This is a genomic window from Chromatocurvus halotolerans (assembly GCF_004340525.1).
Lineage (GTDB): Bacteria > Pseudomonadota > Gammaproteobacteria > Pseudomonadales > Halieaceae > Chromatocurvus > Chromatocurvus halotolerans.
This window is the reverse complement of the sequence record NZ_SLWX01000003.1, coordinates 345,389-390,205: the sequence shown is the minus strand read 5'-3', so window position 1 is coordinate 390,205 and position 44,817 is coordinate 345,389. Positions and strand designations below refer to the sequence as shown.

The 44,817-nt window shown below is 61.5% G+C and carries 47 protein-coding genes, 1 tRNA gene and 1 pseudogene (1 of these 49 running past the window's edge); 14 read left to right on the top strand and 35 right to left on the bottom strand.

The window, feature by feature from the left end:
* Positions 1–290: 290 nt before the first annotated feature.
* From EV688_RS05660 to EV688_RS05645, 4 genes and pseudogenes are all read right to left on the bottom strand, one after another.
* Complete coding sequence (locus tag EV688_RS05660; RefSeq protein WP_117319732.1) at positions 291–1,262, bottom strand: alpha/beta fold hydrolase; 972 nt, start codon at positions 1,260–1,262, stop codon at positions 291–293.
* Between the two features lie 353 nt (positions 1,263–1,615).
* Positions 1,616–3,093 (bottom strand): annotated as a pseudogene (locus tag EV688_RS05655) (transposase).
* Between the two features lie 318 nt (positions 3,094–3,411).
* Complete coding sequence (locus tag EV688_RS05650; protein ID WP_117316952.1) at positions 3,412–3,723, bottom strand: type II toxin-antitoxin system RelE/ParE family toxin; 312 nt, start codon at positions 3,721–3,723, stop codon at positions 3,412–3,414.
* 4 nt (positions 3,724–3,727) lie between these two features.
* The gene (locus EV688_RS05645) at positions 3,728–3,940 is read right to left on the bottom strand and encodes a CopG family transcriptional regulator (RefSeq protein WP_205686597.1); all 213 of its coding nucleotides are present in this window, start codon (positions 3,938–3,940) and stop codon (positions 3,728–3,730) included.
* Between the two features lie 1,105 nt (positions 3,941–5,045).
* On the opposite strand from EV688_RS05645, the gene EV688_RS05640 reads away from it, so the two are divergent.
* Positions 5,046–5,912, top strand: coding sequence for a phage integrase N-terminal domain-containing protein (locus tag EV688_RS05640; RefSeq protein WP_117316954.1), 867 nt, complete (start codon positions 5,046–5,048; stop codon positions 5,910–5,912).
* 208 nt (positions 5,913–6,120) lie between these two features.
* The gene (locus EV688_RS05630) at positions 6,121–7,215 is read left to right on the top strand and encodes a tyrosine-type recombinase/integrase (protein WP_117316956.1); all 1,095 of its coding nucleotides are present in this window, start codon (positions 6,121–6,123) and stop codon (positions 7,213–7,215) included.
* A 24-nt stretch (positions 7,216–7,239) separates the two neighbouring features.
* Here the strand turns inward: EV688_RS05630 and EV688_RS05625 are convergent.
* The 17 genes from EV688_RS05625 to EV688_RS05545 all read right to left on the bottom strand — a co-directional run bounded on the left by EV688_RS05625 (position 7,240) and on the right by EV688_RS05545 (position 20,273).
* Positions 7,240–7,315: transfer RNA gene (locus tag EV688_RS05625), tRNA-Lys, on the bottom strand.
* Between the two features lie 94 nt (positions 7,316–7,409).
* Complete coding sequence (gene queC, locus EV688_RS05620; RefSeq protein ID WP_240624319.1) at positions 7,410–8,099, bottom strand: 7-cyano-7-deazaguanine synthase QueC; 690 nt, start codon at positions 8,097–8,099, stop codon at positions 7,410–7,412.
* Positions 8,099–8,767: a 7-carboxy-7-deazaguanine synthase QueE gene (queE, locus tag EV688_RS05615; protein WP_240624320.1), complete on the bottom strand. Its 669-nt coding sequence runs from the start codon at positions 8,765–8,767 to the stop codon at positions 8,099–8,101. The genes queC and queE overlap by 1 nt, the downstream gene beginning before the upstream one ends.
* Before the next feature lie 15 nt (positions 8,768–8,782).
* Positions 8,783–9,673, bottom strand: coding sequence for a tol-pal system protein YbgF (gene ybgF / locus EV688_RS05610; RefSeq protein WP_117316963.1), 891 nt, complete (start codon positions 9,671–9,673; stop codon positions 8,783–8,785).
* A gap of 10 nt (positions 9,674–9,683) precedes the next feature.
* Positions 9,684–10,244 carry a peptidoglycan-associated lipoprotein Pal gene (gene pal / locus EV688_RS05605; protein WP_117316965.1) on the bottom strand — a complete coding sequence of 187 codons (561 nt, stop codon included), beginning with the start codon at positions 10,242–10,244 and terminating at the stop codon, positions 9,684–9,686.
* Positions 10,245–10,300: 56 nt separating this feature from the next.
* On the bottom strand, positions 10,301–11,596 hold the full coding sequence (gene tolB, locus EV688_RS05600; RefSeq protein ID WP_117316967.1) for a Tol-Pal system beta propeller repeat protein TolB: 1,296 nt from the start codon (positions 11,594–11,596) through the stop codon (positions 10,301–10,303).
* Complete coding sequence (tolA, locus tag EV688_RS05595) at positions 11,596–12,369, bottom strand: cell envelope integrity protein TolA (protein WP_117316969.1); 774 nt, start codon at positions 12,367–12,369, stop codon at positions 11,596–11,598. The genes tolB and tolA overlap by 1 nt, the downstream gene beginning before the upstream one ends.
* Positions 12,366–12,788 carry a protein TolR gene (gene tolR, locus EV688_RS05590; RefSeq protein WP_240624321.1) on the bottom strand — a complete coding sequence of 141 codons (423 nt, stop codon included), beginning with the start codon at positions 12,786–12,788 and terminating at the stop codon, positions 12,366–12,368. Before tolR ends, tolA begins: the two co-directional genes overlap by 4 nt.
* Before the next feature lie 6 nt (positions 12,789–12,794).
* On the bottom strand, positions 12,795–13,502 hold the full coding sequence (tolQ, locus tag EV688_RS05585) for a protein TolQ (RefSeq protein ID WP_117316971.1): 708 nt from the start codon (positions 13,500–13,502) through the stop codon (positions 12,795–12,797).
* Positions 13,503–13,527: 25 nt separating this feature from the next.
* Positions 13,528–13,953 carry a tol-pal system-associated acyl-CoA thioesterase gene (gene ybgC, locus EV688_RS05580; RefSeq protein ID WP_117316974.1) on the bottom strand — a complete coding sequence of 142 codons (426 nt, stop codon included), beginning with the start codon at positions 13,951–13,953 and terminating at the stop codon, positions 13,528–13,530.
* Entirely contained in the window at positions 13,953–15,011 is a 1,059-nt protein-coding gene (ruvB, locus tag EV688_RS05575) for a Holliday junction branch migration DNA helicase RuvB (protein ID WP_117316976.1), read from the bottom strand. Before ruvB ends, ybgC begins: the two co-directional genes overlap by 1 nt.
* Positions 15,004–15,636, bottom strand: a complete 633-nt coding sequence (gene ruvA / locus EV688_RS05570; protein WP_117316978.1) for a Holliday junction branch migration protein RuvA — start codon at positions 15,634–15,636, stop codon at positions 15,004–15,006. The genes ruvB and ruvA overlap by 8 nt, the downstream gene beginning before the upstream one ends.
* A 28-nt stretch (positions 15,637–15,664) precedes the next feature.
* On the bottom strand, positions 15,665–16,183 hold the full coding sequence (gene ruvC, locus EV688_RS05565) for a crossover junction endodeoxyribonuclease RuvC (protein WP_117316980.1): 519 nt from the start codon (positions 16,181–16,183) through the stop codon (positions 15,665–15,667).
* 472 nt (positions 16,184–16,655) lie between these two features.
* Positions 16,656–17,405 (bottom strand): YebC/PmpR family DNA-binding transcriptional regulator, encoded by a 750-nt coding sequence (locus EV688_RS05560; protein ID WP_117316982.1) that lies wholly within the window; start codon positions 17,403–17,405, stop codon positions 16,656–16,658.
* Positions 17,406–17,459: 54 nt separating this feature from the next.
* Positions 17,460–19,232, bottom strand: coding sequence for an aspartate--tRNA ligase (gene aspS, locus EV688_RS05555; protein WP_117316984.1), 1,773 nt, complete (start codon positions 19,230–19,232; stop codon positions 17,460–17,462).
* A 45-nt stretch (positions 19,233–19,277) separates the two neighbouring features.
* The gene (locus EV688_RS05550; RefSeq protein ID WP_117316986.1) at positions 19,278–19,637 is read right to left on the bottom strand and encodes an FmdB family zinc ribbon protein; all 360 of its coding nucleotides are present in this window, start codon (positions 19,635–19,637) and stop codon (positions 19,278–19,280) included.
* A gap of 189 nt (positions 19,638–19,826) precedes the next feature.
* Positions 19,827–20,273, bottom strand: coding sequence for an HU family DNA-binding protein (locus tag EV688_RS05545; RefSeq protein ID WP_117316988.1), 447 nt, complete (start codon positions 20,271–20,273; stop codon positions 19,827–19,829).
* A 268-nt stretch (positions 20,274–20,541) separates the two neighbouring features.
* Between EV688_RS05545 and EV688_RS05540 the strand changes: the two genes are divergently transcribed.
* The 7 genes from EV688_RS05540 (at position 20,542) to EV688_RS05510 (ending at position 27,890) form a co-directional block, all read left to right on the top strand.
* Positions 20,542–22,260: a proline--tRNA ligase gene (locus tag EV688_RS05540; RefSeq protein WP_117316990.1), complete on the top strand. Its 1,719-nt coding sequence runs from the start codon at positions 20,542–20,544 to the stop codon at positions 22,258–22,260.
* A gap of 15 nt (positions 22,261–22,275) precedes the next feature.
* On the top strand, positions 22,276–22,857 hold the full coding sequence (locus EV688_RS05535; protein ID WP_117316992.1) for a lytic transglycosylase domain-containing protein: 582 nt from the start codon (positions 22,276–22,278) through the stop codon (positions 22,855–22,857).
* 82 nt (positions 22,858–22,939) lie between these two features.
* Positions 22,940–23,785, top strand: coding sequence for a helix-turn-helix transcriptional regulator (locus EV688_RS05530; RefSeq protein WP_117316994.1), 846 nt, complete (start codon positions 22,940–22,942; stop codon positions 23,783–23,785).
* Positions 23,786–23,911: 126 nt separating this feature from the next.
* Entirely contained in the window at positions 23,912–25,258 is a 1,347-nt protein-coding gene (locus EV688_RS05525; protein ID WP_117316996.1) for a glutamine synthetase family protein, read from the top strand.
* Positions 25,259–25,268: 10 nt separating this feature from the next.
* Entirely contained in the window at positions 25,269–26,093 is an 825-nt protein-coding gene (locus EV688_RS05520) for an endonuclease/exonuclease/phosphatase family protein (RefSeq protein WP_117316998.1), read from the top strand.
* A 94-nt stretch (positions 26,094–26,187) separates the two neighbouring features.
* Positions 26,188–27,363, top strand: a complete 1,176-nt coding sequence (locus EV688_RS05515; RefSeq protein WP_117317000.1) for an acyl-CoA desaturase — start codon at positions 26,188–26,190, stop codon at positions 27,361–27,363.
* A gap of 44 nt (positions 27,364–27,407) precedes the next feature.
* Positions 27,408–27,890, top strand: a complete 483-nt coding sequence (locus tag EV688_RS05510; RefSeq protein ID WP_117317002.1) for a glutathione peroxidase — start codon at positions 27,408–27,410, stop codon at positions 27,888–27,890.
* Positions 27,891–28,092: 202 nt separating this feature from the next.
* Here EV688_RS05510 and EV688_RS05505 read toward each other — a convergent pair whose 3' ends face one another.
* The 13 genes from EV688_RS05505 to EV688_RS17375 all read right to left on the bottom strand — a co-directional run bounded on the left by EV688_RS05505 (position 28,093) and on the right by EV688_RS17375 (position 39,730).
* Positions 28,093–29,676, bottom strand: a complete 1,584-nt coding sequence (locus EV688_RS05505; RefSeq protein ID WP_117317004.1) for a peptide chain release factor 3 — start codon at positions 29,674–29,676, stop codon at positions 28,093–28,095.
* 96 nt (positions 29,677–29,772) lie between these two features.
* Positions 29,773–30,396, bottom strand: coding sequence for a lipoyl(octanoyl) transferase LipB (gene lipB, locus EV688_RS05500; protein WP_117317007.1), 624 nt, complete (start codon positions 30,394–30,396; stop codon positions 29,773–29,775).
* Positions 30,393–30,662 carry a YbeD family protein gene (locus tag EV688_RS05495; RefSeq protein ID WP_117317009.1) on the bottom strand — a complete coding sequence of 90 codons (270 nt, stop codon included), beginning with the start codon at positions 30,660–30,662 and terminating at the stop codon, positions 30,393–30,395. Before EV688_RS05495 ends, lipB begins: the two co-directional genes overlap by 4 nt.
* 7 nt (positions 30,663–30,669) lie before the next feature.
* Entirely contained in the window at positions 30,670–31,827 is a 1,158-nt protein-coding gene (locus tag EV688_RS05490) for a D-alanyl-D-alanine carboxypeptidase family protein (protein ID WP_117317011.1), read from the bottom strand.
* A gap of 79 nt (positions 31,828–31,906) precedes the next feature.
* Complete coding sequence (locus EV688_RS05485; protein WP_117317012.1) at positions 31,907–32,689, bottom strand: septal ring lytic transglycosylase RlpA family protein; 783 nt, start codon at positions 32,687–32,689, stop codon at positions 31,907–31,909.
* Positions 32,686–33,693: a lytic murein transglycosylase B gene (mltB, locus tag EV688_RS05480; RefSeq protein ID WP_240624322.1), complete on the bottom strand. Its 1,008-nt coding sequence runs from the start codon at positions 33,691–33,693 to the stop codon at positions 32,686–32,688. The genes EV688_RS05485 and mltB overlap by 4 nt, the downstream gene beginning before the upstream one ends.
* 32 nt (positions 33,694–33,725) lie before the next feature.
* Complete coding sequence (gene rodA, locus EV688_RS05475) at positions 33,726–34,865, bottom strand: rod shape-determining protein RodA (protein WP_117317014.1); 1,140 nt, start codon at positions 34,863–34,865, stop codon at positions 33,726–33,728.
* Positions 34,866–34,877: 12 nt separating this feature from the next.
* On the bottom strand, positions 34,878–36,719 hold the full coding sequence (gene mrdA / locus EV688_RS05470; protein WP_117317016.1) for a penicillin-binding protein 2: 1,842 nt from the start codon (positions 36,717–36,719) through the stop codon (positions 34,878–34,880).
* A 24-nt stretch (positions 36,720–36,743) separates the two neighbouring features.
* A complete protein-coding gene (rlmH, locus tag EV688_RS05465) occupies positions 36,744–37,214 on the bottom strand; it encodes a 23S rRNA (pseudouridine(1915)-N(3))-methyltransferase RlmH (RefSeq protein WP_117317018.1) in 471 nt (156 codons plus the stop codon).
* The gene (rsfS, locus tag EV688_RS05460; RefSeq protein ID WP_117317020.1) at positions 37,214–37,567 is read right to left on the bottom strand and encodes a ribosome silencing factor; all 354 of its coding nucleotides are present in this window, start codon (positions 37,565–37,567) and stop codon (positions 37,214–37,216) included. Before rsfS ends, rlmH begins: the two co-directional genes overlap by 1 nt.
* A 46-nt stretch (positions 37,568–37,613) precedes the next feature.
* Positions 37,614–38,267 carry a nicotinate-nucleotide adenylyltransferase gene (nadD, locus tag EV688_RS05455; RefSeq protein WP_117317022.1) on the bottom strand — a complete coding sequence of 218 codons (654 nt, stop codon included), beginning with the start codon at positions 38,265–38,267 and terminating at the stop codon, positions 37,614–37,616.
* Entirely contained in the window at positions 38,264–39,520 is a 1,257-nt protein-coding gene (locus tag EV688_RS05450) for a glutamate-5-semialdehyde dehydrogenase (RefSeq protein ID WP_117317024.1), read from the bottom strand. The genes nadD and EV688_RS05450 overlap by 4 nt, the downstream gene beginning before the upstream one ends.
* A 63-nt stretch (positions 39,521–39,583) precedes the next feature.
* On the bottom strand, positions 39,584–39,730 hold the full coding sequence (locus EV688_RS17375; RefSeq protein WP_162883870.1) for a hypothetical protein: 147 nt from the start codon (positions 39,728–39,730) through the stop codon (positions 39,584–39,586).
* Between EV688_RS17375 and EV688_RS05445 the strand changes: the two genes are divergently transcribed.
* A complete protein-coding gene (locus EV688_RS05445) occupies positions 39,683–39,907 on the top strand; it encodes a bacterioferritin-associated ferredoxin (RefSeq protein ID WP_117317026.1) in 225 nt (74 codons plus the stop codon). The genes EV688_RS17375 and EV688_RS05445 overlap by 48 nt on opposite strands.
* Positions 39,908–40,071: 164 nt before the next feature.
* Positions 40,072–40,554, top strand: a complete 483-nt coding sequence (bfr, locus tag EV688_RS05440) for a bacterioferritin (protein WP_117317028.1) — start codon at positions 40,072–40,074, stop codon at positions 40,552–40,554.
* 62 nt (positions 40,555–40,616) lie between these two features.
* On the opposite strand, the gene grxD is transcribed toward bfr, so the two are convergent.
* Positions 40,617–40,946, bottom strand: a complete 330-nt coding sequence (gene grxD / locus EV688_RS05435; RefSeq protein WP_117317030.1) for a Grx4 family monothiol glutaredoxin — start codon at positions 40,944–40,946, stop codon at positions 40,617–40,619.
* A 261-nt stretch (positions 40,947–41,207) separates the two neighbouring features.
* Here grxD and EV688_RS05430 point away from each other — a divergent pair, with 261 nt between their 5' ends.
* The 3 genes from EV688_RS05430 to fadB all read left to right on the top strand — a co-directional run.
* Positions 41,208–42,395 (top strand): aspartate aminotransferase family protein, encoded by a 1,188-nt coding sequence (locus EV688_RS05430; RefSeq protein ID WP_205686598.1) that lies wholly within the window; start codon positions 41,208–41,210, stop codon positions 42,393–42,395.
* A 5-nt stretch (positions 42,396–42,400) separates the two neighbouring features.
* Positions 42,401–43,318 (top strand): ornithine carbamoyltransferase, encoded by a 918-nt coding sequence (gene argF, locus EV688_RS05425; RefSeq protein WP_117317053.1) that lies wholly within the window; start codon positions 42,401–42,403, stop codon positions 43,316–43,318.
* A gap of 164 nt (positions 43,319–43,482) precedes the next feature.
* Positions 43,483–44,817 carry the 5' portion of a fatty acid oxidation complex subunit alpha FadB gene (gene fadB / locus EV688_RS05420; protein WP_117317032.1) on the top strand. The gene runs 813 nt beyond the window's last position, so the window shows 1,335 of its 2,148 coding nt (coding positions 1–1,335); the start codon lies at positions 43,483–43,485; its stop codon lies beyond the right edge, outside the window.

Genomic DNA, 44,817 nt, shown 5'->3' with positions numbered 1-44,817 from the left:
TGGTTTCGTTAAGAATTCCAGCGAGTTAGGTGAGATTCCGGCGGAACGTGACCGCCGATTCCGGCACCGTGACCGCTGATTCCGGGGAAAACCCCGAAATCGGTCACGATAAAACGGAATGGGCGGTCACGATCGCCCGGAACAGGCGGTCACGATGAAACGGAATGAGTGGTCACGTTGGTCCGGAATACGCAGGCAACGGGTTCATCGCTCCTTTCGACCGCAGTGCACCCCTGTTCATTCACATCGGCGTCTTCGCGAGCCCCAAGGACAGCGACGCTGGCCGGCCCTCAACGAGCTGACTGCACCTCCCACTGCGCCAGAATCGTGCGCAGGACGCTCACAAACGCAATCGGCTCATCCAGCATGAGGTGATGCCGTGCGCCGGGAATACCGATTATCGGAACGTCCGTAGCGCCGCACTCATGAACGTAGTCCGCCGAATCATCATCGAAAAGCTCACTGCCCTGTCCATACACGATAGCTTTGCGCCCAGGCGTCTCCGCGATGATTTCACCCTGACGAAACATGCGTTCCTGACGGCCAAAGTCACTTTGAAACACGCTCGTATCAAACTTCCAGGTCCAGCCGCCCGCCACCCGCTTCAGCGAGTGGTAAGCCATGTAATCGAAAAGACTGGGAACGTTTACAGGCTGGGGTGGCGACAGCACGAATCGGCTCTTAGCCGTTGCATAATCAGGGTAGATGCGATTGGGACGGGTCGGGGCCGAACGAAGCGGCTTCTCAGCACCAAAATACGCCTCCAAACGCTCCGGTCGCAGTACCATAAGATCGCAGATGATGAGCCCGCCAAACATTGCGTGCTGATCGCGCATCGCCGACAGCGCCACATGCCCCCCGTATGAATGGGCGATAACGATTGGCCTGACCGCGTGATCGAACATACCCGTGGCCCGGGCAACATCCTCTACTTCGGCCGCGCGCACTGAGTCGGGATAGTGTTCGCGAACACCGGAATCACCCATACCTGACAGGTCAAAAGCCACCACGTGGTAGCGCTGCGCCAGAAACGGCGCGATAAACCCAAAGCAGCGGGCATGGGCCAGAAAGCCGTGAATCAAAAGCAAACCCGGGTTCCGGGGATTGCCCCAGCAGAAGTAATGGATGTCGCAACCACCCGATGTCGTCCAGCCTTCCCGGCGCGGGACAAGCAATGCACTCTCCAGCCAGCTTGGGACATTCATCGCATCAGGTGGCAGCTCGCTCGCAAGCGCCGGTGGTACGGTTGCCGTGGTATTCATGGGCCTCCATTGATGGCTTTAAAGGAACGTTACGAAATCAAATTCGAGTAACAATGAAAACGCCTGCTGCCCGCGCGGGTATAGGACAGATAAAGGACCTTTCGGGATTAGACATCCTCGCTGACTGTGCCGACTGGGACTACAGACCGGTCAAAGTTTCCATCTGTTGACCCGTAAATCCAGTTCGCGGCGTGCGGCATGTTATTCCTATCCGGTCAATCCTGACGGAGCGCGCGCAACCGCTCACGCCATGCGGTTTTCAATGGCTTCCTTGCTGGCTATGGGACGAAGTCCTTCCCGGCGAAAAGCAGCAATGTACCCCAGGGCACCCTCTCTCGACGCTTCGCGCCGATTCACCTTGTCCCAGGCGGCGCTCTGGTCGGTGGCGTCAGCAGCGGCCGGGGCAGCGTTTCCCGTTCTTTGTGGCGCAGGTGAGTCAGTATTCGATCAATGACGTCCTGGTCCTCGATACAAGCGATGACCCTGACAGATCCGCCACAAAGACTGCAGACTCGATGTCGATGTTGAAAACGCGCTTTAGGCGTTGAGCCCAGGTCATTGCGGTATGACGCTCGGCGGGTTTGCGGACTTCTGCGTTGGAGGTGGACTTGATGCCTTTCCCACGCCTTGCTGGTGTGACCAGCCCACGCCAGCGGTGGTTCGGTGCCAGGACGCCATGGTAGCGGGTGAGGTTGACCCTCGGCTTCGGCACCAGTGCCGCCAATCGCGCTATAAAATCCACTGGTTCGAAGGCCACCTGCGTAGTCCCATCCCGGTACGGTGTCTTCAGGGTGTAGACCACCTTGCCTGTGGAACTCAGCGAAAGTCGGGGAACTGCTACGGCCGGGCGGGAAATGTACCGACACAGGCGCTCACGCTTGTCTTTCTGATTGCCCTCACAGCTGACCCCGGCGTGCAGAGAGAAGCCATTGGCCTTGGCCACCCGCTCCAGGCGAGGATCAGGCCGGTCCAGCGGACGGATGGTACGGATCATGAACGCTTTACGTCCCTGCTGTGGGCCAACGGCAATGCGGTAGGAGATGGAACTGCCCAGGATCTGTGGCATCGCATCCGTGTCTTCTGCGGGCTCCAGTTCCAGCCAGGCGCTCTCGGTGTCCTGTTCCAGCAAGCCCTGGCGCTCGAGGCAGCGGCCGACGCGCTGGCTGATCAGTTGAACCAACTCCTCCAACTCGGCTTTGTCTGGTGCCTTGACGCGTTGAAATCGGGGTGGTCGATTGTCGCGATACACATAGACGCCATCCAAGAACAAAATATGAAAGTGAATGTTGAGGTTAAGGGCGCTGCCGAAGCGCTGGATTAGCGTCACGGCCCCAGTGGCGCCATCCACGAGCGGTAATCCGACCTTGTGGATCAAGTGGGTGGAGATAGCCCGGTAAACGACGCCCAGCACCTTGCCCATAGCCTGGGGGTGGGCCGCAAACAGGTAGCGCAGAGGAAAGGGGAAGCTGATGACCCACTGGCGAAGAGGGACATCGGGAAACACTTCATCGGCCAGCAGGGCGGCGGTCTCGGCCATGCGGCGGGCGCCACAACTGGGGCAGAACCCGCGTTTCTTGCAGGAAAAAGCCACCAGCCGCTCGAAGTGGCATTTGTCGCAGCGCACCCGGAGAAAGCCGTGCTCGAGGCGACCGCACTTTAGGTAAGCCTCAAATTCCCGGTGGACATGTGCAGGTAGGGATTTACCCTGCTGTGCCAGTTGCTCTACCAGGGCCGGATAATGCGCCGCGATGAGCTGATAGAGAAGTGTCTGCTCGGGCCGATGGCGTTCGTAGAGGGTGCTGGCAAAGCCCTGCCGACCCGGTAACTGCATCGCGGTTGCGCCCTGGATCGCCATCGTGTGGAACGGTCCAGAGTGGAGTCGCGACCTGTGAGACGCCACGTCCGAAGCGGTCGTCGGCATCACCTATTGGGCATTAAATAACCATCATTAGTGCCGGCGTAGTCCGCCCTGCCCCGGTGCGACTTGCGTCGGTGAATGGTCCTCGCTACGCAGACCGGGCACCCGACGACACTTCAAACCAATGGCAACTCATCGAGGTCAGTGTGTTCGGCCATCCCCGGATACTCAGGCCATGGTGTATTCGAGGCACGATCGCGCACGCCACCAGCGACGAGTCTGGGCGCTGCTTCAGGAATCCGTGTCATCTCGGTTCGCATAGCCAGCCTTCCGCTGGCCGCGTACCGCCAGCACGAACGCGGTGTCGATTTCCGGAACGTACCTGTAGAGGATGAGGTAGCCTTCCGAGGCGCGTCCAACGATCAGTTCCCGAAGATCCTGGCGCACCGGGCGCCCCATCAAGGGGCTATGAGTCAACACCTCAATGGCATCAATTAGCCCCGCGACTCGTTCATCGACGTGCGAGGCATCGTGCCGCGTAAGATGATCGACGATACGGTCGAGATCGCCAGCGACCTCTGGTGCGACCTCGATCCGCGCCACTGCCTTACTCCGCCAGGGGGCGGGCCGCGGGTGGTTCGGTGGTTTCGCCGGCGACCCGGCGCTCGAGGTAACGCCGCATCTCCGACCAGGGGATGGTTTGTCCCGTTTCGGCGATCACAGCGTAGCGTCGGTCTGCCTCGTCAAAGAGGCGATTTCGCGCCTCATCGGCCTCGACGCGATCCGAAATCGCCTTGAGGATCAACGCATGAGAAGTCATACCCGCCCGATCGGCGACGTCGGCGAGGCGTTTTTTTGAGGTCGTCGGGCAGGCGAACGGTTGTGGTGGACATGGTGGTGCTCTCCACATTCCAGTCATGGCGCCAATGTAGCACATATGTGCTACAGCGCTGAATGGCCGACACAGAGACCATCAAACGCCCTTGACGGCAGAACACGCAGAGAAGCGTGGGCGCGAACCGCCAAGACGATCAGGTACCGCACCGATTGGTGCCGCTGGTGCGCCGATTGAGACAGGAAACGCTTGGTGGCACTTAGCGGCGCCGATTGATTTTTCGCGCGGCACCAATCGACGCCGCAATCCGCAACAGTCGCAGATGACGGCGACATCGACCGCCGGTAGCCCGCACGCCAGTAGAGACGGATAGCAAGGTGCGTGACAGCCTGGAGGCTGGCGCCCACCTTGCCGCATCCGCTAGCCGCCCGCGTCACTGGCAAGCGAAGCGAGGTAGTGACGTGGGCGCCCGCACTCGCTCGCCGCGCCGCCAGCCACCGAAAACCACGCCCCAGGTCGGTCGAATTCTTTGTGACAACCGCATTCGGTGTTCGTAAAGTGGCCTCACTAGACGCGACCACTGCGGAAAAGTGGTAAGGCCACCCCACCTTGCGCAAGCGAATGGGATAGGCAAATTCCGGCTGTTCAGGAATCTGCTGACAGCGGCGCTCCGGGCCTCTCTCGACGCAGCGGTCAATCATGACCGGGTCCATTTTCGAACCATCGCGCTACCGCATCAACTGGGTACCGCTCCTTCCACTCTCTCCCGCTTCTCGGAGGATCTTTTCCATCGCCGGTGCTGATGGCCGGGCTATCGAGCCCGTTGATCTGGCAGTTTCTTCAACCCCGCAAACACACTGACGGTCAGTGCGTTCTGCTCAATCCAAAAAGGAGGAAGTTCTACCCCGGCCTGCGGCCGGGTAACCGTTGGTTTGCACGGGCCAGTCTTCAATAGAAGACACACCGTGCTGTCTATGGCCAGACACATTCAGGTCAACCGGGATTGGTGTCCCGCGATCGTTCCGCTTGCCGGACCTGCGCAGCTTCTGTTGCCAGGTGATCAGAAACACTCACCGAATGGATTAGCACTATGCGAGACCTGAACTACCAACTGAAAATGTTATGCAAGCACAGCCACGAAGGCAGCTTCGAAACCCGCGTGGGTCGGGAGCGCCAGTTGAGCGCCATCGCCAACCAGCTACATGAACTGGGCTTCCGGCAGCTGAAGGCAACGTCCCTGAAACAGAAACACGTTCAGGCCCTGGTAAACCACTGGCTGGGACAGGATCTGTCGCCGGGCACGATCAAGAACCGCATGAGCTGCCTGCGCTGGTGGGCGGAGAAGGTCAACCGGCCAAATGTCGTCGCTCGCAGCAACGAGACCTATGGAATCCCGGATCGCCAGTTCGTGACGCCCGGGAGCAAAGCCAAGGAGCTTGAAGCAACACAGCTCGCTCGGGTCCGGGATGAAAACGTGCGCATGAGCCTGCGCCTGCAGCGGGCCTTTGGGCTCAGACGAGAAGAAGCGATCAAGCTGCAGCCGCGTTGGGCGGACCGGGGCGACCACCTGCAACTAAAAGCGAGCTGGACCAAGGGCGGGCGGGAACGCACCGTTCCTATCCGGACCGAGGCGCAGCGCGCCCTGCTGGAACAGGCCAAGCAACTGGCAGGCACGGGATCCTTGATCCCTCGGGGCCGGTCCTATATCGAGCAGCTGCGAATCTACGAACGCCATACAGCGAACGCCGGCCTGTCGAAAATGCACGGCCTGCGTCATGCCTATGCGCAGCAGCGGTATCTGGAAATCACCGGCTGGCCGTCGCCCCACGCGGGCGGCCCCGGCAAAGAGGCCTTAACCTCGGTGCAACGGCAGATCGACCTGCGGGCGCGACTGGCTATAAGCCGGGAGCTGGGGCATGTCAGAGAGCAGATCACTGCGGTCTATCTGGGCAGATGACGATACAGCCTCGCCTCATCCGACTCCGAGACGCCCCTAACTATCTGGGTATGGACCGTAACCGCTTTAATCGGGAAGTACGCCCTACCCTGCTCGAATTTCGCATCGGCCGGCAAGGCGTCGCCTTCGACCGCCTTGAAATGGATGCATGGGTCAACGAATATAGGCGGTGCAACGGGCGTCCCGCACTGAATCAAGGAGATGATTTATGGGACGCAATCGAAGCTCCGGGCTGCGGAATCGGGGTGGGATCTGGCATATCGACAAGCAGGTCCTCGGCCACCGCATTCAAGAAAGCACTGGAACGAGTGAACTCAAAACGGCAGAGCTGATGTTGGCTCGTCGTATTGAGCAGATCAGGCAGGCATCAGTGTTCGGTATACGGCCGGTGCGCATTTTTCGCGAGGCAGCCACGCGCTTTCTCGAAGAAAACACACACCTCGCTACTATCCACACCTACGCCTTCCATCTGAAAGAGCTGGACCCTTACATCGGCGACTTGCCGTTGTACCAGGTACACATGGGAACCCTGCAAGGGTACATAGATAGAAGACAGAAGGAGGGCAAGAAAAACAAGACCGTCAATGGCGCACTGGCAACAGTGCGCAGGGTGCTGAACCTGAGTGCCCGCCTGTGGCGCGATGAGCACGGTTTGACCTGGCTGGAGTCGGCACCACTGATTCAGTTGCTACCGCTGCACGATGCCAGGCGCCCCTACCCGCTCAGTTGGGAGGAGCAACACCGCTTGTTCAGAGCGTTGCCGGATCACCTGAGCAGGATGTGTCAGTTCAAGGTGAATACCGGGTGCCGGGATGGCGAAGTCTGCAGCTTGCGCTGGGATTGGGAAATTGACGTGCCGGAGCTGGACACCTCGGTGTTTCTCATTCCGGGAGAAAAGGTCAAGAATCGGGAGGATCGATTGGTGGTCTTGAATCGGGTGGCTAAGTCAGTGATTGAAGGCGTGCGTGGGCAACACGCTGAGCGCGTCTTTACTTACTACGGTCGTCCGGTGCGGAGCATCAACAACAATGGCTGGAAGTCGGTCCGGCGCAAGTTGAATATGCCCATCCGTGTTCACGACCTGAAACACACTTTCGGCCGTCGCTTACGCGCAGCCGGGGTGCCATTGGAAACCCGGAAAATATTGCTTGGCCACAGGAACGGCGATATCACCACACATTACTCTGCGCCGGAGTTGGAGGAACTCATCGAGGCAGCAAACAGGGTGTGCGAAGGAAAGTCCGGCAAAACTCCGGCACTGGTCGTGCTGAAGCACCGGACGCCGAGCGCGGCAGCGCGCTAAGCAATTGATAGAAAAAGGGAAAAATGGTGGGCCGTGCTGGATTCGAACCAGCGACCAATTGGTTAAAAGCCAACTGCTCTACCAACTGAGCTAACGGCCCGGAAACTTGGCGGGCGACAACGCATGAACATGCGCTGCGAGAGAAGCGCGTATGGTACTGATCGGCAGAGAAACTTCAAGCACTTTTTACGCAGTCAATCATTCGTGCGATAACGCGTCGGGTCCGGCATGCCCGCGGCCTCAAATCCCTGCCGTCGCAGGCGGCAGCTCTCGCAGCGACCACAGGCTTCGCCCGCATCTGTGGCCTGGTAACATGACACGGTCAGCGCGTAGTCCACGTGCAGCGCCAGGCCTCGCTGAATAATGGCGTCCTTGCCGAGGTCAAGCAGCGGCGCGTGAATGCGGATACCGCCACCCTCCACGCCTGCGCGGGTCGCCACGTTTGCAAGGCGCTCGAAGGCGTTGATAAATGCAGGACGGCAGTCCGGGTAGCCCGAGTAGTCGACCGCATTGACACCGATAAAGATATCCCCTGCACCAAGGACCTCGGCCCAGCCCAGCGCAATGGCCAGAAATACCGTATTACGCGCCGGCACATAGGTAACCGGGATACCCTGCGTCTCCTCCTCCGGAACGTCAATGGCGGTATCCGTGAGCGCCGAACCGCCAATGCTCCCCAGATCCAGAGTGACCACCTTGTGCTCGACATCGCTGAAGGCCTCGGAGACCCGCTTTGCCGCCAGCAGTTCTGCCCGGTGACGCTGGCCGTAATCGAAGCTGAGGGTATAGCACCGATAGCCCTCGCTACGCGCCATGGCAAGCACGGTGGTGGAATCGAGGCCACCGGAGCTGAGAATCACCGCCCTGCGCGCGTCGTCAGACATCAGTGTCCGGGCTCGTCGTTCCAGAGCAGCTTGTGCAGCTGCAGCTGCAGGCGTACGGGAAGGTTGTCGGCCAGAATCCATTCCGCCAGCTCGCGCGGCGCCAACTGTTCGTGGCTCGGTGACAGCAGTACGTCACCGACACGGTCTGCGAGGGAATATTCATCCAGCTTGAAGCGGGCCCACTCGTAATCCTCACGATCACAGACCACAAACTTTACCTGATCATGGGGTGCCAGACATGACACATTACGGTAATCATTCCGGTGTGCCTCTCCCGACGCCGGCGTCTTCAGATCAAGAACCTTGACCACCCGCGGGTCCACTGCCTGGACGGGGAGAGCGCCACTGGTCTCAAGCGATACCTCGTAGCCGGCATCACACAGCGCCGACAGCAAAGGCAGACAGGCGGGCTGGGCCAGAGGCTCACCGCCGGTCACGGTGACGTAACGCGGCTGGTATGCAGCGACCTCGGATATCACCTGCGTGAGAGCCATCATGGTGCCGCCCGTGAAGGCGTAGGCGGTATCGCAGTAGACGCAGCGCAAAGGGCAACCGGTGAGGCGAACGAACACGGTCGGGCGACCTACCGTGCGCGCTTCGCCTTGCAGGGAATAGAAAATCTCGGTGATGCGCAGGACTGTCGCGCTCTGGTGCACGGCGGTGTTCACGTGAGCCACCCCGGCCTACAGGTTCTGGTCGATAAATTCCCGGGCCAGATTAGCAGCCGCGGAATCGCCGTGCTCGCGAATAACGCGATCGAGATACTCTCTCGCCTTGTCGCGATTGCCTTTGACATAATGCACCTGCCCGAGCTTGTACATGGCGTCAGGCACCTTGGCGTTCTGCGGGTATTCGTCCAGCAGCAGGGTAAAGGACTGGCGAGCAAGCTCCGGCGCAGCCGGTTTCACCACGAGATACAGCTCTCCCAGCCAGTAGTGCGCGTTGGGTGCATAGCGGCCGTCCGGATAGCGATCGAGAAACTGCTTGAAGGATGTCACAGCCTCATCAAACTCCTGACTGCGCACCAATGCATACGCCGCGCGGTACGCATCACCCTCACCCGGCTGCTCGGCGCTCACGCGTCCGTTCGATGGCGGCGTGTTAGCCTGACCACTGCCGGCATCCCGAACGGGCGCCGGGACCCGGGCACTGCCGCCCGCCAGACGCCGGTCGAGATCCATGTAGCGCTCGAGGCTCTGTTCCTTGAGGACGCGGATGTCGTTGGCCTGCTGCTCGACCACACCGTTGAGCCGCATCACTTCCTGCTGAAGCTCCTGCACCTGAACGAACAGATCGCCAACATTCTGCTGGCTCCCCTGATTGGCATCCGTCGCGAGAGGGCGATAGACCGTTTCTGCCGGCTGGCGGTCGAGGCCGTAGCTGCGAGCCCCCTCAGACGGCGCCAATGGTCTTTGTGTGGACACCTGTGGCTGCTCCACGGAGCCACCGGACTGTCGGGCGCGCTCGCGTTCCGCCTCCACGTCAATGTAATCCTGCGCCAGAAGCCCAAACGAGGCCGGGCCGACCACAAGGGTCAGCCCGGCTGCACGCACGAATATTCGCCTGAAACTCATACTCGCCGCTTTACTGACGCGAGAGTTCCACGCGACGGTTCTGGGACCAGTTCTCCTCGCCAGAGCCGTACGCGACGGGCTGCTCTTCACCGTAACTGACGGTTTCGATGCGGTAGCTGGCTATGCCGTTGACGACCATGTAGTCGCGTACGGAGTTCGCCCTGCGCTCACCCAGCGCCATGTTGTAATCGCGGGTACCGCGCTCGTCGGTGTGACCGTCAAGGCGTACGTTGCGATCATTGGTCCGCAACAGCGCAATGTGCGCATCAAGCGCCTGTCGCGCCTCGGTTGTCAGGGTCGAGCTGTCGAAGTCAAAATAGAACGTGGATCCTGCAGCGGCAACAGCCTGCTCGAGACGACGCTCTTCTGCTGCGGCCTCGCGCGCCGCAGCGGCCTCCCGTGCGGCCGCCTGCTCAGCCTCGCGAGCCTGCTGGGCTGCTGCAGCTTCTGCCGCGGCTGCAGCCGCAGCAGCCTCTTCCTGCTGCTGCGTATCCGTGCCCGAACAAGCCACCAGAAACGCAGCGGTAAACAGCAGTGTGAGCGCCTTACCGGCAACTGGCAGATCTTTCATAGCGTGCTTCCTTAACGTGTGTGTCGTCATGTTAACGGCGTATGTCCGCCGCACCTTCAAGGCATCAGGTAGGGTGACCAGGCGGGCTCCCGGACGTCGCCGCTTCGGGCAGGCAGATTGAACTTGACGCCGCCATCCACAGACACTGCCGACAGGATTCCGCGATCCCCGGATTTCGTTGCATACAATACCATAGAGCCATTAGGGGCGATACTGGGACTTTCGTCAAGATCGGTGCTGGTAAGCACCTGCAGGCGGTCCGTCACAAGGTCGTGAATGGCAATGTGGTACTGGCCGTCACGCTGATGCACGAGCACCATATTGCGGCCATCCTGGGCGATGCGTGCCCGCGCATTGTAATTGCCTTCAAAGGTCACGCGATCGGTGATTCCGGTCTGCAGATGATAGCGATAAATCTGCGGACGCCCACCCCGGTCCGAGGTAAACAGGATTGACTTGCCGTCCGGCATCCAGGTCGGCTCGGTATCGATCGCGTAGTGCCGCGTGATTCGGTTCAGACTGCGGCTGGCCATGTCCATGAGGTAAATGTCCGGGCTACCGTCTTTCGACAGCACCATGGCCACGGTATTGCCGTCCGGTGACCACGCCGGGGAACTGTTCAGGCCACGGAAATTGGTCAGCTGCTCCCGCGCGCCGGACCGCAGCTCCTGCCGGAAAATGGCCGGGCGACCCGTTTCGAACGACACGTAGGCAATTTCCCGACCATCCGGCGCCCAGCTCGGCGCCATGATCGGCTCGCGGGACTCCAGCAGCACAATCGGCCGGGCACCATCAGCATCCGAGAGGGTGAGGCGGTAGTAGTCCTTGCCCTGAAGATTACGCTCCACGGAAACATAGAGAAGCCGTGTCGCGAAGGCCCCCGGAATGCCCGTAATGTGTTCGTAGACCGCATCGCTCACGCGATGCGCCAGCATGCGCGCCTCACCGGAGGCGTCGGACTGTGAGCCGGAAAGCACGCTGCGCTCGCGATTCACATCAAACAGCTCGTAATCCACCCGCAGGCGCTCGCCCGGAGTCACGCGGCCAATCAGCACATATTCCGTGTCAATCGCCCGCCAGTCTCGAAAATAGACGTCGTCAGCGGTCGAGGGGTAACTCAGCATATTGTCGCGCCGCACCGGCGAGAACTGACCGCTGCGGCGCAGGTCATCCGCAACGATTTCTGCGATATCTGCTGGCGCGATCCCCGCTCCCTCAGTGGCAAAGGGAACCACCGCAATGGCGGTAGGGTCGTCCATACCCTGGGTAATCTCGATCACCAGCTGGGCGCGAGCAGAGACAGCAGACACCATGAGTGTCGCAAAAAGGAGAATTCGGGCGAGCGTTGTCATCAGTAGCGTAAATCCTCTGGTCTGAACAGCAGGCGAAAGCGCCTGAAGCTTTTTTCGAATTCCCTGATGGGCAGGTTCTTCAATTCCGGGAAACTTCCCGCGCGCTCCACCGCGTTTATCGCCGAACGGTCAAACGCGGCGTTGCCACTGCTTTTTACCACGCTGACGCTGATGACGTCACCGCTGGGAATCAGCTGCACAGACAGCAGCACTTCCATGCCGTTGCGAGCACTGGGTGGCCGGCTCCAGTAGCCGATGACCGCACGCTGAATCAGCGCCGCGTAGCTCGCGGCCATCTCCTCCGCGGTAACCGCGACCTCCGCCGCGGACTCCGCCGCCATTGACTCGGACAGCTGTCGACGCGACAGCTCGGCCAGCGCGTTGGCGTCCAGCTGGGGCTCCGGTTCCTTTGCAGGGGCCGCAGCCGGTTCGCTGCGGCGCGTTTCTGCCGGTTTCTTCTGTGCCGCGGGCTTGCTTTGCGGGGCGGGAGCAGGTTTCGACGGCGCAGCCTGCTTTTTGGGCGCAGCAGGCTGCGTCCTTGCCGGCTGCTTTGGCGGTGCCTTCGGCGCGGGCTTCGCGCGGAATTCATCGATCGACACCAGCTTGGCATTGATGATTTCCGGCGTGATCTTGCGCGCCTGTATCACCCGGTCACTATCGCTGCTTTCCCAGCGCGACAGCAGAAGGAATACCACCAGAAGGTGCAGGCAGAATGTCGCCACCGAAGGCGCCAGCCAGTCCGGGAGATAATCGGTGAGCACGCTCAGGTTCATTTCGGATCGTCGGTAACCAGGCCGACGCTGGGCGCGCCCGCTTCCTGCAGCGCCGCCATCAGCGTCACCACTTCGCCGTAGGCCACCGCACGATCTCCCCAGACGAGAACCGGCTTGCCCGGATTGCGCTGCATCACCGCGCCCACCCGCTGCTTGACGGTAGCCAGGGACAGCGGCAGGTCCTCCTGGGCACCCAGATTCAGAAACAGCTGCCCGGACTGATTGACAGACACAATGAGCGGCTCGCTGTCCTGATTGTCAACGGGCTCGGTGCGGGCTTCCGGCAGATCCACCTTGACACCCTGCATGAGCATCGGCGCCGTCACCATGAAAATGATCAGCAGCACGAGCATGACATCAATATAAGGTACGACGTTGATCTCGGCCATCGGTCGGTGCTTGTTGCGGCTGCGTCCCATTTCGGCTCAGCTCTTGCGGTTGCGCGAGCGCAGGGCATAGGCCTGCCGGTAAAGAATGCTGGAGAATTCGTCGACAAAAGTATCGTAGCGATTCTCGAAGACATCCACACGCGCAGCAAAGCGATTGTAGGCCATGACTGCGGGAATGGCTGCAAACAGGCCCATTGCGGTCGCAATCAGGGCCTCGGAGATGCCCGGTGCAACGGTGGCGAGGGTCGCCTGAGTCGCGTTCGCCAGGCCACGGAACGAATGCATGATGCCCCATACCGTGCCGAACAGCCCAATGTAGGGGCTGGTTGACCCGACAGAGGCGAGGAATGGCAGGTTCTGCTCCAGACGCTCCTCCTCGCGCAGGGTGGCGACGCGCATGGCGCGGCGTGCACCCTCGACCACGGCCTCGGCGTCCATGTCGGACTGCTGCGCAAGGCGGGAAAACTCCTTGAAACCGGAGCGAAAAATACTCTCCATCCCCAGAATGACACCGCCCTCGCTGGCCCGCTCGTTGCCCTCCCGGTAGAGTTCGGCAAGGTCAATGCCGGACCAGAACTGCTCTTCAAACGCCAGCATATCGTCGCGGGAATTGCGGAAATAAATCACCCGCTGGACAATCATGTACCAGGAAATCACGGAGGCCATCAGCAGCAGCAGCATCACGAGCTGCACCACAAAACTGGCGTTGATCACAAGATCAAGAAGGCTGAGCTGTTCCTGCACGCAAGGGTCTCCGTTGGTTTATCTGTCAGGCGGTGTTTGCCGGGGCGGCCCGCTTGCGCAGTGTAGCAAGCATGTCTCCCGGCATGCGACGGGGCCGCAGCTCATCGCGGCTGACGCAGGCAATGGTCACATCTGCACGGACCAGCAGCTCGTCGCCGCGGCGCACTGCCTGGAACAGCGACAGACTCGCGCCGCGAGCCCCGGTAACGCTGACTGAGGCCGCCAGTTCGTCGTCAAGTCGCGCCGGTGCGCGATACACCAGCGCGATATCGCGAACAACAAACAGGCACTCTGCGCTGAATATACGGCTGCGATCAAAACCCAGGCTGCGCATGAACTCTGTCCGCGCCCGCTCCATATACTTCAGGTAATTCACGTAATAGACAATACCGCCAGCATCGGTGTCCTCGATGTAGACCCGCAGAGGCAGGGAAAATTCACCGTCTGACATCAACCCGGTTCCGTTGGCGTGTTCAACGGCAGGGCATCCTGGGCGGGTGACGCGCCAGGCTGTGGCAGGCCGAAATGCAGATAGGCGTTCCGGGTCACCGTGCGCCCCCGGGGCGTCCGCACCATGAAACCCTGCTGTATCAGGTAGGGTTCGAGGACATCCTCGATCGTGCCGCGTTCCTCGGACAGCGAGGCAGCGAGACTGTCGACGCCGACCGGACCACCGTCAAAATGCTCGATCATGGTCAGCAGAAGACGCCGATCAAGATGGTCAAAGCCACGGCTGTCAACGCTGAGCATGTCCAGCGCGCGATCCGCCACATCCGCGTTGATGTAGCCATCCGCCTTGACCTCGGCGAAGTCACGCACGCGCCGCAGCAGCCGGTTGGCAATGCGCGGGGTGCCGCGGGAGCGCCGCGCAATTTCCAGCGCACCCCCGGTATCGATACCGATATCCAGCAAGCGCGCCGAGCGAGCAACGATCTGCGCCAGATCATCGACCGCGTAGAATTCGAGACGCTGAACAATGCCGAAACGGTCGCGAAGCGGCGATGTCAGCAGGCCGGCACGCGTTGTGGCGCCGACCAGCGTGAAGGGCGGCAGGTCGAGCTTGATCGAGCGAGCGGCGGGCCCTTCCCCGATCATGATATCGAGCTGGTAGTCCTCCATCGCCGGATAGAGTATCTCCTCGACAAAGGGGCTGAGTCGATGGATCTCGTCGATGAACAGCACGTCGCCGGGCTCGAGATTGGTCATCAGCGCGGCGATATCGCCAGCCTTTTCCAATACCGGCCCTGATGTGGTCTTCAGTGACACCCCCATTTCATTGGCAATGATGCTGGCGAGCGTTGTCTTGCCCAGACCCGGCGGGCCAAAGATCAGCGTGTGGTCCAGCGGCTCGTTGCGCCCACGCGCCGCCTGCAGGAATATCGCCATCTGCTCGCGCACCACCGGCTGGCCCACGTACTCCTCGAGGGTTTTCGGGCGAATGGCGCGATCCAGCGCATCCTCGCGAGGGCTCGTCGCGGCCTGTGAAATCAGTCGATCGGTTTCAATCACTGCGCGCACTCCTGCTGCTGTCACGCACGGTGGAGCGCAGGGCCCGGCGAATCAGCTCTTCGCTGTCCGTTATGCTGTCATCCTTCACCGCCGATACCAGCTTCGCTGCCTCAGCCGGCTTGTAGCCCAGAGCCACCAGCGCACCCTCGGCGTCCGCCGCAATATCGCGCCTGTCCGGTGGAGCGCTTTGCACACCTGAACCGCCGTCTGATACACCTATCCAGTCCTTGAGCTTGTCGCGCATTTCAACGAGCAGTCGCTCCGCCGTCTTGCGCCCGACACCCGGCGTTGCCACAAGCGCCTTCAGATCCTCACGCTGTACACAGCGCACAAAGCTGTCCGCATCCATCCCGGAAAGCAGCGTCAATGCCAGTTTCGGGCCCACACCGCTCACCTTGATCAGGCTGCGGAACAGCACGCGATCACGCTCATCGAGAAAACCGTAAAGCAGCTGGGCATCCTCGCGCACGACAAAATGCGTGACCAGGCTGACCTCCTCACCGACGGCGGGCAGCTTAAAGAACGTGCTCATCGGCACCTGCACCTCGTAACCGACCCCCGCCACGTCAACAACGATTTCCGGCGGCTGCCGGGTCACGAGAACACCGCGCAACCGGCCGATCATACCGCCGCCTTACTGTGGAGACCGCGCTTCACCGCAAACGCCGACGGCGAACGGCGGTGGCGCCAGCCAGGCTCACCAGGCTGGAGCGGGTGTGGGCGTGGCAAAGGGCGGCCGCCAGCGCATCCGCCGCATCCTCCTGCGGCGCCGCGGGCAGGCCGAGCAATGTCATGACCATATGCTGAACCTGACGTTTGTCGGCGGCACCGGTGCCGACCACGGACTGCTTGATCTGCCGTGCGGAGTACTCGCCCACCGCCATGCCTGATGTCACGCAGGGTACGATAGCGGCGCCCCTTGCCTGGCCCAGTTTGAGCGCCGATCCTGCACTTTTTGCCATGAATACCTGTTCGATAGCCAGCTCTGAAGGGCAATGGTCGTTCACCAGCTGAGTGACGCTGTCGGCGATAACCCGGAGCCGCTCCGGCAACGCCCCCGGCGGCAGTCGGATCACGCCGCTGGTGACGTAGGTGCATCTACCGTGTACGCATTCGATGATCCCGAACCCGGTTTTCTGCGAACCCGGGTCAATACCCAGTATCACTGCCATGTTCCGCGTTCCGGGTGACGTCGTTCTGGCATGGTATGTATAAATGAACAGTATTGCCAGCGGAGATCGAGCTCCGTGGCCGGCCAGCGACCCGTGTCGGGCGTTTCGAGACTCGCCGTGAAGCCATCCGTGGCGGCTCGGCGGCGCCATCCATGGCGCCGACGGTCTCGAAACGCCCGGCACGGGTCGCTGGCCGTACTCCGTGGCGCCGACAAATCCGCTTCGATGCAGCAATTGTTACCGATTCGTAGTGACGCCATCACTGACAGCCAGTGGGCCACGCGGCAAGTTCGGTAATGCTCAGCCGCAGCACGATCGCTTTCGGGGAGTAGGACCGCTGGTCAGGTCCGTTTTCCGGGCCCGGCGTTTCGAGACCATGCGAGGCAGGACGCCGAGCCTGAGCCCCCACGGATGGGTTCACGGCGAGTCTCGAAACGCCGGGCCCGGAAAGCGGACCGGGCTACGAAGTCCATCACCCCTGCAGTGCGGCAAGCACCTCATCCGGAATCTCAACATTCGTGTAGACATTCTGCACATCGTCGAGATCTTCCAGCGCGTCGACAAGCGCCATCAGGCCCTCTGCGCCGGCAGCGTCCACCGGAACCGTCGTGCTGGCAATCAGCGTGACCTCGCCCGACTCGAGTTCCAGCCCGGCCTCTTCCATGGCAGTTTTCACTGCGTAGAAGTCTTCCCAGGCGGTGCTGAGTTCCAGCGAGCCGTCGTCGTGGCTGCGAATGTCCTCGGCACCGGCTTCCAGCGCCACCTCCATGACGCGCACCTCATCGGTGCCTGCAGGGAAAACGAGCTGACCCTTGCGCTCGAAGAGGTAGGCTACCGAACCGTCCGTGCCAAGATTGCCTCCGCGCTTGCTGAAAGCGTGACGGATCTCGGCCACGGTACGATTGCGATTGTCGGTCATCGTTTCGACCAGCACGGCAATGCCGCCGGCCGCGTAGCCTTCGTAGGTGACTTCCTCGACGTTGTCGCTGTCGTTGGTGCCGGCACCCCTTGCGATGGCCCGATCCACCGTGTCCCGGGTCATGTTGGCTCCAAGCGCCTTGTCCACTGCAGCCCTGAGCCGCGGATTGTCCTCCGGCAGCGGCCCACCCTGCCTGGCGGCGACCACAAGTTCGCGGATCAGCTTGGTGAACATCTTTCCGCGCCTGGCGTCCTGCGCCGCCTTGCGATGCTTGATGTTGGCCCATTTACTGTGACCGGCCATATCCTGGCTCCTGCTTCTGCACCTGCCGATGGTCAGGCAGGCATTGCCCTCGCCCTACTGCTCCGTCGGCGGCAACTGCCGCAGGCGAATATTGAGGTCGCGCAGCTGGTCATCGACCACGACGCCGGGCGCATCCGTCATCAGGCACTGGGCAGACTGGGTTTTCGGGAACGCGATCACATCCCGGATGGAGGATGCCGACGTCATCAGCATGACGATGCGGTCGAGTCCGAAGGCGAGGCCGCCATGCGGCGGAGCACCGTACTTTAAAGCGTCCAGCAGAAAGCCAAACTTCTCCCGCGCCTCTGTCTCGTCGATACCCAGAACATCGAACACCGCGGACTGCATGGCCGGCTCGTGAATACGGATACTGCCACCGCCGAGCTCGGTGCCGTTGAGCACCATATCGTAGGCTCGCGACAGCGCCTCACCCGGCGCCTGCTGCAGGGTTTCCAGGCTGCAGGCCGGCGCGGTAAACGGGTGATGCAGGGGCGTCCAGCCCGCATCGGTCGGCTCGAACATGGGAAAGTCCACGACCCACAGCGGCGCCCAGCCCTCGGCAACCATGCCAAGATCCTCGCCGACACGCACACGCAATGCACCGAGCGATTCGTTGACCACCGACTCCCGATCGGCACCGAAGAAAATGATATCGCCATTCTCTGCCTGCAGGCGCTGCATCATGTCGGCAATCACGGATTCCGGCATGAACTTCAGAATGGGAGACTGCAGCCCTTCGACACCGGCAGCGAGGTCGTTGACCTTGATCCAGGCCAGGCCACGAGCGCCGAAAATGCCGACATAGCGCGTGTAATCGTCAATCTCCTTACGGCTGATTGTTGCACCGCCGGGCACGCGCAGGGCAGCGACACGGCCGCCAGGATCGTCCGCCGGGCCCCGGAAAACCTTGAAGTCCACTTGCTGCATCAGGTCGTCGACCGTCACCAGTTCAAGCGGAATGCGCAGATCAGGCTTGTCAGAGCCGTAGCGCGACATGGCCTCGCGCCAGGTCATGTGCGGAAATGCGCCAAGGTCGACATCCAGCACGCTGGAGAAAAGAGAGCGCACCATACGCTCCGTGATATCCATGATGGCGGTTTCGTCAAGGAAGGCCGTCTCGATATCGATCTGCGTAAACTCCGGCTGTCGATCGGCGCGCAGGTCCTCATCACGGAAACATTTGGCAATCTGATAATAGCGGTCAAAGCCCGACACCATGAGCAGCTGCTTGAACAGCTGGGGCGACTGCGGCAGGGCAAAGAATTTGCCGGGATGGGTACGGCTGGGGACGAGGTAATCGCGAGCACCTTCAGGCGTCGCCCGGGTCAGGATGGGTGTCTCGATGTCGAGAAAACCCTCGTCTTCCAGAAAACGGCGCACCGCAGCAGTAATTCGCGAGCGCATGACCAGCCGCGACTGCATTTCCGGACGACGCAGATCCATGTAGCGGAAGCGAAGTCGCACCTCCTCGCCCACGGCGGTGTGCTCATCGAGCTGGAAAGGCGGCGTCTCGGCGCCGTTGAGGATTTCCAGCTGCTTGCCAAGAACTTCAATGGCGCCGGTCGCCATCGTTGGATTGACGGTGGCATCGCTGCGCGCGCGGACTCGACCGGTAATCTGCAGCACATACTCACTGCGCACCCTGTCGGCGCGCGCGAAGTGCTCCTCGGTGTCCGGATCGAATACCACCTGGACGATGCCCTCGCGGTCTCGCACATCCAGAAAAATGACGCCGCCGTGGTCGCGGCGACGATCTACCCAGCCGCATAATGTGACAGTCTGGTCAATGTCTGCGGCGGTCAGTACACCGCAATAGTGGCTGCGCATGATGGTTTGTATCTCCGGCTCTTGAACGCCCTCCCGGGCACGGGTTCAGGCGGCGCTGGAACTGCCGCCACTCGTGGTGCCTTTGCTCTTGTCCGGCTTGTCGGCGGATGCTTTCGAACCGGCAGACCCCGATTCAGACGGCGAAGCCTTTGCCGCATCGGCCGGCTTGTCCGGGGCATTCGAGGACTTGCTCTCATCGGCGACCAGATTCTTCTTCTTGTCCCCGGTCTTGAAATCCGTCTCGTACCAGCCGCCGCCCTTGAGCCGGAACGCCGCAGCCGACACCTTTTTCCGCAGCGCGGGCTGACCGCAGGCAGGGCAGATCTCAAGCGGCGGATCACTGATTTTCCGCAGCGCTTCGGTCAGCTCTCCACAGGATTCACAAACGTACTCGTAAATTGGCATGCCGTTACACCTGATTCAGGGAATCGAGAAAAAACGAGGCGCGGATTTTACCCCACGGGCAGGAGTGCGGCCAAGCAATGAATTGGATGCACAAGTGACAGAATGAAACGAGGGCCGAACTGGAGAGACACAAGTCCAGTGGCGATGAATGCTCCCGGGCGCGCTTGCCGCGCACCCGGGAGCAGCGAATCAGGAAGCAGCGAACTCTTTCATTTTCTTAAGGGGACGCACTTTTACCGCAACGCTCGCCGGCTTCGGACTGAAGACGGTAGGCTCGCCGGTGAACGGGTTGATCCCCTTGCGAGCCTTGCGTGCAGGCTTTTTCACCGTCGTGATTTTCATGAGCCCTGGCAGGGTGAATTCACCCACGGAACGCTTTTTGATGCTGCGCTCGATCAGGGTTTCCAGCTCACCCATCACGTCACCGACCTGCTTCTTGCTCAGACCGGTATTCTCTGCAATCGTGGTGACAATCTGGGTCTTGGTCATTTTCTCCTGCAGAGCCGTGACCTTTTTTGCGGGCGCTGCCTTTGCGGCGGGCGCCTTCTTGGCGGGTGCCTTTTTTGCTGGGGCTTTCTTGGCCGCCGCTTTTTTAGCGGGCGCTTTTTTTGGTGCTGCTGCTTTAGCTGTTGCCATGTTTCAGTCCTTCCCTCTGTTGTAAAAATGGCCTCGAAGCCGTGCAGCAGGCACTGTTGAATCCCTCGCGCACTGCCTGTACCCGACTCTTCATCATGTATAAAACATGAAATACTGTAATACAAGCTTTATTCACTGCTAAACGCCGGAAAACACTGGTTTTCCAGCGTAAATCACGTCGAATCACCATGACAGCGCAAATTTCTGTACCCTTTCTTCTTTCAAACGTAAACTCGCGATACCGCCAAAACAGCACTGTGAGCTTTCTATGCGTACCAGCCACTTTCTTGTCGCCACCCTCAAGGAAACGCCTGCCGATGCAGAAATCATCAGCCATCGACTGATGCTTCGCGCGGGACTGATCCGCAAGCTGTCATCCGGGCTTTACACCTGGCTGCCGCTGGGACTGAAGGTGCTGCGCAAGGTGGAAACCGTTGTACGCGAGGAAATGAACCGCGCCGGCGCCCAGGAAATCAGCATGCCGATGATCCAGCCCGCGGAGCTGTGGCAGGAGTCAGGCCGCTGGGAACAGTATGGCCCCGAGCTCCTGCGCATCAGGGACCGACACGATCGCGACTTCTGCCTTGGCCCCACTCACGAGGAGGTGGTAACCGACCTGGTCCGGAACGAAATCAGCAGTTATCGCCATCTCCCGCTGAATCTGTACCAGATACAGACCAAGGTGCGTGACGAGATACGCCCGCGATTCGGCGTCATGCGGTCGCGCGAATTCCTCATGAAGGATGCCTACTCCTTCCACGCAACGGCCGACTCGCTTCGCGAAACCTATAACGTCATGCATGCCGCCTACACGGCAATCTTCGAGCGGCTGGGATTGTCGTTTCGTGCGGTGCTGGCAGACACCGGCAGCATCGGCGGCAGTACCTCCCACGAATTTCATGTGCTCGCCGATTCCGGCGAAGACAGCATTGCGTTCAGTGACGGCAGCGACTACGCGGCGAACGTGGAAATGGCCTCTGCGATGCCGGCCTCGACACCCCGCCCGGCGCCATCAGGAACACTCGAGGAAATAGCGACACCGGGTGTAAAAACCATTGCTGACCTGTGCCAGCAACTGGGCATAAGCCCATCGGCAACCGTCAAGACATTGCTGGTGGAGGGTTCTGAAGACGGCTCTCTGGTCGCACTGGTCCTGCGTGGCGACCACGAGCTGAATACCATCAAGGCGGAGAAGCTCGAGGGCGTGGCCTCTCCGCTGGTGATGGCCGACGAGGATACCGTCAAGGCGCTCTGTGGCGCCGGCTTCGGATCGCTCGGCCCGCGGAATCTCGGCGTGAAAGTGATCGCCGATCACGCTGCGGCGCATCTCGCCGACTTCAGCTGCGGCGCCAACCGCGATGGCCATCACGTTATCAACGTCAACTGGGAACGGGATCTGCCCCTGCCGGAAATCGCCGATCTGCGGGAAGTGGTCGCCGGCGATCCCAGCCCCGACGGCAACGGCCGCCTGCAGATAAAGCGCGGCATCGAGGTCGGGCACATTTTTCAGCTGGGCACCAAATACAGCGAAGCAATGAATGCCGGGGTACTGGATGAAAACGGTCGCCAGGTAACGCTGCATATGGGCTGCTACGGTATCGGTGTCAGCAGGATCGTTGCCGCCGCCATTGAGCAGAACCATGACGAGCAGGGGATTGTGTGGCCAACGGCAATGGCACCGTTCACGCTGGCCATCGTCCCACTTAACATGCACAAGTCCGAGGCCGTAGCCAGGAGCGCAGAAGCCCTTTACCAGCGGTGCGTTGATGCTGGCATGGAAGTGCTGCTGGATGATCGCAATGAACGCCCCGGCATCAAGTTCGCCGATATGGAACTCATGGGCATCCCGCATCGGATCGTGATTGGTGATCGGGCCCTCGCCGACGGCGAGCTGGAGTACAAGGGCCGTCGCGACACCGATGCCGTCCGGGTTCCCGAGGGCGATGCCATGGCATTCCTGCACGAAAAAATGGCCGCCGAAGACTGACCGCTGACGCCGCCAATGCTGACGCGCCGCCGCTGTCTTGCCGCAATCACCGTTTTCACGACCGGCGGCACGGCCGCCGCCGACGTTGGGGATACGGCAGCGCTGCGACGCTTCCTCGAAAGCACGATTGCTCGCAGCGACAGCTTTCGGGATCGCTTTGCGGCAGAGGTCTGGCTTGTCGACATGTCGACGCGCCTGTCTGCCTTCATCTCCAGCCCGGAGCAAAGGCTGCAATTGCTGAATCTGATCCACCAGGCCGCCCTGCGCAGCGATCTGCCGCCCGAACTCGTGCTTGCCGTGATTGAGGTCGAAAGCGCCTTCAATCGTTTTGCGGTATCCCGTGCGGGTGCCCAGGGCCTCATGCAGGTGATGCCGTTCTGGCGACGGGAGATCGGACGACCGGATGATAACCTGACAGACAACCCCACCAACCTCGACTATGGCTGTCGCATACTGCAGTTCTACAGGGATCGCGAGGACGGCGACCTGCATCGCGCCCTCGCTGCCTACAACGGCAGCAGCGGCACTCGGCGCTACAGCAACAAGGTTTACCGGGCCTGGCAGCAGCGCTGGCGCACCGGTCCTCTGCCCTGGTAACCGATAGCCCGGGCTGCGAATTGACATCCCTCAGGCCGGTCGCCAAACTCCACGCCAATTTAACAGCTGACGCGACTGCTGCATGTCGGAAATAAAGCGCCTGAGCCAGTGGAACCGGGATCTGTCTGCCGCCATCAGCAGCCTCGGGACAGATGATTTTTTCCCCGCACTGATAAGCGCCGTTCAGGGGCAGGTCCTGATCAATTACCCGCAAATCTGGCTGTATCACCCGGATCTGCCGCCGAGGCTGCTTTACCACAACATTCCCGCTGCCGCCTATTCGGCACAGGTCGATATGTATCTCGAAGGCCCTTACCGGGAAGATCCTTTTTTTCGCGCGTCCATGAACAGCCCGAAATCCCGGATTTATCGCCTCTCCCGGCTCACTGGTGACGCTCTCGAGGAGTCGTCTTATTACACCGACTACTATGCCGACACCGGAACAGTGGACGAAGCCATTTTCCTCGCCCGCCTTGACGGCGGGAATGCAATCAATCTGAGCATGATGCGCCTGCCGGCCAGCGGCCCCTTCAGCGACGACGAATATGAACGCCTGTATGTCCTCGCCGACGCCGTGTCCGAGCTGATGGTGTCACACAGCAGGTTCGACAATTTCGCTATCAGTAACCTGATACAGCCCGGCATCGACCATCAGATCGATCTCGCGTTCCGGACCTTTGGCTCATCGGTTCTGTCACCGAGAGAAAAGCATGTCCTCGAACTCATGCTTCGGGGTTACAGTACCGAGGTCTCTGCCACCCGTCTGGACATTGCCCGCGAAACGCTGCGGCGGCATCGCAAGAACATCTACCGAAAACTCGACGTCAGCTCGCAGACAGACCTGTTTGCGCTTTTCATAAACAGCATGTCATGCCTTGGCGAGGCAGCTGGCGGCGACCCGCTCAGTATCTACATGGCTCCCGCCTGATTCCCGTCACCGTCCGGCGTACCCTAAATGAGGCATTGTGAGCGGGCCGATTCTTGCAGATAGTCTGGCCTTGCGGGCGTTGACGCCAAGGATGGCGGCCGACCGCGGGGTCAATGGGGACGGATTATGGCGATAGAAGTCGACTGGTTTCTCCGTGCCCACCCCGATGTCACGATGATTGAGGCGCTGTTGCCGGACTGCAACGGTATTTTGCGGGGCAAGTGGGTACCTCGCAGCAAACTGTCGAAGATTTACGGCGGCGAGCTGAAATTTCCCAGAAGCGCGCTCAGTCTGGATATCTGGGGCAGGGACATAGAGGAATTGGTGTTTGCTTCGGGGGACGAGGACGGTGTATGCCGCCCCGTTGAGGGCTCTCTTTTGCCCACGCCCTGGTCCCCCGGCGAGCAACATGGCCAGGTCATGCTGTCGATGTTCAAGCCCAACGGCGACCCCTACCTCGGCGACCCCCGTCAGGTTCTGAAGAAGGTGGTTGCGCGCTATCGCGCCCGCGGCTGGAAGCCCGTGGTCGCGGCAGAGCTGGAGTTCAGTCTGGTTGAATGGGACGGCAAAGGACCGACGCACTCGGATACCCACCCCGCGAATCGCGCCCCCGTCGGCGGCAATCTGTATGGCCTGGATATACTCGCCCGCCATCAGCCCATGCTCGAGGACATCCATCGTGCGTGTGAGCTGCAGGATCTGCCCTTCGATGGCGTGGTCAAGGAATCCGCACCCTCACAGTATGAAATCAACATGCTGCACGTCGACAGCCCTGCGCTGGCGGCGCGGCAGATTCTCATGATGAAACGGCTCATCAAGGGAATAGCGGCGAAGCATGGGCTGGTGGCAAGCTTCATGCCCAAACCCTTCGAAAACGAGGCCGGTAACGGCCTGCACGTGCACTGCAGTGTTCTCGACCGGAATAATCGCAATATCTTCGATGATGGCACTCCCACCGGCACACCGGCGCTGCTGCATGCGATTGCCGGCTGCATCCGTTACATGCCGGACTCTTTCGCGATCTTCGCCCCGAGCTTCAATGCTTTTCGCCGATTCCAGACCGGCAGTCACGCTCCCACCTCACCAACCTGGGGCTATGAGAACCGCACCGTCGCCGTGCGGGTCCCCGCAGGCAGCAGCAAGGCACGTCGCATTGAACATCGCGTCGCCGGCGCCGATGCCAATCCCTATCTTGTCTGTGCTGTCCTGCTCGCGGCGGCACTCGACGGCATAGAGCAGCGCCTGGCACCACCGAGCCCGCTGCGAGGCGATGGCTATCAGCAGTCGAAAGAGCCCCGGCTGCCGGTCTACATGCAGGACGCTCTGGCGCTCTTCGGCCAGTCAGACTTTATCCGCCGCGCGCTCGGCCGCGAGATGCAGTACAATTTCGGGCTGACAAAAACGCAGGAAATCACTGAGTTCCACCGCCACATCACGACGATGGAGTACCAGACCTACCTGCAGCAACTGTGACACGCCTGCCATGCGCCTTTTCCTACTGCTGATGCTGTCGATGACAACGTCCCTGGCCGCTTACTCCGATGCCTGGCCTGGCAGCACTTCCGCGGATATCGAGACCTGCCGCGGCGCCATTACCCGCAGCGCACACTCGACGTCCGCGCCTTTCCTGCCGCGCGTTTTCGGTCTTCTGAGCTGGAATCTGCACAAGGGACTCGATCAGGGCTGGGAGCGAGACCTGCAGTGGCTGGGTGACAGCGCTCACCTGATGTTTCTGCAGGAGGCTAGGCCCGGCGCACGACTGGACCCGTTGCTGAAAGGGCTTCCCTATCAGTACTTTGCGCCGGGTTTTTCCCTCGCCGGCAGCGCGACCGGCGTCATGTCGGCAAGTACAGCACCGTCGTCACTGCACTGCAGCCTTCGCAGCGTTGAACCCTGGATAGGAACCCCCAAAGCCACCAGCGTGACCCTGTACGCCGTTGGCAGCCAGCGCCGACCTCTTCTCGCCATCAACCTGCATGGCATTAACCTGACTATCGGGACCCAGGTCTTCCGCCAGCAGATGCAGGCTCTCGATCCGCTGCTCATCGCACACGACGGCCCTGTAATTCTTGGCGGTGACATCAACGCCTGGAGCCAGAGCCGTCTCGCGGCGCTGGATGCGCTGGCCGCGCGCCATGGACTGCACCGCGTCGGCTTCCAGCCAGACCTGCGCAGTCGCATCGTCGGCCTGGCCATGGACTATATTTATCTGCGCGGCCTGGATACCGTCCTCGCGGAGTCATTGCCAGTGACCAGTTCCGACCATAATCCGCTACTGTTGAAGCTGGCGCTGCCTGCCTCGGACTGAGCACGAGTGAGTCACCGGCACTGATGCTGGCACGCAGACATCCCCGTACCAAACCGGTACTATTCCCGGGTCATCACAGGAGACAGACTGCGGCATGCAACAGACTGAGAGCAAACCCCCGTTTTACCGGATCAACCTGGTGATTTTTGTCGCGTTTCCGCTGGCCGCGCTGATCCTTGTGCCGTGGCGGGGGCTGACCGAAGGGTACACCGGCATGCAATGGATGTGGGCCGGGATTTTCCTCTACCTCAACGGCCTGGCGATCACGGGCGGCTATCACCGGCTCTGGGCACACAAGGCCTATCAGGCACACCCCTGGCTGCGCGTCTGGCTGGCTGCCTGGGGCGCCGGCGCCTTGCAGAACAGCATCCTTGTCTGGGCATCAGACCACCGGCGTCACCATCGCCACGTCGACGACAACGACAAGGACCCCTACTCCGCAGGTCGCGGTGTCTGGTTCAGCCACATGGGCTGGATGTTGCGCGACTACCCGACCAACCAGGAAGACTTCAGCAATGCCCAGGACCTGCAGCGTGATCCGGTTGTCATGTGGCAGCACCGCAATTATGTCGCGCTCACCACGGTAATGAATCTTGGGCTGCCCCTCCTGCTTGGGCTGGCGCTGGGCGACGTGATCGGCACGTTTCTGCTGGTCGGCCTGCTGCGCCTCGTGGTCAACCACCATGTGACCTTCCTGATCAATTCACTGGCACACGTCTGGGGAACGCGTCCCTACACGGAAAGCAACAGTGCACGCGACAATCCCGTGCTGGCGTTCCTCACCTATGGCGAGGGTTACCACAATTATCACCATATCTTTCAGAACGACTACCGCAACGGCATTCGCTGGTACCACTGGGACCCCACAAAGTGGATGATCGCGCTGTGTGCGCGACTGGGACTCGCCAGTGAGCTGGTGCGTATCCCCGACTTCCGCATACAGCGCGCGATTCTCGACACCCAGTTCGAGCGCGCGCGCCGCTCACTCACCGAGCAGCAGCCAGGGCACCCCCTCCTCGACAAGCTGGAAAAGGAATATCAGCTGTTTACGGATTCCATCAATCGCTGGAAAGCCCTGCAGTCAGAGCGCTACGAACGGCGGGTCCATGCACTGGAAGACGCCTTTGGCGAGCGGCGGGCAGCACTGCAGCAACGCTGGGAGCAGGCGGCGCTGCGCACCCAGCTCAGAGAACTCGAATTTTCACTGAAAATGCAGCGCAAACGGCTGGCTCTGCTCATGCAGCAGGTATCCTGCCCCGAAACCGCCTGATCCGCACTGCCTGTATCTGCGGCCGAAAGGCCAGGGAGAACCCCATGACAAAAACCGTTTACGACTTCACCTGCAGTGACAGCACCGGAAAACCCGTAGACCTCGGCGAATACCGCGGCAAGGTCCTGCTGATCGTCAACACCGCTTCCAAGTGCGGCTTCACGCCACAGTTTGCCGGCCTGGAATCGGTTTACGCCGACCTGTCGGATCGCGGTTTTGAGGTGCTCGGCTTCCCCTGCAACCAGTTCGGCAGCCAGGACCCCGGCAGCAATGCCGAAATCAGCGAATTCTGCCAGCTCAACTACGGCGTCACCTTTCCGATGTTCGGCAAGGTCAACGTCAACGGCAGCGATGCCGACCCCCTGTTCCAGCACCTGAAGTCGTCCGCCCGCGGCGCCCTTGGCAGTGAAGGGATCAAGTGGAATTTCACCAAGTTCCTGATCAACCGCGAGGGTGAAGTCGTCAAGCGCTACGCGCCCACCACCAAACCCGAAGACCTCCGCAAAGACATTGAAGCGCTTCTGTAAACCTCGAAGCCACCCTCTTCAAGCCAGAACAGAGGGCTCCACATAACACCCCGCTGGCACTGTCCGGCCTGCTCTGCGGGATAAATGGCTTTCGAGACCATCGGCGCCATGGATGGCGCCGCTGAGCCCCCATGGATGGGTTCACGGCGAGTCTCGAAAGCCATTTATCCCGCAGGGCAGACCAGTCGGAGCCACCCAGCCATTAATGCTCTCGGGTTGCCCTGAACTGAATATCCGGCCAGCGCTCTTCCATCAGCGCGAGCTTCACACGGGTCGGCGCCAGGTAAGTGAGGTAGCCGCCGCCGTCCAGGGAGAGGTCGTCGGCGGCTTTCTTGCGGAATTCCTCCAGTTTGCGCGGGTCTGACGCGTATACCCATCGCGCGGTATAGACATTGACCGGCTCATACAGGGCCTCCACCTTGTACTCGTCCTTGAGTCGGTAGGACACCACATCGAACTGCAGCTGGCCGACAGCGCCTACCACGAGGTCTGATGAATTCAGCGGAGAGAATACCTGGGTCGAGCCCTCCTCTGAGAGCTGCTGCAGACCCTTCTGCAACTGCTTGGACTTCATAGGGTCGCGCAGCCGGATGCGCCGGAAAAGCTCCGGCGCAAAGTGTGGAATGCCGATGAACTGCAGGTCCTCACCGCCGGTAAAGGTGTCGCCAATCTGGATGGTGCCGTGGTTGTGCAGGCCAATAATGTCGCCGGCAACGGCCTCCTCCACCAGGGATCGCTCACCGGCCTTGAAGGTCACGGCATCGGCAATTTTTACGTCCTTACCCAGGCGCACGTGGCGCATTTTCATGCCCTTGCTGTAGCACCCGGAGCACACCCGCATGAAGGCAATACGGTCGCGATGCCGCGGGTCCATGTTTGCCTGGATCTTGAAAACAAAACCGGTGAACCCAGGCTCAGCCGCCGCCACAACCCGCTGGCTGGCCTCGCGTTCCAGCGGCGGTGGTGCCCAGTCGACGAATCGGTCGAGCATTTCACTGACACCGAAGTTGCCCAGCGCCGTGCCGAAGAACACCGGTGTCAATCTGCCGGCAAGAAAGGCTGACTTGTCAAATTCGTGGCTGGCGCCGCGCACCAGCTCTATCTCCTCCCGGAAGGACTCGTACTCGTCGCCAAGCAGTTCCCGCGCGGCGTCGGAGTCCAGGCCAGCAATCTGCCGCGACTCGAAGCGTTCAGCGTTGTGACCCGGCTCATAGACGCTGAGCGTGTCCTCGTACAGGTTGTACACGCCGCGAAAACCCACGCCCATGCCGATTGGCCAGTTGATCGGCGCTGCCTCAATGCCAAGCACTGACTCGATCTCGTCCAGCAGCTCAATCGGGTCGCGAATATCGCGATCCATCTTGTTCACGAAGCTGATGATTGGCGTGTCGCGCAGCCGGCACACGTTCATCAGCTTGATGGTCCGGTCTTCCACACCCTTGGCACCGTCTATCACCATCAGTGCGGAATCCACGGCGGTCAACGTGCGATAGGTATCCTCGGAAAAATCTTCGTGGCCCGGCGTATCAAGAAGATTGACCATGCGCTCACGGTAGGGGAACTGCATCACGGAGGAGGTCACGGAAATACCGCGCTCCTGCTCCATGGTCATCCAGTCGGAGGTGGCCGCAGGACCCCGCTTGCCTTTCACCATGCCCGCGGTCTGGATCACGCTGCCAAGCAGCAGCAGCTTCTCGGTCATCGTGGTCTTGCCCGCGTCCGGGTGAGAAATAATGGCAAAGGTGCGCCGCCTGGCGATATCCTGCTGCACGTCACTGTTGTTCATGGCGCGACTGACTGTCCTGTTGAGTGATGGATTTCCGGGAAGGCCCCGGCGCGGCGCGCAGTGTACCAGAGCCAAGGCACGCGGGCTGCGCTCGCGTCAGCGGCCAAGCTCGAGCTGCAGGCGCCCAATGAGTCGCTCGCCGACGTCATCCATCACCAGTTCGTGCTCCGGCAACAGCCGGGCCATGCTGGTGACCTCAAGTCCCGCGTGTCCACAGGGATTGATGCGCTGAAAAGGCGCCAGGTCCATGTCGACGTTGAGCGCAAGACCGTGATAACTGCAGCCCCGCCGCACGCGCAGCCCGAGAGACGCGATCTTTTTGCCGCGCACGTAGACGCCCGGTCGAGCGGCATCGGGAGCAGCGTCAATACCGTAGTGACGCAGCGTCGCCACCACGGCTTTCTCCATGCGCTCCACCAGAACGCGCACGCCGTAGGTGCGGCGGCGCAGGTCGATCATCAGGTAGACCACCCACTGCCCCGGACCGTGGTAGGTCACCTGGCCGCCGCGATCCACCTGCACGACAGGAATCTCTCCGGTCGCCAGAAGGTGCTCCGACCGGCCCGCCTGCCCCTGGGTGAATACCGCGGGGTGCTGCAGAAGCCACAGCTCGTCGGGAGTCGCGTCAGTGCGCTGCTGGGTGAAGTCGCGCATGCGCTCAAGCGCGGTCGCATAATCCACCTCGCCGAGGCGCCGCAGAATGAGCGGCGGCGGCTTCACAGCACCATCTGCACCAGGCCCGTGGCCATGAGATCCCGGTGCAGGGCCGCGAGCTGCTGTTCCCCGGTGGCGGTTATCGTTACCGTAATGGCGGCGAAAGTGCCTTTGCGACTGTCACGCACTGCAATCGCCGTCTGGTCGAAGCCCGGCGCATGGCGTTCAAATACAGCAATGACTGTGGGCTTGAAGGCGTCTGTCCGTCGGCCGAGCACCTTGATCGGATACTCGCAGGGAAATTCGATTTTTGGCGGTTCCTGCCCTGACATATCTGCCTCAGGCCCCGAAGAGTCGGGCAATCCACATCAGCACCATATCCCACAGACGCGCCAGAAACCCACCCGCCTCAACAGGCTCAAGCGCAACCACCGGCATCTGCCGCTGGACTTCGCCATCAAGCAGCAGCGTGAGCTGACCGACCACATCGCCAACGGCGAGGGGCGCCAGAATATCCTCTTCGAGCACCACCTGCTGCTGCAGTTCCTGACGTTTGCCGCGGGGCAATGTCAGCACAACCTCATCACTGACGCCCACCGCCACGTAATCCTGGGCCCCCTTCCAGATGCGGGGCTTGTCGAGCTCCGCGCCAGCGTCCAGCAACGGGACCGTCTCATAGAAGCGGAAACCGTAGTTGAGCAGGCCGCGGGTCTCGTTCTTGCGCACCGTCGTGCTGCGCGTGCCCATGACAACCGACACCAGGCGCATGTCCCCACGCTTGGCAGACGCCACAAGCCCATAGCCGGCCTCGCGGGTGTATCCGGTTTTCAGACCGTCCACCGAGGGATCTTCATTGAGCAGGCGATTGCGGTTGTACTGGCGGATGTTGTTAAACGTGTAGTCACGCTCCGAGTAGCGTGCGTAGTGCTCCGGGAAGCGCTTGATGATGGCTGCCGACAGGGTCGCCAGGTCACGCGCCGTGGTCAGGTGCTCCGGGTGTGGCAGACCATGGGAATTGACAAAGTGGGTTCCGCTCAGGCCCAGCGTCTCGCCATGGCGGTTCATCAGCGCCGCAAACGCACCCTCACTGCCGGCGATATGCTCTGCCACCGCAACGGTGGCGTCATTGCCCGAGGCGATCACAATACCGCGCTCAAGGTCGGCAATGCTGACCTCCATTCCCGGCTCGATCCACATGAGCGAGGATCCCGTGAACAGCGGATTCTGGGACCAGGCATTCTCGCTGATCACTACCGTGTCATCGCGACTCAGGCGACCCTCGCTAATTTCATTGGCGAGGACATAGCTGGTCATGAGCTTGGTCAGGCTGGCCGGTGGCAACGGCATGTCTGCGTTGTCCTCGGCGATAACCACACCAGTCTGCGCATCCATGAGGATGTAGGCATCCGCTGCCACCTGGGGCGGTGATGGCACGATAGGCTGGGCGCCGGTGAGCGCGGCAAACAGACAGAAAACAAGAAGTACGATAGTGCGCATTGACGAGAACCGCTGGGGAATCACAGCTGGCAATGGTACCGCATGGCCACAGGCAACAAAAGAAAGGTCCGCTGCCGTTTCAGGGTAAAGGCTGACCCGGATTGAACCCGCGGGCCAGCAGCAATTCCCGGACTTCACTCAACTGCCTGCCATCCTTCAGCGGGCCCACGCGCACGCGGCTGAGACGCTTGCCCGCCATTTCGACCGGCGACACCGTGACCGGCACAGGAACAACCTCGGCCACCGCCGCACGCAGGCTGTCTGCGGCCGCCGGGCTGGCAAAGGCACCAAGCTGAAGGTAGCGGTAGTCGGCGCCGCTCTCACGGCGATCGTCGACACCCGCAATGTCAAGGGCCTCAACCCGCACCGGCGCAGTCCCGCGGTCGACGAACCCCAGGCGGACCGCCGCCCCATAGCTCAGATCGATCAGTCGCTCGGGATGGAAGGGACCGCGATCGTTCACCCGGACAACCATGGTCTTGCCGTTGTCGAGATTGGTCACACGGACATACGAGGGAATCGGCAGGCTACGATGCGCGGCCGTGGCCAGGTACAGGTCATAGTCCTCGCCATTGGAGGTCTTGCGGCCGTGAAACTTGGTGCCGTACCAGGATGCCACTCCCTCTTCACGGTACCCGCTGGCCGAGGCCAGCACCGTGTACTCCACGCCTGACACTTCGTATGGGCTCGTGTTACCGGCGCGCAGTATCGGATCGGGGCGCGGTACGGCATCCAGCACCTGCTCTGGCGAGATGGAGCGCTCAGGTGCGCCGTCATCCTGCCATGCCGGCCGCGGCTCGGAACCGGAGCAGCCACAAAGGCCGACAAGCAACAGGCAGGCAATGACGGACAGCTGTGTCACGCATCCACCTCCGCCTGCAGGCGCTGGCTCAGCTGGTACACCGACAGCGCATACATCGCGCTGTGATTGTAGCGGGTGATCACGTAGAAGTTGTGCAGTCCGAGCCAGTATTCCGTGCCGTCGTCACCTTCCAGTGCAAGCGCGGTCGCCAGGGCATCATCCTGAACATCACCCAGGGGCTCCAGACCCGCGGCAATGAACTGCGCCACGCGACGCTCGGGCTTGAGTGCCGCATTCATCCAGCTATCGGGAACGTCGCCGGACTTGCGCGCGGGGAGAATGACGCTCTCGTCAGGGCGCCAGCCATGTTTCCGGAAATAGTTGGCAACGCTACCTATCGCATCGACCGGATTCTCCCAGATATCCACACGCCCATCGCCGTCGAAATCCACGGCATAACTGCGATAGCTGCTGGGCATGAATTGTCCGTAACCCATGGCACCGGCGTAAGATCCCTTGAGCGATAGCGGCTCCAGACCCTGCTCGCGTGCCAGAATGAGGAAATGGCGCAGCTCCCGTGTGAAAAAGTCCGAGCGCGGCGGATAGTCAAAGGCCAGTGTCGCCAGCGCATTCACCACGCTGTAGCTGCCTGTGATCCGACCGTAGTATGTCTCGACGCCCAGAACAGCGGCAATAATTGCCGATGGTACGCCGGTCTCGGCTTCAGCACGCGCCAGCGTATCGCGATGTTCACGCATGAATTCCACGCCCTGGCGGGTGCGCTTGTCCGTGACGAAAATCTGCCGATACTCATGCCAGGGCTTGGTCTTCTCGGCGGGGCGCGCTATGGCCTCGAGGATGCTGTCCTGGCGCTCGGCCGCGGCAAATATCCGCTCCAGTTCGCTGCGGGAGAATTCATCCTCGGTGACGAGACTCGCAATGAATTCCTCCGCAGCAGGGTGGGTTGAGTAATTCTCCCCCTCAGCGCAGGCCACCAGCGGCAGCAGCGCGAACAGCAACACCCATCGCCGGGCCATGAGCAGGCATTCATGCGTCATCGTCATACCATCATCCCGGCCATCAGCGAACAACGCCGCTACTGGCCTATTACACGCCGCTCCGCGGCAATCGACATGAGCAGACCAAAGGCCGCCATGAGTGTCACCAGGGAAGTGCCGCCGGCGCTGACCAGCGGCAGCGGAACGCCGACCACAGGCAACAGGCCGGACACCATTCCCATATTAACAAAAATATAGACGAAGAAAGTCAGTGTGATACTCCCCGCGAGCAATCGACCAAACGTGCTCTGCGCGTGCATGCCGATCCAGAAGCCGCGCAGGAGAATAAGTAGATACAGGCTGAGAAGCAATATGACGCCGCGCAGACCAAATTCCTCGGCCAGCACGGCAATAATGAAGTCGGTGTGGCTCTCCGGCAGAAAGTCGAGCTGTGATTGCGTGCCCTGCAGCCAGCCCTTTCCCTGCCAGCCGCCCGAACCGATTGCCGTCTTTGACTGGATGATATTCCAGCCAGCCCCCAGCTTGTCACTCTCGGGATTGAGCAGGGTGAGAATACGCTGCTTCTGGTAATCCTCGAGCACAAACATCCACATGGGCCAGGCTGAAGCGATCGCAAAGACCACAACCCCCGCGAGGTACCGCCAGCCGATACCCGCCATGAAGATGACGAACAGCCCGCTGGCGATGATCAGCAGAGCGGTGCCCAGATCCGGCTGGCGCAGGATCAGGATCCCGGGCAGCATAATGATACCCAGGCATACCAGCGTGTGCCCGAGGCGCGGCGGTAGAGCCCGGTCCGCCAGATACCCGGCCACCATCAGGGGCATGACCAGTTTCATGATCTCGGCGGGCTGGAAGCGGAAACCGGCGATACTGAGCCAGCGCTGTGCGCCCTTGGCGCCAACGCCCAGAAACATGACACCGACCAGCAGGAGCACGCCGAGCAGATACAGCCATGGTGCCCAGCGCCGGTAGCGCACCGGTGATATCTGCGCCGCCAGCAGCATCGCCAGCAGGCCCAGCAGAAAGAACCGTGCCTGACGCGCAACAATACCCGCATCCTGCCCCGCCGCGCTGTAGAGCACCACCAGGCCGAAAGCGGCCAGCAGCATCAGCAGGAGCAGGAGTGGCAGATCTACCTGAAAGAGTCTCGAGGCACCCGGTGCGCGGGCAAAGTCGCCGCTCGACTCCGGCATCTGGCGGACATAATCACCCACGACGGCAACGCATCAAGCGCCCTCCCGCATCAGCCAGGCGTCGATTACGGTACGGGCAATGGGGTATGCCGCCGAACTGCCGCCACCGTTCTCGACAATCACCGCAAGCGCAATCTGCGGTGCCTCAAGTGGCGCGAACGCGATAAACAGGCCGTGATGACGATGCCGCTCCGCCACCGCGTCTTCATCATACACGGCGTCCTGGGCAATACCGATCACCTGCGAGGTTCCGGTCTTTCCTGCCATTTCATAGGTCATGCCCCGGGCAACGCTGCGCGCCGTGCCGCGGGCACCGTGAACGACGTCGCGCATTCCCTGGTAGATCGCATCCCAGTGTTCCGGTGCCGCATCGACGTAATGGGAAACCGGCGTCTCTGGCGCAGCCTCCCCTACCTGACGCACCAGCCTGGGCGTCTGGAACTTGCCGCGGTTGGCGAGCGTCGCCGTCGCCACGGCGAGCTGCAGCGGGGTCGACAGCATATAGCCCTGACCGATGCCCGCGCTCAGTGTCTCCCCCGGATACCACACCTGGTTGAGCGCCTCGCGCTTCCAGCGCGAGGAGGGCAGCACGCCCGATCGCTCACCCGTCGTGTCGATACCGGTGCGACTGCCAAGCCCGAAGGGCGCAAGGTAATCATGCATCGGGTCAATCCCGAGTCGCCTGGCCAGGTCGTAGAAATAGACGTCGCAGGATTCGGCGATCGCCATGTTGAGGTCCACCTGCGGTGCATGGCCCGTTCCCCGGATGCTCAGGGTCCAGTCCCGGTACCGCCGGGAACTGCCCGGGAGGCGGTACCAGCCGGGGTCCGGAACAGTGGTTTCGGGCGTTACCAGCTCCGACTGCAGACCGGCCAGTGCGATCAGCGGTTTCACCGTTGAACCCGGCGGGTACTGTCCCTGCACCGCCCGATTGAAAAGCGGCACGTCCGGGGAGTCCCGGAGCGCGGCATAGGCGCGACTGCTGATGCCATTGACAAACAGATTACCGTCGTAGGTTGGCGTGGACGCCATGGCCAGCACGCCCCCGGTCGCCACATCCAGGGCAACCAGGGCGCCACGCTGATCCCCCAGAGCCTGCATGGCGGTGCGCTGAAGATCGAGATCCAGATGCAGGGCGATGTCCACCCCCGGAACCGGCGCAAAGCGGTCGAGAACGCGCAGGACGCGGCCATGGGCGTTGGTTTCCACATTCTGGTAGCCCACCTCGCCGTGCAGCCTGTCCTCGTAGTATCGCTCAACGCCGACCTTGCCGATGTGAAAGGTGCCACGGTAGTCAGAGGTATCCAGGGTTTCCAGCTCACTCTCATTGATGCGGCCCACGTAACCGAGCACGTGGGCCAGCAGTTCACCGTGCGGGTAATGCCGCAGCAGCTGTGCTTCAACGACGACGCCGGGCAAGGCGTGGCGGTTCACCGCGACACGCGCCTGCTCATCCTCGAGAAGCTGAAATCGCAGGGGAATGGGGTCGTAGGGGCGACGGCGCTCCAGCTTGCGACGAAACTCCTCGACATCGTCGTCCGACAGCGCCACCAGTTCGCCAAGACGCGACAGCGTGGCGTCCATGTCATTGACCCGCTCCGGTATCAGAGACAGCGTATGGCTGGGGCGATTGTCCGCCAGTAACGTGCCGTTGCGATCGAAGATCAGGCCGCGTTTTGGCGGCAGCGCCTGCAGCTGCACACGATTGCGCTCGGACTGGGTGCGATAGATTTCAAAATCCGTGACCTGCAGGCTGAAGTAGCGGGCGAGCACCAGCGTGAGAGCGACGCTGGTGACGAGCACGGCAACAGCGGTGCGCGCGCTGTAAACGCGCACTTCGCGTGCCGTGTCCTTGAGTGTCATGTTCTGAGCCATGGCAGTGTTTATGCAGGCATCCTGTCAGCCGCGATGGTAAGGGTGTCCCGCTGTGATCGTCCACGCCCGGTACAGCTGCTCCGCGAGAACGACCCGGATGAGCGGGTGCGGCAGGGTCAGCCTGCCGAAGGACCAGCGCTGCGACGCGCGCTGCAGGCAGGCCGGAGACAGTCCATCCGGCCCCCCTATGAGAAAACTGACGTTGCGCCCCCCCATCTGCCAGTCTCGAAGCGCATCAGCCAGGGCTTCGGTGGACAGCGCGGTACCGCGAACGTCCAGTGCAATGAGAACGTCGTTGGCCGGAAGGCCCTTGAGCAGGTGCTCGCCCTCCTGCTGCCGCAGACCCTCGGGATTACTGCTGCGGGTCCTGCGCGCAAGGGGCAGGTCCCGCCAGACCAGACTCAGCTCCCGGGGCAGCCGGCGCTGATACTCTGTCACACCATCAGCAACCCAGGCGGGCATCTTGCCGCACACCGAATGCACGGTCAGCTGCATCAGGACGACGGCCGGGGATCCAGCCAGAGGCGCTCCAGATCGTAGAAATCCCGCGTTGCCGGCAGCATGATATGGGCAACGACATCACCCAGATCCACCAGAACCCATTCACCGACATCCATGCCCTCGACGCCAAGCGGCATGGCGCCCGCCGCCTTCGCGGAAACACCGACATTGTCTGCCAGGGATTTGACGTGCCGGTTGGAATTGCCGCTGGCAACGATCATCCAGTCCATGACATCTGTCAATCCACGCACGTCGATGCTCACGAGGTTGACTGCCTTCAGGTCTTCCAGGGCATCGATCACCAGTGCCTTCAGTTGTTCGGTCGGATCCGCTGTGTCGGCCGTCATGAGGCCCCGCATTCCGGTCGTGTCGCTAGTCGTGACAATCGCTGCCTCACTGTGTGTAGAGTCTGTGTTGATGAATATACGTATGCACGGCATCCGGCACCAGGTAACGAGCCGAACGCCCCGATTGTAACAGCCTGCGGATCTCTGTCGCAGATATTTCCAGAGGCCGCAGCGACGTGATGTGTACGCCCCCTGCTGGGCGCGCTGTCAGTTCAGGGGCCTTGGATTCGCGCGATTCCAGATAAGCGGCCAGTTCGCCGTCTCTGGGCCACTCCCAGCCTGGCCGGGCGATGGCGGCGATGTGGCAGTGCTCGAGGAGCTCCTGCCAACGGTGCCAGCGATCAAGCCCCAGCAGCGCGTCACAGCCCATGACCAGAATCAGACTGCGCTGGCCACCGATTTCCTGGCGCAGCGAGTCCAGACTGTCAATCGTATAGGAGGGCCCCGCACGCTCGAGCTCACGCGTGTCGCAGCTGAAGCGGGGCTCGCCGGCGATCGCCAGCTCGATCATGGCGGCGCGCTGACGTGCGCTGATCCCCGGCGGCTCCCGGTGCGGCGGCAGGGAGCAGGGCATGAAGCGCAGCTCGCTGGCCGGCAGATGCTCCAGCAGCTCAATGGCAGAACGCAGGTGCCCGAGGTGCACCGGATTGAAGGTTCCGCCGAACACGGCGAGGGCGTTTGCGGCCTGGGATTCGCTCACAGGCGCACCTGGCCATCGCCAAATACCACATACTTCTGCGAGGTCAGGCCCAGGAGACCGACCGGGCCGCGGGCATGCAGCTTGTCGGTCGAAATGCCGATCTCGGCCCCGAGTCCGTATTCAAAGCCGTCGGCAAATCGCGTCGACGCATTGATCATGACAGAGCTGGAGTCCACCTCGCGCAGGAAGCGCATGGCGCGACCGTGATCGCGAGTGACAATGGCATCCGTGTGACCGGAACCGTAACGGTGAATATGATCGATAGCCGCCTGCATATCTCTGACAGCCCGGATAGACAGCACCGGTGCCAGGTACTCGGTCTCCCAGTCCGCTTCCGTTGCCGGTGCGGCATCGGGTAGCCAGGTGAGACTGCGTGTACAGCCTCGCAGATCGACGCCGGCGTCGGCATAGGCCCGGCCGAGTCGCGGCAGCAGCTCCGCCGCTACCGCTTCCGCAACGAGCAATGTCTCCATGGTGTTGCAGGTGCCGTAACGGTGGGTTTTTGCATTGAGGGCAATTGCCTCCGCCACGTCCAGGTCCGCACCGTCATCCACGTAGACGTGGCAGATACCGTCAAGGTGCCTGATTACCGGCACCCGCGCCTCGTCGCTGATACGCTCGATCAGCCCTTTTCCGCCACGGGGCACAATCACGTCCACAAATTCGGCCATGCGGACAAGGCAGCCCACCGCCGCTCGATCCGCGGTGTCGACCACCTGGACGGCGGTCTCCGGCAGACCGGCCTCGGCCAGACCTGACTTTACGCAGGCCGCGATCGCCATGTTGGAACGAAGCGACTCGGAGCCGCCACGGAGTATGCAGGCATTTCCTGACTTCAGACACAGCGCTGCAGCGTCTACCGTCACGTTGGGCCGGCTTTCGTAAATAATGCCGATGACCCCCAGAGGAACGCGCATCTGCCCGACGCGGATCCCCGACGGGCGCGCGGACAGGCCGGTAATTTCCCCGACCGGATCAGGCAACAGGGCAACCGCCTCGAGTCCCATCATCATGGCGTCGATGCGCGCCGGGGTCAGTGCGAGCCGATCACACAGATCCGACGACAGGCCCGCGGCCTGCGCTGTCGCCAGATCCTGCGCGTTGGCACCTGCAATGGCCTCGCGATCTGCAGCGAGAGCATCGCGTATTGCGAGTAACGCTGCATTGCGCTGCCCGGTGGACGCCGCCGCAATGTATCGGGATGCGCTGCGCGCCGCCATCCCGACGGCACGCATGGATTCCTCGATCGTCATAAAGCCCCGTCGCCCCTGAAAGAACCGCCTGCAAGTCCGGCAGTATACCGAAGCGCAGCGGTATCAGCCCCGATTGCCGCCGACGCGCTCAATGCGTTGACAATAATTCTCATTTGCACTACCTTCTTCATCAACAACAACCTGATATGCACTGGAGCCGCCATGTTTATCTGCCTCTGCAACGGTATCACCGACAACCAGATCCGCCATGCGGTCCGAGACGGTGCCTCTTCACTCGATTGTCTTCAGGACGCATTGGGCGTGGCCGGCCAGTGTGGGCAGTGCAGCGAAGCGGCTGCGGCCGTTCTGACTGAAAGTCTTGCATCCCGGGACGCAACACGCGCCACGTCCCTCTTCTACCCGGCCGACAGCTGGGCGACTGCATAAGGAAACAGGGCCGTCTCCGGGATCGATCTGCCCGGTAGATGGCCCCTGCCAGGGTGTATGTTCTGGCGTCAGACTCCCTATCCCGTTACACTTTCCCGATAACTTCACGTTACCCGGTCGCAGGCGTATAACCCGCACTGCGGCGCCCTCACAGGAGCCAATGCATGAAAGGCGATAAAACCGTCATCGAACACCTGAACCGTATTCTTGGAAATGAACTGGTCGCCATCAACCAGTATTTCCTGCACGCAAAAATGTACAAGGACTGGGGCCTGACCGAACTCGCGGAACACGAGTACCACGAATCCATTGATGAGATGAAGCATGCCGACCAGCTTGTGGAACGCATTCTCTACCTGGACGGGCTGCCAAACCTGCAGGATCTTGGCAAATTGCTGATTGGTGAGAACGTTCCGGAAATGATCGACTGTGACCTCAAACTCGAGGAGATAGCCCATCGTGACCTGAAAGCCGCCGTGGCCTACTGCGAGAGCGTCGGTGACTATCCTTCCCGTGATCTCGTTGCCAGCATTCTTGCCTCGGAAGAGGAGCATATTGACTGGCTGGAGACCCAGGTAGGACTGATAGAACGCCTGGGACTGCAGAACTACCTGCAAACCGCCACAAGGACCGTCAAACCCGAGTAAAAGCCTGTGTTCCGGTCTAGCCAGGCCCCGCCGGGACCTGGCTAGACCGGAGCGTCACCCCGTCAGGAAACTTCCTGAGAAGCCGCCGCTTCCTTGATCAGTGTTTCCAGTTCACCACTGTCGTGCATTTCCGCGACGATATCACACCCGCCAATCAGCTCGCCCTTCACCCACAGCTGGGGAAAGGTCGGCCAGTTGCCGTATTTGGGCAGATTACTGCGGATATCCTGGTTTGCCAGTACATCGACATAGGCAAATTTCTCACCGCAGGCCATCAATGCCTGAACCGTGCGTGCGGAGAAGCCACACTGGGGCTGGTTCGGCGAGCCTTTCATGTAAAGCAGGATAGTGTTGCCTTCAACCTGCTCCTTGATCTGGTCCATGATATCCATTGTTGATCCTCATTCTCGTTGCTCATGAATCGACGCGCCATAGCGCATTGACGCTTATCGCCGACCATTTTAGTCGGTTATTCCCCGAATGTCGCGTGGGTTTCCGTGCGATAACGGCAGGCGGTGCTGCCGCTGCCTGCCACATGATTGTCAATGCGGGCGGTTGCCGCTATATTCAATGTCTTACGGCAGCCATCGCGCTGCCGTCTTCAGTTTTGCGCAGGGTAAAACACCCCGCCCACCCGGAGAAGAGCAAGCCGTATGAACGCCCTGATGGCTACCTATGCCCCGCTACCCGTCACTTTCAGTCACGGCACGGGAGCGTATCTGTATGACACGCATGACGTACGCTATCTGGATGGCCTGTCCGGTATCGCGGTAACCAACCTGGGTCACGCCCACCCCGCCGTGACGGAAGCCATACGGGAACAGGCCGGACGCCTCCTGCACACGTCCAACTACTATCATATTGCAGCCCAGGAACGGCTGGCAGACACACTAACCCGGGTCACCGGCATGGAGCGCGCGTTTTTCTGCAACTCCGGCGCCGAGGCAAACGAGGCGGCGATCAAGCTGGCACGCCTTTATGGACACCAGCGGGACATTGAACAGCCGGAAATTATTGTGCTTGAGGACGCTTTCCACGGCCGCACGCTGGCAACGCTGAGCGCCACGGGCAATCGCCGCATCCAGGCCGGTTTTGAGCCGCTCGTTGCCGGCTTCGTCCGCGCCCCTCGGAACGATATGGAGGCGGTGCACAATATCGCGCGCAATAACCCGAATGTGGTCGCCGTGCTGCTGGAGCCCATTCAGGGCGAGGGCGGAATCCGGCCCCTGGACAGCGACTATCTGCATGCACTGCGACAGTTCTGCAGCGAGCAGGGCTGGCTGCTGATGCTTGACGAGGTCCAGAGCGGCAACGGACGCACCGGACACTTCTTTGCCTACCAGGGGTTGAACCTGCTGCCGGATGTGGTCACGACCGCCAAGGGCCTGGGCAACGGCGTCCCCATCGGTGCCTGCCTGGCGCGAGGGACTGCAGCTGGCGTGTTTGCGGCCGGCCACCACGGCTCCACCTACGGCGGCAACCCGCTCGCCTGCGCCGCCGCCCAGGCTGTGGTGGATACCCTGGAGAGCGAAAGCCTGTACGGGAAAGCCACCCATCTTGGCGAACGCGTACGTGCAGCGTTGCGCGCCGAAGCGGGCGATGATGCCATTGTCGACCTGCGCGGGCGCGGGCTGATGCTCGGCATCGAGCTGGCAAGACCCTGCGCTGACATCATGCAGCGGGCGCTGGATGCGCACATACTGCTGAACGTCACTGCGGGCAACACCGTGCGCCTTCTGCCGCCGCTGATCATGAGCGATGAACAGGCAGACACGCTGGGTGCCGGCGTCGGCCGCGTGATCCGGGAATTTCATAAGGCGGGCACTGCCAGGGAAGGCTGATGAGCATGACGGGACAACACTTTCTCACGCTGCTGGATTTCTCTGCGGCGGATCTGCTTCGCATTATTGAGCGCGCCATCGAAATGAAACGGGAGCGCCGGGAAGGCGTTGACCAGCGACGGTTCCCGGGCAGCGTGCTGGCCATGGTTTTCGCCAAGTCGTCGACGCGTACGCGGGTCTCCTTCGAGGCAGGCATCGCGCAGCTTGGAGGCAATGCCATGTTCCTCTCGCCACAGGACACGCAGCTCGGTCGCGGCGAGCCGATTGAGGATTCGGCGCGGGTGATCTCGTCGATGGTCGACCTCGTCATGATCCGTACCTTTGGCCACGACATCGTCGAGCGGTTTGCCGCCCACTCCTCGGTGCCGGTCATCAATGCTCTCACCGACGATTTCCACCCCTGCCAGCTCCTGGCCGACATGCAGACATGGATAGAACGCCGCGGCGCCATTGCCGGACGCAGCGTGTGCTGGGTCGGCGACGGCAACAACATGTGTCAGTCCTACATCAACGCCGCGCGCCAGTTCGATTTCTCGCTGCGCATTGCCTGCCCGCCGGGTTACGAGCCGCGCAGGGAGCTCCTCGAGGCCAACCGTGACCGCGTCGAGCTACTGCACGACCCTGTGCAGGCGGTTCGCGATGCCGATCTCGTGGTCACCGACGTCTGGGCGTCCATGGGACAGGAAGATGAGCAGGCGGCCCGCATCGAGCGCTTCACGCCCTATCAGGTCAACGCCGAACTGATGAGCCATGCCGCCAGCGACGCACTCTATCTGCACTGCCTGCCCGCACACCGTGGCGAGGAAATCAGCGCCGATCTGATGGATGCGCCGGACAGCGTGATCTGGGAAGAGGCCGAAAACCGGCTGCACGCCCAGAAGGCGCTGATGGAAGCGCTGCTTCTCACAAATCGCGGTGCCTGAGACCCTGCACCACACAGCCCATCCCCTGGCCGATGCATCAGCCGCAGCCGTCTAGCGGGGACAAATTCACAGGCGGCAGGTAAATCGCTACACTGTCCGCCATACCGCTTTCCGTCGACCATGCCATGGGTCGGCACCCATAGAACCTGCGACAGGACCTGCTCATGATCTACCAGAGTGATGCACTGACCGTTACGCGACTGGACGGCGATATCGCCGAACTGCATTTCGACCTCAAGGGCGAGTCGGTCAACAAGTTCAACAATGCCACGGTAGGCGACCTCACCGCCGCACTGGACGCCATTGACACAGAACAGGGCCTCAAAGGTCTGCTGGTCACCAGTGGCAAGCCCGTGTTCATTGTCGGCGCGGATATCACCGAGTTCACCGCCATGTTCGGCGCGGGCAAGGACGAGATTCTCAAGTTCACCGCTGTCAACAACGGCAACTTCAACCGGCTGCAGAATCTGCCGTTCCCCACGTGCGTCGCCATCAACGGCTACGCGATGGGCGGCGGCCTGGAAGTCTGCCTGGCCTGCGATTTCCGGGTCATGAGCGATCAGGCGAAGATCGGGCTGCCGGAAACCAAGCTCGGCATCCTGCCCAGCTGGGGCGGCACCGTCCGGCTTCCGCGCCTGATCGGTGTGGATGAGGCCGTAACCTGGATTACCAGCGGGCAGGAGCAGGCTGCGGATGCGGCACTGAAGGCCGGCGCCGTGGACGCGGTCGCCGCGCACGCAGAGCTGCGCGAGGTTGCCCTCAGCGTTCTGCACAGTGCCGTTGACGGCAAGCTGGACTACACCACCCGGCGTGAGGCCAAGAGCAGCCCGCTGCCGATGAACGACACCGAGGCCACCATGGCCTTTTTCACCATGAAAGCCATGGTGCAGCAGCAGGCGGGCAGGAACTACCCGGCGCCAATAAAGGTGGTGGACGTCATTGAGCAGGCTCGCGGCAAGGACCTGGAGGGCGCCCTGGCGGTGGAGGCTGAAGGCTTTGTCGAGCTGGCCATGACACCCGTCGCCGCGGCGCTTGTTGGCGTTTTCCTCGGTGACCAGCTGCTGGCGAAGAAAGCCAAGGGCTGGGAAAAGCAGGCAGACCGCAAGGTAGAACGCGCCGCGGTCCTGGGCGCCGGCATCATGGGCGGCGGTATCGCCTACCAGTCTGCCTACAAGGGCGTACCCATCCGCATGAAGGATATCAACCAGGAAGGGCTGGACCTGGGACTATCCGAGGCGGGCAAGCTGCTGTCAAAGCGCGTCAATCGCGGACGCATGACACCCGAAAAAATGGCAGAAGTTCTCAACAGTATCGATCCGGTGCTCAGTTACGAGGGCTTTGATGACGTGGACATCGTGGTCGAAGCGGTGGTCGAGAATGCGAAGGTCAAGCACAGCGTGCTGGCCGAGGTGGAGCAGAAGGTCACCGACGATACGGTCCTGACCTCGAATACCTCGACCATTTCGATCACCTCGCTCGCAGAGGCCCTGAAGCGGCCG

Excerpts from the sequence above, each read along its gene's own strand:
- EV688_RS05660 (WP_117319732.1), bottom strand. The coding sequence starts at position 1,262 with ATGAATACCACGGCAACCGTACCACCGGCGCTTGCGAGCGAGCTGCCA.
- EV688_RS05645 (WP_205686597.1), bottom strand. The coding sequence starts at position 3,940 with ATGACTTCTCATGCGTTGATCCTCAAGGCGATTTCGGATCGCGTCGAG.
- EV688_RS05640 (WP_117316954.1), top strand. The coding sequence starts at position 5,046 with ATGCGAGACCTGAACTACCAACTGAAAATGTTATGCAAGCACAGCCAC.
- EV688_RS05630 (WP_117316956.1), top strand. The coding sequence starts at position 6,121 with ATGGGACGCAATCGAAGCTCCGGGCTGCGGAATCGGGGTGGGATCTGG.
- queC (WP_240624319.1), bottom strand. The coding sequence starts at position 8,099 with ATGTCTGACGACGCGCGCAGGGCGGTGATTCTCAGCTCCGGTGGCCTC.
- ybgF (WP_117316963.1), bottom strand. The coding sequence starts at position 9,673 with ATGAGTTTCAGGCGAATATTCGTGCGTGCAGCCGGGCTGACCCTTGTG.
- pal (WP_117316965.1), bottom strand. The coding sequence starts at position 10,244 with ATGAAAGATCTGCCAGTTGCCGGTAAGGCGCTCACACTGCTGTTTACC.
- tolB (WP_117316967.1), bottom strand. The coding sequence starts at position 11,596 with ATGACAACGCTCGCCCGAATTCTCCTTTTTGCGACACTCATGGTGTCT.
- tolA (WP_117316969.1), bottom strand. The coding sequence starts at position 12,369 with ATGAACCTGAGCGTGCTCACCGATTATCTCCCGGACTGGCTGGCGCCT.
- tolR (WP_240624321.1), bottom strand. The coding sequence starts at position 12,788 with ATGGGACGCAGCCGCAACAAGCACCGACCGATGGCCGAGATCAACGTC.
- ybgC (WP_117316974.1), bottom strand. The coding sequence starts at position 13,953 with ATGTCAGACGGTGAATTTTCCCTGCCTCTGCGGGTCTACATCGAGGAC.
- ruvA (WP_117316978.1), bottom strand. The coding sequence starts at position 15,636 with ATGATCGGCCGGTTGCGCGGTGTTCTCGTGACCCGGCAGCCGCCGGAA.
- ruvC (WP_117316980.1), bottom strand. The coding sequence starts at position 16,183 with ATGGCAGTGATACTGGGTATTGACCCGGGTTCGCAGAAAACCGGGTTC.
- EV688_RS05560 (WP_117316982.1), bottom strand. The coding sequence starts at position 17,405 with ATGGCCGGTCACAGTAAATGGGCCAACATCAAGCATCGCAAGGCGGCG.
- aspS (WP_117316984.1), bottom strand. The coding sequence starts at position 19,232 with ATGCGCAGCCACTATTGCGGTGTACTGACCGCCGCAGACATTGACCAG.
- EV688_RS05550 (WP_117316986.1), bottom strand. The coding sequence starts at position 19,637 with ATGCCAATTTACGAGTACGTTTGTGAATCCTGTGGAGAGCTGACCGAA.
- EV688_RS05545 (WP_117316988.1), bottom strand. The coding sequence starts at position 20,273 with ATGGCAACAGCTAAAGCAGCAGCACCAAAAAAAGCGCCCGCTAAAAAA.
- EV688_RS05540 (WP_117316990.1), top strand. The coding sequence starts at position 20,542 with ATGCGTACCAGCCACTTTCTTGTCGCCACCCTCAAGGAAACGCCTGCC.
- EV688_RS05535 (WP_117316992.1), top strand. The coding sequence starts at position 22,276 with ATGCTGACGCGCCGCCGCTGTCTTGCCGCAATCACCGTTTTCACGACC.
- EV688_RS05530 (WP_117316994.1), top strand. The coding sequence starts at position 22,940 with ATGTCGGAAATAAAGCGCCTGAGCCAGTGGAACCGGGATCTGTCTGCC.
- EV688_RS05525 (WP_117316996.1), top strand. The coding sequence starts at position 23,912 with ATGGCGATAGAAGTCGACTGGTTTCTCCGTGCCCACCCCGATGTCACG.
- EV688_RS05520 (WP_117316998.1), top strand. The coding sequence starts at position 25,269 with ATGCGCCTTTTCCTACTGCTGATGCTGTCGATGACAACGTCCCTGGCC.
- EV688_RS05515 (WP_117317000.1), top strand. The coding sequence starts at position 26,188 with ATGCAACAGACTGAGAGCAAACCCCCGTTTTACCGGATCAACCTGGTG.
- EV688_RS05510 (WP_117317002.1), top strand. The coding sequence starts at position 27,408 with ATGACAAAAACCGTTTACGACTTCACCTGCAGTGACAGCACCGGAAAA.
- EV688_RS05505 (WP_117317004.1), bottom strand. The coding sequence starts at position 29,676 with ATGAACAACAGTGACGTGCAGCAGGATATCGCCAGGCGGCGCACCTTT.
- EV688_RS05495 (WP_117317009.1), bottom strand. The coding sequence starts at position 30,662 with ATGTCAGGGCAGGAACCGCCAAAAATCGAATTTCCCTGCGAGTATCCG.
- EV688_RS05490 (WP_117317011.1), bottom strand. The coding sequence starts at position 31,827 with ATGCGCACTATCGTACTTCTTGTTTTCTGTCTGTTTGCCGCGCTCACC.
- mltB (WP_240624322.1), bottom strand. The coding sequence starts at position 33,693 with ATGACGATGACGCATGAATGCCTGCTCATGGCCCGGCGATGGGTGTTG.
- mrdA (WP_117317016.1), bottom strand. The coding sequence starts at position 36,719 with ATGGCTCAGAACATGACACTCAAGGACACGGCACGCGAAGTGCGCGTT.
- rlmH (WP_117317018.1), bottom strand. The coding sequence starts at position 37,214 with ATGCAGCTGACCGTGCATTCGGTGTGCGGCAAGATGCCCGCCTGGGTT.
- rsfS (WP_117317020.1), bottom strand. The coding sequence starts at position 37,567 with ATGACGGCCGACACAGCGGATCCGACCGAACAACTGAAGGCACTGGTG.
- EV688_RS05450 (WP_117317024.1), bottom strand. The coding sequence starts at position 39,520 with ATGACGATCGAGGAATCCATGCGTGCCGTCGGGATGGCGGCGCGCAGC.
- EV688_RS05445 (WP_117317026.1), top strand. The coding sequence starts at position 39,683 with ATGTTTATCTGCCTCTGCAACGGTATCACCGACAACCAGATCCGCCAT.
- EV688_RS17375 (WP_162883870.1), bottom strand. The coding sequence starts at position 39,730 with ATGGCGGATCTGGTTGTCGGTGATACCGTTGCAGAGGCAGATAAACAT.
- bfr (WP_117317028.1), top strand. The coding sequence starts at position 40,072 with ATGAAAGGCGATAAAACCGTCATCGAACACCTGAACCGTATTCTTGGA.
- grxD (WP_117317030.1), bottom strand. The coding sequence starts at position 40,946 with ATGGATATCATGGACCAGATCAAGGAGCAGGTTGAAGGCAACACTATC.
- EV688_RS05430 (WP_205686598.1), top strand. The coding sequence starts at position 41,208 with ATGAACGCCCTGATGGCTACCTATGCCCCGCTACCCGTCACTTTCAGT.
- argF (WP_117317053.1), top strand. The coding sequence starts at position 42,401 with ATGACGGGACAACACTTTCTCACGCTGCTGGATTTCTCTGCGGCGGAT.